This window comes from Paenibacillus sp. FSL R5-0912, from assembly GCF_000758605.1.
Taxonomy (GTDB): domain Bacteria; phylum Bacillota; class Bacilli; order Paenibacillales; family Paenibacillaceae; genus Paenibacillus_AQ.
The window spans coordinates 4785223-4842893 of record NZ_CP009282.1; the positions used below are offsets into that span (position 1 = coordinate 4785223).

49 protein-coding genes (2 of these 49 only partly in view) are annotated in these 57671 nt (G+C 51.2%); 16 read left to right on the forward strand and 33 right to left on the reverse strand.

Annotation, left to right across the window (positions count from 1 at the left end; translation table 11 throughout):
• Window positions 1-1039: the 5' portion of a DUF5050 domain-containing protein gene (locus tag R50912_RS20245; protein ID WP_042237406.1), read on the reverse strand. It extends 227 nt beyond the left edge of the window; the window shows 1039 of its 1266 coding nt (coding positions 1-1039); it begins with the start codon at window positions 1037-1039; its stop codon lies beyond the left edge, outside the window.
• 238 nt (window positions 1040-1277) lie between these two features.
• On the opposite strand from R50912_RS20245, the gene R50912_RS20250 reads away from it, so the two are divergent.
• From R50912_RS20250 to R50912_RS20260, 3 genes are read left to right on the forward strand one after another with little or no spacing between them, the layout of a single operon-like run.
• Window positions 1278-2402, forward strand: coding sequence for an ArsR/SmtB family transcription factor (locus R50912_RS20250; RefSeq protein WP_042237410.1), 1125 nt, complete (start codon window positions 1278-1280; stop codon window positions 2400-2402).
• 19 nt (window positions 2403-2421) lie between these two features.
• Window positions 2422-4269 (forward strand): ABC transporter ATP-binding protein, encoded by a 1848-nt coding sequence (locus R50912_RS20255; RefSeq protein WP_042237412.1) that lies wholly within the window; start codon window positions 2422-2424, stop codon window positions 4267-4269.
• Window positions 4259-6127, forward strand: a complete 1869-nt coding sequence (locus tag R50912_RS20260) for an ABC transporter ATP-binding protein (protein ID WP_042237414.1) — start codon at window positions 4259-4261, stop codon at window positions 6125-6127. The genes R50912_RS20255 and R50912_RS20260 overlap by 11 nt, the downstream gene beginning before the upstream one ends.
• 374 nt (window positions 6128-6501) lie before the next feature.
• Here R50912_RS20260 and R50912_RS20265 read toward each other — a convergent pair whose 3' ends face one another.
• From R50912_RS20265 to R50912_RS20275, 3 genes are all read right to left on the reverse strand, one after another.
• Entirely contained in the window at window positions 6502-7182 is a 681-nt protein-coding gene (locus R50912_RS20265; protein ID WP_231637680.1) for a hypothetical protein, read from the reverse strand.
• 168 nt (window positions 7183-7350) lie between these two features.
• The gene (locus R50912_RS20270; protein ID WP_042237415.1) at window positions 7351-7908 is read right to left on the reverse strand and encodes a polymer-forming cytoskeletal protein; all 558 of its coding nucleotides are present in this window, start codon (window positions 7906-7908) and stop codon (window positions 7351-7353) included.
• 146 nt (window positions 7909-8054) lie between these two features.
• The gene (locus tag R50912_RS20275; protein ID WP_042237416.1) at window positions 8055-8636 is read right to left on the reverse strand and encodes a GNAT family N-acetyltransferase; all 582 of its coding nucleotides are present in this window, start codon (window positions 8634-8636) and stop codon (window positions 8055-8057) included.
• Between the two features lie 164 nt (window positions 8637-8800).
• Here R50912_RS20275 and R50912_RS20280 point away from each other — a divergent pair, with 164 nt between their 5' ends.
• The 4 genes from R50912_RS20280 to R50912_RS20295 all read left to right on the forward strand — a co-directional run bounded on the left by R50912_RS20280 (window position 8801) and on the right by R50912_RS20295 (window position 12102).
• The gene (locus tag R50912_RS20280; RefSeq protein WP_042237418.1) at window positions 8801-9295 is read left to right on the forward strand and encodes an RNA polymerase sigma factor; all 495 of its coding nucleotides are present in this window, start codon (window positions 8801-8803) and stop codon (window positions 9293-9295) included.
• On the forward strand, window positions 9296-10288 hold the full coding sequence (locus R50912_RS20285) for an anti sigma factor C-terminal domain-containing protein (RefSeq protein WP_042237419.1): 993 nt from the start codon (window positions 9296-9298) through the stop codon (window positions 10286-10288).
• Window positions 10289-10527: 239 nt separating this feature from the next.
• Window positions 10528-11088: a hypothetical protein gene (locus R50912_RS20290; protein WP_231637681.1), complete on the forward strand. Its 561-nt coding sequence runs from the start codon at window positions 10528-10530 to the stop codon at window positions 11086-11088.
• 57 nt (window positions 11089-11145) lie between these two features.
• Entirely contained in the window at window positions 11146-12102 is a 957-nt protein-coding gene (locus R50912_RS20295; protein WP_042237422.1) for a serine hydrolase domain-containing protein, read from the forward strand.
• Window positions 12103-13010: 908 nt separating this feature from the next.
• On the opposite strand, the gene R50912_RS20300 is transcribed toward R50912_RS20295, so the two are convergent.
• Window positions 13011-13769 (reverse strand): CPBP family intramembrane glutamic endopeptidase, encoded by a 759-nt coding sequence (locus R50912_RS20300; protein WP_042237423.1) that lies wholly within the window; start codon window positions 13767-13769, stop codon window positions 13011-13013.
• Between the two features lie 161 nt (window positions 13770-13930).
• The gene (locus tag R50912_RS20305; protein ID WP_042237425.1) at window positions 13931-14146 is read right to left on the reverse strand and encodes a hypothetical protein; all 216 of its coding nucleotides are present in this window, start codon (window positions 14144-14146) and stop codon (window positions 13931-13933) included.
• Window positions 14147-14325: 179 nt separating this feature from the next.
• Here R50912_RS20305 and R50912_RS20310 point away from each other — a divergent pair, with 179 nt between their 5' ends.
• Complete coding sequence (locus tag R50912_RS20310; protein WP_042237426.1) at window positions 14326-14694, forward strand: hypothetical protein; 369 nt, start codon at window positions 14326-14328, stop codon at window positions 14692-14694.
• 83 nt (window positions 14695-14777) lie between these two features.
• Here R50912_RS20310 and R50912_RS35710 read toward each other — a convergent pair whose 3' ends face one another.
• The 4 genes from R50912_RS35710 to R50912_RS20325 all read right to left on the reverse strand — a co-directional run bounded on the left by R50912_RS35710 (window position 14778) and on the right by R50912_RS20325 (window position 19073).
• Entirely contained in the window at window positions 14778-14951 is a 174-nt protein-coding gene (locus R50912_RS35710; protein WP_197072946.1) for a hypothetical protein, read from the reverse strand.
• Window positions 14952-15030: 79 nt separating this feature from the next.
• Window positions 15031-17019, reverse strand: a complete 1989-nt coding sequence (locus R50912_RS20315; protein WP_231637682.1) for a chemotaxis protein CheA — start codon at window positions 17017-17019, stop codon at window positions 15031-15033.
• A 15-nt stretch (window positions 17020-17034) separates the two neighbouring features.
• The gene (locus R50912_RS20320; RefSeq protein ID WP_042237428.1) at window positions 17035-17460 is read right to left on the reverse strand and encodes a chemotaxis protein CheW; all 426 of its coding nucleotides are present in this window, start codon (window positions 17458-17460) and stop codon (window positions 17035-17037) included.
• 23 nt (window positions 17461-17483) lie between these two features.
• Window positions 17484-19073, reverse strand: a complete 1590-nt coding sequence (locus R50912_RS20325; protein ID WP_042237430.1) for a methyl-accepting chemotaxis protein — start codon at window positions 19071-19073, stop codon at window positions 17484-17486.
• Between the two features lie 317 nt (window positions 19074-19390).
• Between R50912_RS20325 and R50912_RS20330 the strand changes: the two genes are divergently transcribed.
• Complete coding sequence (locus R50912_RS20330) at window positions 19391-20728, forward strand: MFS transporter (RefSeq protein ID WP_042237432.1); 1338 nt, start codon at window positions 19391-19393, stop codon at window positions 20726-20728.
• A 43-nt stretch (window positions 20729-20771) separates the two neighbouring features.
• Window positions 20772-21527: a PIG-L deacetylase family protein gene (locus tag R50912_RS20335; protein WP_042237433.1), complete on the forward strand. Its 756-nt coding sequence runs from the start codon at window positions 20772-20774 to the stop codon at window positions 21525-21527.
• A 157-nt stretch (window positions 21528-21684) separates the two neighbouring features.
• Here the strand turns inward: R50912_RS20335 and R50912_RS20340 are convergent, their stop codons facing one another.
• Together R50912_RS20340 and R50912_RS20345 are read right to left on the reverse strand one after the other, a co-directional pair.
• Window positions 21685-22530: a GNAT family N-acetyltransferase gene (locus tag R50912_RS20340; RefSeq protein WP_081956584.1), complete on the reverse strand. Its 846-nt coding sequence runs from the start codon at window positions 22528-22530 to the stop codon at window positions 21685-21687.
• 14 nt (window positions 22531-22544) lie between these two features.
• Window positions 22545-23468, reverse strand: a complete 924-nt coding sequence (locus tag R50912_RS20345; RefSeq protein ID WP_052416561.1) for an MBL fold metallo-hydrolase — start codon at window positions 23466-23468, stop codon at window positions 22545-22547.
• A 182-nt stretch (window positions 23469-23650) separates the two neighbouring features.
• On the opposite strand from R50912_RS20345, the gene R50912_RS20350 reads away from it, so the two are divergent.
• Window positions 23651-24688, forward strand: a complete 1038-nt coding sequence (locus R50912_RS20350) for an asparaginase (protein ID WP_042138440.1) — start codon at window positions 23651-23653, stop codon at window positions 24686-24688.
• A 92-nt stretch (window positions 24689-24780) separates the two neighbouring features.
• On the opposite strand, the gene R50912_RS20355 is transcribed toward R50912_RS20350, so the two are convergent.
• Complete coding sequence (locus R50912_RS20355) at window positions 24781-26184, reverse strand: sensor histidine kinase (RefSeq protein ID WP_231637683.1); 1404 nt, start codon at window positions 26182-26184, stop codon at window positions 24781-24783.
• Complete coding sequence (locus R50912_RS20360; protein ID WP_042237436.1) at window positions 26181-26885, reverse strand: response regulator transcription factor; 705 nt, start codon at window positions 26883-26885, stop codon at window positions 26181-26183. Before R50912_RS20360 ends, R50912_RS20355 begins: the two co-directional genes overlap by 4 nt.
• Window positions 26886-27042: 157 nt before the next feature.
• Between R50912_RS20360 and R50912_RS20365 the strand changes: the two genes are divergently transcribed.
• On the forward strand, window positions 27043-27744 hold the full coding sequence (locus R50912_RS20365) for a hypothetical protein (protein ID WP_042237438.1): 702 nt from the start codon (window positions 27043-27045) through the stop codon (window positions 27742-27744).
• A 91-nt stretch (window positions 27745-27835) separates the two neighbouring features.
• Here the strand turns inward: R50912_RS20365 and R50912_RS20370 are convergent, their stop codons facing one another.
• A complete protein-coding gene (locus R50912_RS20370; protein ID WP_042237440.1) occupies window positions 27836-28948 on the reverse strand; it encodes an NADH:flavin oxidoreductase in 1113 nt (370 codons plus the stop codon).
• A gap of 219 nt (window positions 28949-29167) precedes the next feature.
• Between R50912_RS20370 and R50912_RS20375 the strand changes: the two genes are divergently transcribed.
• Complete coding sequence (locus tag R50912_RS20375; RefSeq protein ID WP_042237442.1) at window positions 29168-29764, forward strand: TetR/AcrR family transcriptional regulator; 597 nt, start codon at window positions 29168-29170, stop codon at window positions 29762-29764.
• Window positions 29765-29808: 44 nt separating this feature from the next.
• Here R50912_RS20375 and R50912_RS20380 read toward each other — a convergent pair whose 3' ends face one another.
• From R50912_RS20380 to R50912_RS20415, 8 genes are all read right to left on the reverse strand, one after another.
• A complete protein-coding gene (locus R50912_RS20380) occupies window positions 29809-31401 on the reverse strand; it encodes an amino acid permease (protein ID WP_081956585.1) in 1593 nt (530 codons plus the stop codon).
• 145 nt (window positions 31402-31546) lie between these two features.
• Window positions 31547-32011, reverse strand: coding sequence for a cupin domain-containing protein (locus R50912_RS34400; protein WP_081956586.1), 465 nt, complete (start codon window positions 32009-32011; stop codon window positions 31547-31549).
• Between the two features lie 16 nt (window positions 32012-32027).
• Window positions 32028-32870, reverse strand: a complete 843-nt coding sequence (locus tag R50912_RS20390; RefSeq protein WP_042237444.1) for a methyl-accepting chemotaxis protein — start codon at window positions 32868-32870, stop codon at window positions 32028-32030.
• A 96-nt stretch (window positions 32871-32966) separates the two neighbouring features.
• Window positions 32967-38390 carry a diguanylate cyclase gene (locus tag R50912_RS20395; RefSeq protein WP_042237446.1) on the reverse strand — a complete coding sequence of 1808 codons (5424 nt, stop codon included), beginning with the start codon at window positions 38388-38390 and terminating at the stop codon, window positions 32967-32969.
• A gap of 13 nt (window positions 38391-38403) precedes the next feature.
• Window positions 38404-39570, reverse strand: coding sequence for an Asp23/Gls24 family envelope stress response protein (locus R50912_RS20400; RefSeq protein ID WP_042237449.1), 1167 nt, complete (start codon window positions 39568-39570; stop codon window positions 38404-38406).
• Between the two features lie 163 nt (window positions 39571-39733).
• On the reverse strand, window positions 39734-40201 hold the full coding sequence (locus R50912_RS33435; RefSeq protein WP_052416563.1) for a GNAT family N-acetyltransferase: 468 nt from the start codon (window positions 40199-40201) through the stop codon (window positions 39734-39736).
• 90 nt (window positions 40202-40291) lie between these two features.
• Window positions 40292-40771 (reverse strand): heme-degrading domain-containing protein, encoded by a 480-nt coding sequence (locus R50912_RS20410; protein WP_042237452.1) that lies wholly within the window; start codon window positions 40769-40771, stop codon window positions 40292-40294.
• Between the two features lie 61 nt (window positions 40772-40832).
• Complete coding sequence (locus R50912_RS20415) at window positions 40833-41927, reverse strand: winged helix DNA-binding domain-containing protein (RefSeq protein WP_042237454.1); 1095 nt, start codon at window positions 41925-41927, stop codon at window positions 40833-40835.
• 486 nt (window positions 41928-42413) lie between these two features.
• Between R50912_RS20415 and R50912_RS20420 the strand changes: the two genes are divergently transcribed.
• The 3 genes from R50912_RS20420 to R50912_RS20435 all read left to right on the forward strand — a co-directional run bounded on the left by R50912_RS20420 (window position 42414) and on the right by R50912_RS20435 (window position 44685).
• On the forward strand, window positions 42414-43319 hold the full coding sequence (locus R50912_RS20420; protein WP_331281930.1) for a TIM barrel protein: 906 nt from the start codon (window positions 42414-42416) through the stop codon (window positions 43317-43319).
• Window positions 43320-43641: 322 nt separating this feature from the next.
• Entirely contained in the window at window positions 43642-44067 is a 426-nt protein-coding gene (locus R50912_RS20430; protein WP_042237459.1) for a VOC family protein, read from the forward strand.
• Between the two features lie 213 nt (window positions 44068-44280).
• Entirely contained in the window at window positions 44281-44685 is a 405-nt protein-coding gene (locus tag R50912_RS20435) for a CBS domain-containing protein (protein WP_039293958.1), read from the forward strand.
• Window positions 44686-44787: 102 nt separating this feature from the next.
• Here the strand turns inward: R50912_RS20435 and R50912_RS20440 are convergent, their stop codons facing one another.
• The 10 genes from R50912_RS20440 to R50912_RS33440 all read right to left on the reverse strand — a co-directional run.
• Complete coding sequence (locus tag R50912_RS20440) at window positions 44788-45066, reverse strand: STAS domain-containing protein (protein ID WP_197072947.1); 279 nt, start codon at window positions 45064-45066, stop codon at window positions 44788-44790.
• A 1-nt stretch (window position 45067) separates the two neighbouring features.
• Window positions 45068-47077 carry a methyl-accepting chemotaxis protein gene (locus R50912_RS20445; protein WP_042237461.1) on the reverse strand — a complete coding sequence of 670 codons (2010 nt, stop codon included), beginning with the start codon at window positions 47075-47077 and terminating at the stop codon, window positions 45068-45070.
• A gap of 22 nt (window positions 47078-47099) precedes the next feature.
• Window positions 47100-47492, reverse strand: a complete 393-nt coding sequence (locus R50912_RS20450) for an ATP-binding protein (RefSeq protein WP_042237462.1) — start codon at window positions 47490-47492, stop codon at window positions 47100-47102.
• 82 nt (window positions 47493-47574) lie between these two features.
• A complete protein-coding gene (locus R50912_RS20455) occupies window positions 47575-49005 on the reverse strand; it encodes a SpoIIE family protein phosphatase (RefSeq protein WP_052416566.1) in 1431 nt (476 codons plus the stop codon).
• 177 nt (window positions 49006-49182) lie between these two features.
• Window positions 49183-49929, reverse strand: a complete 747-nt coding sequence (gene map / locus R50912_RS20460; RefSeq protein WP_042237463.1) for a type I methionyl aminopeptidase — start codon at window positions 49927-49929, stop codon at window positions 49183-49185.
• 376 nt (window positions 49930-50305) lie between these two features.
• A complete protein-coding gene (cysI, locus tag R50912_RS20465; protein WP_042237465.1) occupies window positions 50306-52021 on the reverse strand; it encodes an assimilatory sulfite reductase (NADPH) hemoprotein subunit in 1716 nt (571 codons plus the stop codon).
• 84 nt (window positions 52022-52105) lie between these two features.
• A complete protein-coding gene (locus R50912_RS20470) occupies window positions 52106-53977 on the reverse strand; it encodes an assimilatory sulfite reductase (NADPH) flavoprotein subunit (RefSeq protein WP_042242860.1) in 1872 nt (623 codons plus the stop codon).
• 258 nt (window positions 53978-54235) lie between these two features.
• Window positions 54236-54691 (reverse strand): signal peptidase II, encoded by a 456-nt coding sequence (gene lspA / locus R50912_RS20475; RefSeq protein WP_042237466.1) that lies wholly within the window; start codon window positions 54689-54691, stop codon window positions 54236-54238.
• A 527-nt stretch (window positions 54692-55218) separates the two neighbouring features.
• A complete protein-coding gene (locus tag R50912_RS20480; protein ID WP_042237467.1) occupies window positions 55219-56193 on the reverse strand; it encodes an aldo/keto reductase in 975 nt (324 codons plus the stop codon).
• Between the two features lie 406 nt (window positions 56194-56599).
• Window positions 56600-57671 carry the end of an ATP-binding protein gene (locus R50912_RS33440; protein WP_052416568.1) on the reverse strand. The gene runs 2186 nt beyond the window's last position, so the window shows 1072 of its 3258 coding nt (coding positions 2187-3258); its start codon lies off the right edge, out of view; it ends in the stop codon at window positions 56600-56602.

Below are 57671 nucleotides of genomic sequence, written 5' to 3' on the forward strand. Positions count from 1 at the left end.
ATCCGGTTCCATCTATATTCATCGTATATAAATGCTCTTTGAAATTGAGGTACATGATATCATCTTTCATCACTATATTAGTGATGTATCCGCCATCCAGCAGCTTCTTCTTGCGGCTGCCGTCAAGGTCCATAACAAACAGCTTGCTGAAGTCAATCGTATAGTAGATCTTGCCGCCATACACCGCCAGGCTGGATACCCCGTACTGTTCAAGCACCGTTCTGGAGCTGCCGTCGGTCTTCATCCGGTAGAGCGGCTTATTCATCGACGAGTTCCCCTGCGTGAAGTAGATCCAGTCATCAACAACCGACACGAGGTTCTTCCCGACGGCAAAATCTCGAATCATCGTCCGCGCCGACCCGTCCGTATTCATGCTGAACAGCTTGTTGTTGTCGCCCGTATAATACAGCTTTCCGCCTACAAGATTAATATAAGCCGCAAATTCGTCATCGCTAAGCTTCTGAAGTTCAGTACCGTCCTTCTTCTGTTTATAGAGTCTCCCCGAGTCTAGCGGATTATTGAAATAGACCCATTCATTGTCGGCCGCATACAAGCCCCAATTGTTCAGATTGCCTATCGAATTCCCCATTACACCAGGACCTGCGGGTTGTACGGATTCTTCCTGTGTGATCGCGACCTGCCCGTCTGCATAAGTAACCGAGGCTTCAAAAACCTCAGAAAGCACCCGGAGCGGCACCAGCATCCTTCCATTCACCAGCCTCGGAGCAGCTGCCAGTGTGAAGGGCTGCTGGTTCTTGTAGGCTGCGGTAGACCCCGCCGTTATACTCAGTGTAATGGTTCCTTTGGAAATTAGGATTGCTTTATTATTCCCCGGAACAATCATCCCGCCCAGTTCATCCGCCACGAAGCGGAGGGGAACATATACCGTACCTTGATCATTCACAGGCTGTACATCGAAATTCACCAGCTTACCATTGACTGTAACTGTAACCGCCGGCTGATCCGCCGGAGCTGCGAAGATTGTCGCCATACCCGTTAAGCTAAAGAGCAGCGGGGCAATAATGATCCATTTCCTCAAGGAGAACACCTCTCAGTTATTTATTTCTGAACGTACAGCTCCTATGTATTCTACACCTCCGTTCATCATTCTTCCACAATATCAATAAATCTCCATCCGGTAGATTAGCGTCCGCACACACAATATTCACTTTACAATTTCTAGCATATGGTTTATTTTAACATTAAGTCGTCATTAAATGTTGTGATATTCAACCCAATATTTAATATCAAATTTAAATACTGAACTGGAGGACCTTATGAAGGATACTTTGCAGGAGACCTTACTGAAGAATATCCGTTTTGAGTACAACGAAGCTGTCGAGCTTGTGGTTTCCATGGCAATGCTTGCATGTGAAGACCAGGTGGCGGAGTTGGCCAAGGATTACAAAATCGAAACCGATGAGCTGCTGGGAACCTACTTCGATGATGCACGCAGATTATTGTCACCTCACTTCACCCGTGAGCTGATGTTTTTCTTCCGGTATGACTTCTTTCATAATGCCCTGGATTTCCCCTTATTCGAATCGGTCTTCACTCACCGGGAAACGCTGACTGCAGAGGAGTTGATCAACCGGCTGGAGAACAGCTCTGCGGAGCATATCGTTTCAGAGATGGTCTACGGCGTCTACAACGATAATATGGAGGCATTATTGAAAGGCAACGATTGGGAGATTGTTAAAAAGGATCTTGCGGCGCTTACAGAATTGGTGTCCAATACAAAACCCCAGCCGGAGGTTGCAGAAGCTCATGCGCCGCTGCTTGAATGTCTTGCTCATCCTGAGGAGACCAAGCTGCGGTATCTGCAGCTTTTGCGTCAATTCAACCAGGATGTATTTGTTCACTGGAAAGAACGGATCCGCGAGCTTTCCGAGCAGGCCTCCCGCAAGTATGAGGCCCAGTTCCTCAGCAATCCGGAGGTTTTCATTCGTGAAGTCCACAAGAATGAGCCTTCACTGTTCGACATCCCGACCACTTTCCATGTCAGCTTTGTCTCTCAGGTCAACAACAGCTTCTTACAGTTCCATACGGATGCCGGACAGGTCGGCTGGGTCATTTTCGGCGTACATAATGACCGGGTATATGGACCTGCAGCAGACAGGGAGAAAACTGAATTATTCCTCAAAACCTTCTCGGATAAACGGCGGCTGGACTTCCTGATGTTATTGAAGCAGCGTCCACACTATGGCCAGGAAATTGCCGAAGCCCTCGGTATTACACCTGCTGCTGTGAAATATCATTCCAATTTCCTGTTCTTCCTGGATTTGCTGGACATCCAGCGGATGGATCACCGGCTGTATTATGTACTTAGAACCGATACTTTGCGCAGTCTGCTGGCCTTGACGGCTAAAGTTATGCTGGACAAAGACCATTTCATAAATTGATAGCTCGGGAGGGGTCCACTTGAACGGGATCACGAATACCGGGGCAACGCCGCTGAATGAACAGCCCGCCGCTGCCCAGAATACATTTATCCGGTTGCTGAAGCTCGGCAAACCCTATACAGGCTGGTACATCATTCTTTGTGTTCTGGCAGCGGTTATCTCACTCACAACTGTAGGTCTGGCTGAGTCGCTGCGGCGGATTATCAATGCGGCAACTAACCACAATACGTCCGGTCTTACAGCGGGAATGACCTTCGCTGCTGTCATCGTCATTACGGATGCCGGAGTCCACTTTCTGAATACATATCTCTCAGGGCTGCTGGAGATCAAATCCACCTCTAAGGTTCAGATCTCCATGCTGACAAGATTACTGAATGTTCAGATGAAGGATCTGGACCGTTATCATTCCGCCGATCTGATCAGCCGGATGAATGACTCCGCTCCAGCCGCACAGCAGGGAATAAACCGGAAGACGATTGACCTGATCAGCAATCTGCTGCAAATCACATTTCTGCTCACTTATCTGCTGTCTCTGCAATTTGCTCTGACACTGGGGACAGTCATCATCTGTGCACTGGTTCCTCTGGTTATGTTCCCCTTCACCTCACGGCTCCGCACCATGAATGAACAGCGCCAGAGCATTGAGAGCGCTCAACAGGCATTCGTTCAGGATTCGATACAAGGCGCTGAGGTGGTGCGCGCCTTCTCCCTTGCTCCCCGTCTACTCGGGCAATTCACCAGCAGAGTCCGGCAATTTAACACAGTCCACCTGCCGGTCTCACGGATAGAGGCTGTAGGTTACAATATGCCGTTGGCCGTTATTCTGGGCGGATTGCTGTATGTACTCTCCTATGGCGGCTATCTTGTAATTGGAGGGCGGATTGATGTAGGCGCCGTTGCTGCTTTTCTCATTTGCTTTGAACAAATTTCGAATCCGGTATCGCGGCTTGCCAACCTGTGGACAGAACTGCAGGCTTCGCTGGCACAGGGGAAGCGTTTATTTGAAATCATGGATTTAACCGAAGAAGGCATCAGCCCTGCTAATCCCGGTACCGCAGGGCATCTGGCTGAAGCATGGGATACCGTTAATCTGCCACTTGCCGGACAGGAGCCGCTCATATTCAACAATGTCAGCTTCGGGTACGGACAAACGAAGGTATTAACTGAAACTCAGCTGCGGATTGAGCCAGGTAAGGTTACCGCTTTCGCCGGAGCCAGCGGGAGCGGCAAGAGCACAATTCTTCAGCTAATGCTTGCCGCTTATGTGCCTGACGGAGGAAGCATTCATCATGGCAGTATGCCCTTACAAACCATTCCGCCGCGTAGCTGGCGCAGCCGTATCGCCTATGTATCGCAGGAGCCTTATCTATTCTCAGGAACACTATACGAGAATATTGCCTGGGGGCGGCAGGAAGCCTCCCGTGAAGAGGTGATCTCTGCCGCACAGAATGCAGGCATCCACGATTTCATTATGCAGACTCCACAGCAGTATGAGACGGTCATCGGAGAAAGAGGGCTTACGTTGTCGGGAGGTGAACGCCAGCGGCTCTCCATTGCCCGGGCATTCGTCCGCGAGCCGGGACTGCTGCTGCTGGATGAACCTACGGCTGCGCTTGACAGCCATAATGAGGAGATTGTCCAGCAGGCCTTGAAGGCCCTGATGACGAACCGGACAACGGTTGTAGTCGCCCACCGGCTCTCAACTATTAAGTACGCTGATCATATCTACTTCATGGAGGCCGGAGCAATTGTTGAACAAGGGACCCATATGGAGTTAATGGCACTGCAAGGCAAATATCATGCTATGGCCCAGGCGGGCATTCAGACAGAGGCTGCTGCCGGAGGAGGACTGCAAAATGAATACTAAATCATCTTCATCCGGCCGAATCCGGCTCCGGGAAGCCCTCCAGCGGCTGCTTCCTTATGTCAAGCCATACCAGATCGGCTTTCTGGCAGCAATAGTGCTGCTAATGGCCAGGCTTGCCCTGGATGTCGGATTTGCTACGGTTCAGCAGGTTTTCATTGATACAATTAACAGTACCAATATGCAGTCCCTGACACGGATAACCCTAATTTGTTCGCTGGCCTGCTTCCTGATTATTCTCTGTCTTATGCTGCAGCATTATCTCCGCTTCACCGTACACAGCCGGATGGCCTGGGATTTCCGGACGAAGCTGTTTGATGCCAGCCACCGGCTGACTTACCGCCAGCTGGAAGCCATGCATTCCGGAGATTTGACCTCCCGGAATACCAAGGATGCCGGAGCGGCCATGGGGATGATTAGCAGTCTGGTCTACGATCTGGGTTATAATCTTCTGCTCTGCCTGGTTGCATTTCTGTATTTGGCCAGTATGGATGTCTGGCTTGCACTCCTTGCACTTGGAACGGGCCCCGTTGTCTTTCTGTCCGGCCGTTTCTTTGACCGCAGACTGCGCAAGCTGTACACACAAATCTATGCCCAGGAAGCCTTGCTGCGGGGAATCCTGCAGGAGACCCTCCAGGGGATGAAGGTTATCCGTTCATTTTCACTGGAGAATACGCTGCTGGGCAGGTATGCAGCTGAACGCGAGCAGCTGAACCGGCTGCAGAAGCAAAAAACGCTGCTGAACGCGCTGCTCTGGCATTCTTCTGCATTCATTAATAATGTTGTAATGATCAGCTGCGCTATCCTTATTGCCAGGTCAGCGCTGCGGGGTGAGACCTCGGCGGGTGAAGTGCTTGCCTTCATCATCCTGATGGGACGTGTTCAGTGGCCATTCGTCCACATGTCGCAGACTTGGGGCGGGGTACAGGAATCACTCGGGGCGGCTGACCGTGTATTTGAGATTCTTGATGCTCCCCGGGAAGGGGCAGCATCTGGCATTGGACAGGATACTGCCGTATCCGCAGCGGTAGCCGCCGCTGAAGCAACCGCCTTGGCGGAAGCTGCTGCACTAAGCATACAGGGGCTGCACTACAGCTTCGAGGGACCCCAGTCCAGGGAGGGAAGCTGTCTGAGCGGGATCCGTCTTGAGCTGAAGCATGGCGAGACGGTTGCCGTTGTCGGCCCCAGCGGCTCGGGCAAGACGACACTTGTACGGTTGTGCTGCGGACTCTATGAACCGGAGGCCGGCAGTATTACCGTGTGCGGTTATGGTGTACATGATCACCTTGAGGCGGCGCGCCGGAGGATCTCCTATGTACCGCAGAATCCTTACCTGTTCTCCGGCAGCATCCGGGATAATATCGCGTTCAGTGCTGAACATGCCAGCGATGAAGAAATCCGGGAAGCTGCCCGCCTGGCAGGTGCAGATGAATTTATTATGCGGCTGCCTGAAGGATACGACACGCAGATCGGTGAACACGGCTCTACTATATCAGGCGGTCAACGGCAGCGCCTCGCCATCGCCAGAGCTTTTCTGCGTAATGCGCCGCTCCTGCTGCTGGATGAAGCTACTTCAGCACTCGACAACGAGTCCGAACGGCTGGTTCAGCAATCGCTTGATCTGCTGATGAAAGACCGGACCACCCTCGTGATTGCCCACAGGCTCTCAACGGTAAGGGAGGCTTCGCGGATCATTGTTCTGGATCATGGGAGAATTGTTGAAGAAGGCACACATGATGCGCTCATTGAACAGGATGGGCTCTATGCGGAGCTGTATCATTTACAGTTTAGAACATCACCGGCTGAAGAATTGGAATCCGCATCCTATGCGAAATCCCTTACTTCAGTATTACCGGCATAACATAACATTAGTTATCCTTGGGAATAGATCACAAATACAGACGAAGACCCTGGCAGTCCGTGTCCGCACGGCGCCGGAGTCTTCGTCCTCTTTTCAGGCAACTTATAATAAAGATTCTTAAGTAAGCTCACCTTCATCAATAGGCCAATAGAGAAATGTTGTACGTTTTGCAACTCGGGATCATTGATAACTGGGTATTTGGGCGGAATGTTGTATGAAATACAACAATTATCCCATTTATCGGCTTGATGACGGAGGAATACTGCATTTCGTACAACAATTTGCGATTACGGCTGATATTACAAGGAAATTGTTGTACTTTGTGCAACACTTCCATCATCGAAGGGGGTGAGAGTGCCCCCACACTTTTATTTTCATTTACCAAGCGGAATCGCCCCGCTGTCTCTGGCGTCTGTTATGATTTTGGAAGCAGCCACTTCCCCGTCCTCATCAAACCCTTCAATCTCAAACGGGACACCCGCCGTAACCGGCTGAAAAGCGAACCAAATCGTCCGGTCTGATCCGACTTTAATCAGCTTCGCTTCGGAGGTATCCGTTCCTGCCTCCTTCTGCTCGACTGTAATATGCTGAATGGACGGGTTCAGAACTTCTCCGATCACCATGGGAAATGGAGTCGAAATATGCTCCAGTTCAGGAAAACACATATAGTTTAATGCAGAGCTGTCCGGATCTCCGCCCATTCCGTAGCCGCCTCCCCATACCCACTTCCATCCGAGCCAGGTTTTGCGGACATACTCTACTTGAAGATTATTGCTATCTTGCTGGCCCGCCCGGGTAAGAAATACCAGCTCCCCTCTGGCTGCAGGCTCCTGATGAATTACTGTCATCGAGTCGGAGCCGCGGAACAGCCGGACAGCTTCTTCCGGACTTTTGCCAAGTGGAATTTGGAGGGTCTGCTCCATTCCGAGTGAGCGGGACATCCGCTGGTCAGACCATCCGCCAGGTCTTTCATACATATACAAAAGTAAATAGAGTACGGCTACGGAAACTAGAATCACTCCGGCAGCCATCCCCAATCTCCGGCTATTCTTCATGAATAATTGCATCCCCTGTCCCATGTGTTTACGCTTACAATACCTTCCATAATACTATAGAATATTTCCGGACAGAATACAAAAAAGCCCATAGAGCCAGCCCCAGAGGGCCTGTCTACAGGCTGTTTGCAATACAATATACTAATGTAGCTGCTGTATTAGGATTGATTATTTAACTTCATTTGCTCCGGTTACTTTGCCTTCGATCACAGCAGTAGCCTTCACATCTTCACTTGCATAGTACAGGTTGCCGTCGATGGTAGCATCTTTGTACAGGTTGAATCCGTTAGCTTCTACATATACGTCACCTTTGATTGTACCGCCTTGAACGCGGAAGTTCTCGCTCTGCACAGTTACTTTAGGTGCTGTCAGAGTATAGGTAGCTGTAACCTTGTGGTCTGCATCTTGTGCATACAGGGCAAGCTTACGATAGATTGCTGCACTTGCATCGCCTTTGTCATGGAATTCACCGGCTACAACAACATCCTTGTCCACGGTCAGATCGTTCAGAACCGCTATAATCCAGTTGCCGCTTTCGCTTACAGCAGCAGTGAAGGCATCTGCCTGGTTAACGATCGAAGCCGTGCTTTTTGCATCAGTCTGCTCTGTGGCTGGAGCTGTAGTTGCTGCTGCCCCTGCATCATTAGCTGCATTATTATTCGATCCACAACCCGACAACAATGCTGCGGATACCCCTGCTACTACTAAAACTTTGAATAATTTCATTTTTATTCCCCCTGTTTCTTTTAATTAACTTTATTATATATTAAAATTTTATGATAACAAAGTGATAGTTTTCACGAATTTGTGTCTTTTTTCACAAACAAGCATTTTGATTGTTTCATATCGTGCAAAATGCAGGCATTTCATGCTTATTTGTCTAATTTTGTACGCGAACCTTCAGCGGCTGATCCTTTCAATTCTAAGGCCTCCCACTCCTCTCTAAGCAGTCCCATTCGAATAGAATCATAGAATTGCCCGTCGTAGTACCGGCATTTCCGGAGTCTTGCTTCCATCGTCATGCCTAATTTCACCCCGGTCCTAATCATCCGCACATTCCCGGACCATGTGGTATAGCCTACACGGACCAGCGGATAAGCATTGAACAGATGACCGATCCATAGCCTGAGAGCTTTTGTCCCGTAACCACTGCTCCAATATGCCGGATCATAGATGATAATGCCCATTTCCAGCCATAAGGATGGCTTATGCTCCCAATAGTAACTGACGTCGCCTATAACCTCGCCCTCTACTTCTATTACCCAATTATTTCCGCATCCAACAATCTCCGCTCTGTTCCCATAATACTCTTCCCACGGAATCCGCTTGTGTTCGTAGTAAGGCGCATCCCATTTCTTCCACTCCGGTGCTTCCTCTTTATGTGAGAGCTCCCACAGTCTGAACAGATCCCCTTCAGCTATGGGCCGAATCACCAATTCCTTATCCTGATACATAGATACCCTCCGATGCAGCTAATATTTTACATACTGATATTATATTAACTGAATAGGTGAGGCGGTTGCCGGTAGTGAACATTTATAATTAAGGAATACTGGATGTAACGGCTGCTGTAAACTTTTCACGGAGCTTAGCGTTGTATAGGGGAAGGGGGCAGGACATGGCCAAAGAAACCATTCATCACTTTCTGCAGCAAGCCGGAACTTTGCTATACCGGTACTTGAGAAAACGCGGACTCGCCCGCGAGGATGCTGAAGATATCGTTCAGGACACCTGTTATAAATACTTAATCTATCAGGATGGCATCGGCCCGAAACAAGTCATGGGCTGGATGTTCCGGGTAGCGACTAATCAATTCTATGATCTTAAGAGGAAAGATAAACGCCATCCCACGGTCGATGTTGACGACATTCAGCTTCTTTCTTTGACCCATCTGCCGGAGATTCAGCTGCTGAGGCGGGAAACCGCACAGAATATCCGCGACACACTGTCTCTGCTCTCTGAGCAGCATCAGGAGCTGCTGATTCTCAAATATGAGCTGAACCTGACCTACAAGGAGCTCTCATCCCTGTACGGTATGAATGAGAATACGCTCAAGACTCATGTTACGCGCGCCAAAAACCAATTCATCAAACACTATAGGGAGGGTCAATAAATGGAACAGAATCAAGAACAGGACCAGTTTATTTTCGGAGGGAAGCAGGCTCAGCAGCTCATTCACAAAGCCAGACTCCGCTCCACCCTGAAGACCATTGGCATCATTGTTATCGTAACCCCCATTATTCTCGCCGTTATCTGGTATGGCCTCTACCATTTGAGGCTGTATCAGGGCAGCAAGGTACAATCAGAGATTCTCTGGAAAAATGAGATCAGCGCCCCCAATGTGCACATCAGCAACCAGTCGGTGAAATTAGATAGCTTTGGCGGCGAAACCTACAATCAGACTTACAAATGGCTGGGAAATAAGCCTTATATCTGGCAGCCCATCGAGGAATCCTATAATCTGCTGGGCCGCTCCACCGGCAGGTATGGCGCATTCGGAGCGATTTCTCTGCCGGAACAGCTGAGCACAGCATCCACACACCGTTACAACTCTGCCACAGGGGACCGGGAAATGATCTTTTACCATCCGGAGATCGCTTATGAAACGTACGAGGACAGCATCAGTCTGCTGAAGCAGCTGGAAGACGATACACTTGTGGAGCTGGCTTTGTCTTTTGACCAAGCCTATACGCTGGAAGAGACCCGGAAGCTTCTCCCTGCCGGGGTGCAGCCTGTCTGGTTCTGGACGGATGCATATACCCCCTCTTATAAAAAATACCTGAAGGAAACGCGGCAAACCATCGCGGCTGATTCGATGATTATCTACGGATTTCACGGCGAGCAGTTCGCTCCTTACGGCGGTGTGGACTCCTTCATTAACAGTGTCGAGCAGCTGCGCAAGCACGGCAGGAACTTCACCTGGGAAGCAGATCAGGTTCATCAGAGCCTGGCCGGGGATAATGATATTCTGGAGCCGGAGGATATCACAATCATTGGCGCAGTCGTAACCGGCACCGCTAAACAGCTGGAAGCTCTGCAGAACCAGGCTTATATCAAAGGATCAACCTTCGGTGTTGTCTCTGATACCACCTCGCTTCCTGACTAAGCTGCCTTGGATTGGACATCTATACAGCAGACTGAGATAATACAAAGGAATCCTTCAAAGGTGGTGTAAGCAGATGCCGGCGACCTGGACATTTCATGCAAGCAGAATCAGAGTATCCCCCGCTCTTCAGTAATCATTTACAGGGGGAATGAAAGTTGAAAATTTCAGACCGTTTATTGAAACAATATCTGAAGCATGTGTATTGGATTTGCGGAGGGCCGTGCGGGGGTAAAAGCACCATGGCCGAATTGATATCCGCCAAGTGGGGAATGAATTATTATTCTTCCGATGATCATTCGTTTGAATATAAGCAGCTGGCTAATCCGCAGGACCATCCGGCGATTCTCAGGTATTTCGTTGACTGGGAATGGTATTTCCTTGGACCGGATAACGACAGGAACCAGTGGCTGGTGTCTGCTGCGGAAGAAAGCGTAGAATTTATCATTCTCGAGCTGCTGCAGATGGGTAATGCCAAGCCTATTGTGGTGGACACGGATATTGCACCGGAATTTCTGCGGGCTATAGCTGGTGACGAGCGGATCGTATATGTGTATGCGGAGGACGAGCTGATCCGCAGGGACTACTTCAACCGTGATCATCTGCGGGGAATGCTGGATCTCTTCCCTGATCTATCCGATCCGGAACGGGCTAAGCGTGAGACGCTGGATGGTATCATTGAGAATACACATCGTTCTCTGCAGCAGGCAAGACAGCATCACGTGCAGCACTATATAAGAAATGCCCATACTACCAAAGAAGAGATGCTGTCCAGAATTGAGGCGCATTTCGGATTACATTAGAACCACCCGGCCACCGTTCATACGGTGGCCGGGTGTGTTTCACGAAAGGACACAACTATGAACCTGTCAGCACTTTCCGACTCCCTTGAGCCGCTGAACCTGCGGAGCTGTCTGATCCAGCAGCAGGGCCGTCTGATCTTTGAACATTATAGAGATCAGCGCACTTCTTCCGAGATTGCCAAGATCAACTCCTGCACCAAGAGCATACTCTCCGCGCTGGTCTGCATCGCGATGGACCAAGGCCAGCTTTCCGGTCCTTCGGCTCCTATCAGCGAATTCTTCCCGCAGCTCAGCCGTGACGCTGATACACGCAAGCAGCAAATTACAATCGGACAGCTGCTCACCATGTCTGCCGGCTTTCGCTGGACCGAATTCGGCGGCGCGAATTCCTTCCCCAAGATGACCCGTTCCCCCCATTGGGTGAACTATGTACTGGAGCAGCCGCTTGCGGATGAACCGGGTACCCGGATGGAGTACAACTCAGGGATATCGCAATTACTGTCGTCTATTGTGGTGCAGGCTTCAGGAATGAGCACAGCAAGATTCGCCGAGCAATATCTCTTCGGACCTCTCGGAATTACGGAGTATGAGTGGGAGAGTGATCCCCAAGGCATCCATACGGGCGGATACGGGTTGAAGCTGGGGCCTGCCAGCCTGCTGAATTTCGGACAGCTGTATTTACAGCAGGGAGTCTGGGAGAATTCGCAGATTATTTCCAGCGAATGGGTAGCACGTTCGGCACAGCCCGCTATGCAGACTGAGCCGCCCCGCCATGGCGGATACGGCTGGCACTGGTGGACAGACTCAATAGCAGGTGATACCAGAACCGGAGAGTCTGCTGCGGTGGATTATTATTATGCACGGGGCTATGCAGGGCAGTTTGTATATGTACTGCCGGAGCTTGAGACGGTGGTCGTGCTGACCCGGGACAATATGCGGGGCCGCAACAATCCGCCGCCTGACGTATTCGGCGAGTATATCGCACCGCAGCTTATGAATCCAAGCGGACTTTAGCAGCTTGCAAATAAGCTGCCTCTCCGGTGAAACCAAGCAGCTCCCCGCCTTCTTCCTGTACGCTGAAGAAATTCAAAAAACTCCATTTCAGCCGGAAGGGCGAAATGGAGCAGCTTATGTATATACGCATAAATCCCCGCTGCCTGATTGCTTGAGGCACGGGGATTTATGTGTTAATTCCTGTATTCACTTCAATCATTTCCTCCTGGTAACAAAGCCATATCCCTGACATGGTGATTGTTCTAATTTCATATTACCGTGTTGCCCGTTCGCTCCTATTCGGAGTGTTGCTCCATGTCCTGCATATGGGGTGGATTCCCGCGTACACGATTTCACGAAAAACGTTTTCACGGACGCTTTTCCTGCTGTGAAGAATCGTTTTAGTACGCTTCGCTAACCTTTTTCAACGGAATCACGCTCTTTCTTCCGCAAGATTACTCTTGCTTGAATGAATAGCTTTGGTTCATCTTCAAAGATTTGCTCTTGGGTTCCCGCATACCCACGATCTGCCAGAAGATGTTATCATCCACCTTCCCTATCAGCAGCCGATTCCGGCACGCTTCGCTAACGCTAGTACATCGGGATTCTCTCCTTTCCTTCATTCATTGCTAAATTTAGGAATGAGGCAATCACCTGTGGTTACCACCTGTATATTGTTGCTTGTGGTTCCTTTGGTGATGTCTACATTATACACTGGGATCGATAAAATTTAAAACTTCAAAAAACTGCATATCCCGTCATTATCCTTGATATTCCCCACTCTTTATGAGCAGAATGCCCATGTCTAACGATTACTCTTTGTAAAGATTATTTGCTCCCGCATGCTGTATCCATGTCATGTATGCGTTATCATTGAACAGATTTCCGGCCGGCATTCGGGATAAATTTCAGAATGCCGGCCGGTTTATTTACATGGACAGACTATTATTTTCATTCCGCCGGGTCAAGACCACTAACAGATAGATACCATAAATTAAGTACATGATATTCAGAATACCCACAAACAGAACCTCATTCTCCACATTGTCATTGCTGACCATCGCCAGAGCATCATAAATGAAATGAAAGGCGATCAGCGGAATGATATTGTTGCCTGCCTCAATCAGTAAGGCGAGGACGCAGCCCAGCAGCAGTGCATTGGCAACCTGGAGAAGTGTGCTTATGATATCTTTTCCGCCAAACGCATTGACCATATGTAGAACACCAAAGAATACGGACGAGAAAATAATATAAAATACAGGGCCCTTATGCTTCAGCTTATCTCTGATGATTCCCCGGAAAATGGATTCCTCAGTATACCCCACAATCATCGTCATGATCACGATACTGATCACTTCAGCCGCCGTCATCTTCACATTGATTCCAGCCATAACCGGCTGGGCTACCGCAAGAATCAGCAGGGGGATGTAGAACAGCACAGGTTTGGCCTGCTTGGCGTCAAGCTTGCGGAAGCCGAATCTCACTAGTGAGGAATCCTTCCGCTTCATATATACAGTAACGATGATGGCCATAACCAGGAAAGCACAGGCCTGGGCATTCCTTATCCCCATGTCTCCAAACTCCTGAATGGATGCTACTGCAGATGCTACTGAAACTAGAAAGGTCAGGACGACTCCCAGCATCAGCGAGAAAATAACAGGGTGTCCTTTGGCAGCGGTGTTCTTCATCTCTTATCTCCTTTTATGTAGTTGGTTTCATCATTGTCATCCAAGGACAATAATGGATTTATTGTAAACGATCCCTTGGAAATATACTACAATTTTCACTGCAGTTCTCATTCCTCTACTAGCGAACACATGAATGGATTCATCCGCTGACTTGCCGCCTTCTACAACAATCTGTTTTTAATCAGCAGAACTGCTTCATCCAGCCCCATCTCACTTGTATCCACCGTATGTGAATGCATTCCTGCATAAGTTCTTATCCGTTCCAGACTCCGATTGATCTGCTCCTCCGTTCTATGATCTTCCTGCATCCGCTGCCTGAGTGCTGATGAACTCTTGCCAACGCCCATTGTACCGTTTACGATGATGAGCTTTTTCAATACAATCTCTCCTTAAAATAACCGTATTGTCATATCCTACATTGTAATAGCTACTGCAATATATCACATCACTTTACCTAATATTCCAGTGGGAAATACGGCTGACGCATGCTATAATCTCTGAGTCCTATAGTGAGAATTGAACATAAGTATGGGGGTTGCAGGAGGTTTCGCTCAACATGAACAGTCCTATTAAAATCTTTAAAGTAACCGTCCAGCTGGAGAAGGATGAATATGATGTCGATGTCACTCATTGGAGACTGCTGACGGAAACGAACCGCTACTATGAAATCAAACCCGAAAGCGGCCCTGTAAAGCGGATTTACAAAGAAAAATTGAATACGGTAGTGGATGATACCAAATCCTATACAGATGGATATCTGGCTTGTTCGGCATTCTGTATCGAAGACCGTATTCATGATATGCATATCCTAATGCTGCACAAGCTGCAAATGAAGGTCAAAGCCTATATGGATGAGCTGCAGCTGAATCAGCAGGCCATCGAGCTGCAGATCAAGAGCCCCAAGACTGTACCGCACAAGAAGTAACCCTATTCAGCTGGCGGCACGCAAAAAACCGGAAGAATCGCAGTGTGCTGCGGAGCTTCCGGTTTTTTGCGCATCTGATTCAATTACAGCAATCCGGCGTTCTTCAAGGCATGTTCCCAGCTCGGAAAATAATGCAGCGCACTGCGCATTAACTCCGGATCCTGCTGCTTGACCTGTTTCTTGTTTACGGTACCTCCACCAGACTGAAGCTGCTTGATCCGACTGATAACTTCATCTGAAGCCAGCGTAATATCCAACTCTCCACCCCTTTCTGGTACGTCTTTCCATATTTTTCACAACTACAGCGTTTTCTATACAAATCCTGCAGCAATGAAATTAATGGCTGACCAGATAGGAGGCATCCAGAATCAGCGCAACCCGCCCATTCCCCAGAATTGTTGCCCCGGAGAGATGATTCATCGTCCCCAAATACACACCCAGCGACTTAATGACCACCTCCTGATTACCAATGATCTCATCGACGGCAAAGGCGGCGATCCGGTCCACGGACCGGACAATCACCAGCGGGATGGTCTTGGAGCTGCGCTCGGTCCGCGGGTAATGCAGCTTGTCTCGAAGCCAGGAAAGCGGCACAATCCGCCCGTGGTTAATAATCGCCTGTTCACCTTGAATGATCTGAATGTCTTCGGGGGAGATACGCACTATTTCCGCTACATTATACATGGGAAGGATCAGCACCCGGCCGGATACATTCACCAGCAGCCCCTTAATGATGGCCAGTGTAAGCGGCAGACGGATTATGAACACAGTCCCTTGGCCCGGTACCGTTTCGATATCAATGATGCCGTTAAGCCGTCCAATCTGGCTGCGTACGATATCCATCCCCACCCCCCGGCCCGACACCTCACTTACTTCGGCAGCCGTTGAGAAGCCGGGCTCAAAGATCAGGTGGATGGCTTCTTGAGCCGTTAAGAACCCGGCCTGTTCTTCAGTGATGATGCCTTTGCTAAGTGCGGAGGCTTTAATTCTGCCGGCATCTATGCCCTGCCCGTCGTCCTCCAGGCGGATAACCACCTGATTCTCCTCATGAAAAGAGGTGAGTGTAATCATACCCTTGGGGGATTTCCCGCGTTCTACGCGGGCTTCCGGACTTTCAATCCCGTGATCGGTGCTGTTGCGGATCAAATGGATCAACGGATCACTCAGCTCTTCGATAATCATCCGGTCGAGCTCGGTCTCGCCTCCCTGGATCAGGAGTTCAATCTCCTTCCCCAGCTTATGGGCCAGATCCCGGACCAGACGCGGAAACCGGTTGAACAATTGATCTATCGGAAGCATCCGGGTCTTCATTACACCTTCCTGCAGCTCCTTGATAATAGTGCCCATATGATCCGACACTCCGCCTATACCCGGCAATACCTTAGCCGGATCATTCCGCAGGCCGGCTGCACTCAGATCGGCCAGCGAGGTCTGCTCGATCAGCAGTTCGCCTACCAGATTCATCAGATGGTCCAGACGTTCCACACTTACCCTTACCGTCGGCTGGGTACTGTTCCCCCTTTCCATGTTCGGGGAAGACGGAGGCCCCGCCAGTGACGGTTCAACCGCCGCCGCGCCAGTAACCGTTTCGGGACCGGGCACGAATGGAGTGACGGCAATACTCTGGACGTCAGAATCACCCGCCAGCTGTTCTGATATCTGCTGAATATCTTTGCCGGCAGCGGCCACTACAGCAAACCGGATGTAACGCGAGTCTTCATCTGCTCCGATGGCCGCTGCTGCCGACAGCGCGACAGCAACGACCTTACCGCATACATCTTCGATACGCTGCAGCAGCATATAATGCCGTGCCGCCTTCATCAGGCACTCCTCTTTGAGCGTTACCGCAACGGACAGCAGCGAGTACCCGGCAACCACGGCTTCTTCGGCCAGGAGCCTCTCCGCCGGACTTAAGACGGGCAACCGGACCGGCTGTGGTTCATCCGGCATATTAATCAATGCCTTAATCTCCGCAACGACGGCGCTGCAGTCGGCGTAATCACCGCCGCTGATATATTGGGTGCGAAGCAGCTTCATGGCGTCGAGCGCCCGGAAGAGCGTATCAATCAGCTTTCCGGTAATCTCCGGTTTCTTCTCCCGGACCCATTCAAGGGCATATTCAACCTCATGCGTCAGATCGCTCATTTCACGGAAGCCCATGGTTGAGGCTGAGCCCTTGATGGTGTGGGCTGCGCGGAATATTGTCTGGACTAGCTCAGGTGCCGGTGCATGCTCCAGCGTGAGCAGGGATTGGTCGATCCGCTCCAGTTGCTCATTCAGCTCTTCTATGAAAATATCGCGGTAGGCAGATAGTTCCATCATCATTACTTGTTCCCCTTCCTAACCGCCCAATATTTCCTCGAGCTTGAGAATGCCAATCAGCTGATCATCCCGTTGACCAATCCCGTGGAAAACCGCTTCGCGGCTGCGGCTATACCCGCCCGCAGGAGGGTGGATCTCAGCATACGTAGTCACTTTATTGACCTTATCCACAATGAGACCCACGAACTCCTCCCGGTAGTTGACCACAATAATTCTTGTATTCCGGGTGTATGGCTCATCCGCCATCCCCAGCAAATTGCGCAGGCTCATTACGCTGACCACTTTACCGCGCAGATTGACCACACCCTTCACTTCATTCCGGGTAAAAGGGATATCTGTAATGCTGAGCATTTTGATAATTTCATGAATTTCTTCGATACGGATTGCGCAGGTTTCGGCTCCTACAGCAAGCTCGATATACTGTTCCTTCTGTAAGGATGACATGGCTTCACCTTCAGTCTGTAGAATTAATGAGTCTTGAACGCAGCAGCCGACTGGGCTAAATCCTCGGATAAGAGGGCCAGAGCCTGGCAGGTAGCTGCCGTTTCCTCTGAAGCCGCTGCGGATTCCTCACTGGAGGCGGCAATGGACTGGACCGAGCTCATCACTTCGGCTGCCTGAGCGGATTCCTCTTCACAGGCGGCAGCAATTTCATTCACTTTGAGTGAAGAAGTATTAACCATACTGATAATCTGTTCAAAGGCCTGGCTGGTCATCGAAGACTGCTCAACGCTTTCCGCTACTGCCCGGACGCTTTGCTTCGTATTCTCCTGCATGGCCTTGATGATCTTCGTGATTTCCTTCGTGGCATCACTGCTGCGCTCGGCAAGCTTGCGGACTTCATCCGCCACCACTGCGAAGCCGCGGCCCTGCTCTCCGGCACGAGCAGCTTCAATCGCCGCATTCAAAGCCAGCAGATTGGTCTGCTCGGCAATATCATCAATCACTTCGATGATGTCTCCGATTTTGCCGGAATCCTCTTCGAGCTGTTTCATCTGGTGATTGACGGTCTGCATTCCGTGCAGCGAGGTCTCAACCACGTATCCGCCTTCCCGGGCTGTGCGCACCGTCTCATTCGACAGCTCCGCCGCTTCCTCTGCGCTGGAGGCTACGGAATCAATAGCCAGCGACAGCTCCTTGAACAGTTCGGTAATGTTCGTTGCCGCCGCAGACTGGTTCGTGCTGGTACTGGCGATTTCCTGGGTACTTGCTGAGATTTGCTCGGAAGACGCAGCTACACTCTGTGAATTCATAACAATCCCGTTGATCAGGTCCTTCAGGTTATGAACCATCCGGTTCAGCGCAGCAGCCAGTTGGCCCACTTCATCCTTGGTGGAAATATCGGATTGCTGGGTCAAATTACCGCTGGCCACCTCTGAGGCCAGCCGCAGCATCTGCATAAGCGGTTTGGAGATGGATCTGGCGATCAGGTAACCTATAAGAATGCTGATGATTACAGCAGCCGCGACAACTGAAATGGTAATCACCAGCGCCGAGGAATAGGCTGATTGGGAGTGGCGGTTCGCTTCATCGGCCAGCTCCACGTTAAATTCGATCAGACCATCCAGGTTCTCAAGCACTTTCTCTCCCTGCGCATTCAATTGGGTCGTCAGGAAAGTATTAAATTGAGCTGGATCATCCAGTTCAGCCAGGGCAAGCGCTTCCTCAAACAGCTTCAGATAGACCTCATACTCCTTGTCAAAATCGTTCAGCAGCTCTTTCTCCGTGCCGGTCGTGGCCAGCGGACGGTAATTGTCCACCTTCTGGATCAGATCCTGCCGGGAAGATTCAATCTTGTCCTGATAACCGGCAATTTGGGTTGCATCTGTGGTGTTGCTCATATCGCGTATATATACCCGGATGACCTGATAATTGATTTTGACAGCAGACAGATCTCTGACCGAAATCAGATTGTTGTTATACATGGCCTTCATATTCTGATTACTGCTGCTCAGCGAGAAAATGGAATACACCCCGAGTCCCGCCAGAATTAAAGAGACCACCATAAAAGCTGAGATAATTTTTGTTGCTGTTTTCATGTTTCCGAACCATTTCATGTGTTTTCCCCCTGTGGTTAACTTCTTAGTGTCCATCCTGCCGTAATCCTGTTGTATTCACCCATACACTCCCCCATCAGCCGGACACATCAGCTATATTTCGACATTTTTCGTTAAATAGTTAATATATAATTTTTGCATTATTAAATTTTTAATTTATTTTCTGTAATGCGCTTCCACATTGTCTATATGTAGCGGTTATCCCGCCGGCAGCGTTAGCTATATTCAGCTTGACAGAACATCAAAAAAAGTTATAAATAAACATAATTAGTAAATGGTACAACCCTACATATACACAACGAAAAGAGGACTGCCCATTGACAACAAAAGTACCTTTGGCTGAGAAAATGGTGTTCTCCGGCGGCTTGCTGGGCCAGAATATGCTGTACAGCTTCATGTCGATGTATATTCTGTTCTTCTACACGGATCTGCTGGGTATTCCGGCGACTACTGCCAGCGTCATACTGGTAGTGGCGAGCATCTTCGATGCTTGTCTTGATCCGCTGATGGGCATGATTACCGACAAAACACGCTCCAGGTGGGGCAAATTCAGGCCTTATCTGCTGTTCGCCCCCTTCCTGATTGCGCTGGCAACCATCGTCTGCTTCTGGGACTTCGGAGGCTCCTCTACAACGACGCTGGTGATCGCCACCGTATCGTATCTGCTCTGGGGGATGCTGTATACAGTCTGTGACACGCCACTTTGGGCCTTGTCGTCCGTCATTTCTACAGAACCGGGTGAACGGACATTGTTCGTCACTTTAGGCAAAATCGGCGGAACCCTCGGTGCGGTCGTGATCACAGTCGGCGGTATCCAGCTGCTGCTGGCCTTCGGCGGTGAACGGAGCACACAAGCTTATCTGTATTCCGCAATTATTATAGGAATCATTGCCGCTTTCTCTATTTTCCTGACCGGAATTCTTACCAGGGAAAGGGTCGCCCCTTCTCCCGTGAAGATCTCGTTCCGGCAAAATCTGCAAACGGTGTATAAAAATAAACCGCTGCTCACCCTGCTTGCCTCGCTGCTGATTATTAACCTGGTCAACGGCATCCGGCAGAGCATCCAGCTGTATTATGTGGTCTATGTCTGGGGGGATGCCGGTTATGCAACCCAGGTCGGGATTAGTCTTGTTGTAGGCATGCTGCTGGGAATGACGGCTACGCCGCCGCTTTTGCGCCGCTTCTCCAAGAAGAAGGTATTCATCCTCTCCTGCATACTGGGGAGCTTGTCCTGCATCCTGCCTTATCTTCTCGGTGACCACAATGTTCTGACCACGCTGGTGTTCTTCGCGGTCAGCTTCTTCTTCTCGGGCATGACAACCATTGTGAGCACATCAATGCTGCTGGATACCATTGATTATTCGGAGTGGAAGCTGGGCTTCCGGGGCGAGGGGATTGTGTTCTCCACGAACACCTTTGTTACTAAATTCAGCGGGGCATTGTCACGGCTCATTATCGGTGCAAGTCTGGGCCTGCTTAGCTATGTTGAGAATCAGCCGTCGACTCCAAGGCTCCAGCAGGGGCTCAGCTTCGTGATGTTTCTCTTGCCCGCCCTCTGTTTCCTGGCCGCAATTCTGCCGATTCTGTTCTACAATATCAGTGACAAGCAGAGGCTGCAGACACTGAATGATTTGGAGAATACCCGGTCCGTATAGAAGGGACCCAGGCATTTATCTAATATAAGGAGTGATCATGAACATGGATATATCCACTATGGCCGCACTGATGTCCCCTCCCGATCTGACAGGCTGCCGCAGAATATTATGCGTACAGCCGCACCCGGATGATAATGAGGTGGGCATCGGCGGGACAATCGCCTCTTTGGCGGAGCGGGGCTGCGAGATTCATTATTTAACCGTGACGAACGGGGATCTAGGTGCGGTGGACGAGCATTTGTCTTCTGCCGAGATTGCAGCCGTCCGCGCACGTGAGCTGGAAGCCGCAGGGCGGTCGCTGGGTGCCACAGTGTTCCATCAGCTGGCCCACGGCGACGGCACCCTGGAGCATATTCCGGCGCTGGCAGAAGAGATTGCCGGGATCATCCGTACCGTGCAGCCGGATGTTATCCTCTGTCCTGATCCGTGGCTGAGCTATGAGGCACATTATGATCATATCGTTACAGGCAGAGCCGCAGCCCAGGCCTTCCTGTCGTCCGGACTTCCGCTGTATCCCCGGGGGACAAACACCCGCCCCTGGCAGCCGAAGGCCATTGGTTTCTATTTCACCTCGGAGCCGAATACGGTGGTTGACATTACAGAGCACTTCGAGCGGAAGTTCGCAGCCTTAGCCCTGCACAGCAGCCAATTCAGTGAGGAGACTCTGGCGATGTACCGGATCTATTTCCGCGAAAAAGGCCGCCAGCTCGCCGAAGGCAAAGACTTCGAGCTTGGCGAAGGCCTGAAGCTGCTGTCCCCGTTGCATCTGCATTGCTTCGTGGATGCCCGGCTGATCTGACATCTGCAAGGCCTTTAGCTGCTTCCTCCTGCTTGCCGAGGAGATAAACCCCCAATATCGTTAGATAATGATAATATTATCTCCGGAAAACTCAATAAAAAAGAACGCCCGCCGGCGCCCTTTTCGTGTCCATTAGATATATCGCCCTGTCTCTTAATCATTCGGCCAAGCGGTAATAAGGGATGTACAACGACGGTTTGAAGCCGAGCTTCTGAGCCAGTCTATATGAACCCTCATTCTCCTGGCGGCAGCCCCACACCGGCTCCAGCCCGTGCTCCAGGCAGTAATCAATCAGTGCGGAACATACGGAGAAGGCAAAATGCTGCCCCCGGTGGCCCGCTGCCGATTCAATCCCAATCTCAAGCTGATCCGCTGTACGGTACGCCGAGAACGCATTAGAGGCGCTCTCCCCCTCCCAGAGCAGGGTGTACCCTATGCCTGTACTTAGGAAATGCTCTGCATCTCTCCAGAAATAACGCGGAATCACAGCACCTGATTGCCCGTCAAACTGCCCGGCAGTCATCGGAACAATTACTGCATCCTTCCGGAACCATTGCTCCTTCGCACTGTGGTAGACTTCCGGGTCAAAGGTGAAATTCACTCTGGTATGAGTGTACATCCTCCGTGTATCAGCCGTTTCAGGACCGGGATCGACCGCATTTAACAGTGCGTTATGCGCTGTAATTATTGACTCCACCAGCGGAGACCAGCCACCTGCCGGATCACCCTGCAGCCATTCCGGGGACTGCCTGTCCCCTGACTGGTTGGTAATATAATCATATAAGCTCCGGTTAAACGCCTCATTGCCCGAATCCCCATAGACCAGCGACATCCCATAGTCATGAGCCACATAAAAGGTACGGGGGTTCTGCACATTATCCACGTAAACAGTGCCGGTGGTCTGGCCCTTGAGTACTGCTTCTGCGAACAGGGTATTGATCTTCACTTGGCTTAACAGCGGCAGAGCCAGGGCATAGTCACGGCTATCCAGCTTCAGCATCATTTTCTCCTCTTTTCTCAGGATTGATTATATGTATTGTACAGCCAGCGGAAATTCCACTCAAAGATATGGGAACCCTCCCATGTATCAAACGGTGCCGGGATTCCCTTGGCGATCCATACCTCCGCGCTTTCCCCGCTCCGGACAGCTGCTGCGGCATACGTCTGAATCTCTTGGAGATAACTTAACATTTCTGCGATGCTCTCACGTCCGGCAACCCCTCCATGACCAGGGATCAGCCGGGTGAAATCCATCTCCAGGCCAATCCGCTCCACAATACCGGTCCACGCTTCAGGGAAACCATGCAGCATGGCCGGATGAGATTGGTTTAGCACCAGATCCCCGGCGATCAGCACCTTCACGTCAGCAATATATACCATGGCATCGCTGCAGGTATGCCCGCCCCCATAGGTGAACAACTGTATGGACCGCTCTGACCCGTGAATATCAAGCGTATCCTTGAATGTCACAGCAGCAGTTACTCTGCGGATCGCAGGTGTCGCCTCCAGCAAGGCCTGCTTCTCCTCGATTTCATATCCCAGCGCCGCCTGCACGCGGGTGTCCGCAGCAGTACTATGAGCCTCCTGGAGCGCTGCAATCTGTTTCTGCAGCCCTTCCTGCCATTCCCCTAGCTCAGGTGGACCCGTCGTTGTCAGCACTTCACGGGTAAGCTCTGTGGAAATGATAAGACTATCCGCAAATTCCTGATTCCCGTAATGATGATCCCCGTGATAATGGGTATTCACTATGTATTGGACCGGGTTCCCTGTCAGCTGCTCAGCCGTCTCCCGCAAGAGCTTCGCTGCCCCGGGCAGGCTGAAGGTATCGACCACAACTGTGGTATCCCCAAGATCTATAATGGAGGCATTGCCTACCGCTCCCCGGCCCGGAGTTACAATTGCCGCCCACACTCCATGGGCTACTTCCTCTATCTTGAACATACATATCCTCCCATTTATATTTTTACTTATTATACCTTAATCTGGCATGTACTTATTGACTAATTATTTGCAGGGAAAATTAGGAGTAAAAACAGATCAATATCCCCGGAAATCGTATGTTATAATACATTCAATGTCATTCTATAACCTTCATTCTGATTCGATCTGAAAGGAAACGATCTATGATTATTCCAGCACCTGAAGTGAACTTCACAGCTTCCCCATTCTATAATCCCAGTCTCAAAAATGTAGTTATTCTGGCCACCGGCGGCACCATTGCCGGCAGCGGCGAAGCGCATAAAACCTTGAACTACGAACCCGGTGCCCTGCCCGTGCAGGATCTGCTGGATAGTGTGCCCCACCTGGAACGGCTTGCCAATTGTGCAGGCGTACAGGTCAGCAATCTGTGCAGTGCAGATATCACCAGTGAACACTGGCTTACACTGGCTGCGTACATCAATACACTCGCTCTCCGGGAGGATGTGCACGGCTTCGTAATTACCCACGGCACCGACACCCTGGATGAGACTTCCTATTTCTTGAACCTGGTGATCAAGACTGACAAACCTGTGATCATTACCGGCTCCATGCGTCCGGCTACCGCAATCAGTGCCGACGGACCGCTCAATCTGTATCAGTCCGTTGCACTGGCAGCGAATCCGGATGCGTCCGGACAAGGCGTGATGGTTGTCTTCGCTGAAGGGATCTACAGCGGGCGGGATGTTCAGAAGGTGAATACCTTCAAGGCCAATGCCTTCGATGAGCGTGATTTCGGCTGCCTGGGCTATATGCGCGACAGTCATGCCTTCTTCTATACCCGGACGCTCAAAAGACATACGACTGCTTCACAATTCGATGTATCGGCCATGACCGGATTGCCGGAAGTATCCGTAGCCTACTTCCATGTCGACGCCGATCCCGGCATCCTGGATTATCTCGCCACAATCTCCAAGGGCATTGTGATTGCCGGTGCAGGTGGAGGCATCTACAGCAAGCCGTGGATTGATAAAGTCGGCGAGCTTAAGAACAATAACATCCCTGTGGTCCGCTGCTCGCGGATCTCAAGCGGAATCACGCTCAAGGACTCCTATATTGACCTGTCCGCCAATTCCATTCCCTGCAACAGTCTGGTGCCGCAAAAAGCACGAATTCTGCTCTCCCTGGCGCTGACACAAACAACCGGCTACGACGAAATTGCCGCAATGTTCAACGAATATTAAAACATTAGGAATCACTTTAAGGGGGTGTCCCGCAAGCCTTATAATGGCTTCCGGGGCACCCCCTTTTTTGACTGCTTTTGAGATAATCCCTGTCAGCCCGCTGCGGAAGGAAATTCGAAGGTTAGGACGGCACCGCCTTCCGGGCAGTTCCGGGCGGTAATCTTACCGCCGCAGCGCTCCACGATGGCGCGCGAGATGGCCAGTCCCAGCCCGGAATCACCATTTTTCCCTTTGACGAACCTGTGAAACAGGCTGGGCAGCAGTTCCTGCGGAATGCCGGGGCCGTCATCTGAAACCGTTAATGTAATCAGCCCCTTGCTTACATAACCATGGATATCAATCTTCCTGTCTGCATAACGTGCAGCATTGGATAATACGTTCAGCAGTGCCTGCAGCAGCTTATCGCGGTCAGCCCTCAGCATCAGCCCGCTGTCTCCGGAGATTTCAGTCTTGAGAGTTAGCTTTCTTGCAGCCAGCTGCGGATTGACCCGTTCTACCGCCTCTGAGAGCAGCTCTTCCAGATCGCATTCTACCGCCCGGAATATATCCTCCTCACTGTCCAGCTTGGCCAGTAGCGTCATTTCGCTCACCAGGTCCCGCAGCCGTCCGCTCTCGCCCAGGATAATATCCAGCCCTCTACGGACATCCTCACCTTCAAAAATCCCGTCCCTGATGCCCTCCGCATAACCGGATATCGACATCAGCGGTGATTTGAGCTCATGCGAGGCATTCTGGAAGAATTGCTTCTGTACCCGGTTGAACCTGTGCAATTCTCCGGCCATTTCGTATACAGTCTGGGCTACAGAACCGATCTCCCCACCCGCCCGGACCAGATTCACCTCGGCAAACCGGCGGTTTTTCACTTTTTTGAGTTCCTCACGCAGGTTCATCAGCGGATCAATCAGCTTCTTCGTGATAAACAGGCTGAACAGGAACATCACGGCTGCACCGGCGGCGAAGACGAGAATCAACCGTTTAAGCAGTGCCTGTTCGATAGCTTTGATTCTGCTGACAGGCGTCAGCAAGGTCAGTTTACCTTGGGGAAGCGCATTTACCTGCACAAGATAACGCTGGTCATTACCGTCCCATAAGCTCTGTAGGCTGTCCGGCTCCGCTGCAGCAATACCGGTAACTGCCCCCGTCTGCCCGGATGCAGGGATGGTGCCAGAGACCACCTTCCCCTGCTGATCCGTCACAATCGCCTGTACTCCGCTGGAAAGCGTAGCGTATTGAACCGGAAACAACTCATTTTCTTCAATTGGGACTGCACTTATTGCTGCGGCGGGCTGCTGCTGCATGCTGGCGGTCAGTGTAGCGCCTAGCGTCCGCAATCCCTCCTGTTCCTTACCGATGAAATGGTCCATCAGTACAAAATGAATCATCACGCCTGTGATAGACAAGACAAGCACCATAGACAGTCCAAAGGCAAAATTGATCTGATGCACCAGCTTCAGCTTCTTCATCTGCCCGTTTAGCTTCATCCGTATATTCATCATTCCAGCCCTTCTCTCATCCGGTAACCGTGTCCCCAGACCGATTCCAGCGGTAAGCCGTCTATTTTTTTGCGGATGCGTTTGATCAGATGGTCCACTGCGCGGTCACTGCCGAAATAATCATCACCCCAGACATAACCCAGCAGCTCTTCCCGCGTAAACGCCCGGTTCGGATGTCCGGCAAATACCTTCAGCATCAGGAACTCCTTACTCGTCAGCTCCACCTCTGATCCGTGCCAGAAGGACCTCCTTTCTTCCGGAAGCAGCAGCAGGCCGCCCAGCTCTATGCCTGAAGGGGGCTGCAGCGCAGCTGCGGGCAGAGGCTGTTGGAGGCGTTCCCACCTTGCCAGCTGCCGTTTGATCCGGGCCACCAGCTCACGGGGACTGAACGGCTTGACCAGATAATCGTCGCTGCCCAGCTCAAGACCCAGTATTTTATCGACTTCATCATCTTTGGCTGAGATCATAATGATCGGCACCTCTGCTTCATCACGGATGCGTCTGCATAGTTCATACCCGTCCATCCCCGGAAGCATGATATCGAGCACCCACATGCCGGGAGGATCGCTTGTCCACAGGGCCCAGGCTTCTTCGGCACTTCCCAGACCAATGGTGCGGAAATTCTCCTTATGTAAATAAGCCTCGACCAGATTGCGTATATTCTCATCATCGTCCACAACAGCAATGACCGTCTGATTGTTCATCGTAACCCTCCACAGTTTTGTCTGCTCCATTATAACAAGCTGCCGGAGGCGGTAGGGCCCTGCCATTGTTTTTCCACAAATCCACCAATTTCCTGCCACAGTAGAACGCTATATTGGGAGCTGTAAGACAAACCTCACCCATAAGGAGTGTTAGTTCATGAACCGTTTAATCTTGAGAAGAATGGCCCTCTCCACCCTGCTGCTGTCCTCCATCGCAACCCCGGTGTTTGCCGATGCAGACCGCACGCCGCAACAGACACAGGCTCCCGCAGTTACCTTAAGCGCTGCCTCCGCACCTGTGCAAGGCAGTATCATGATTTCCTCCCGTTTCCCCGACTTGCTGGGTCTTGCTGAAAGCTATGCGCCGGAGACGCTTCAGGACTGGACCGATACGCTCAGCAGATACAGTAAGGCCATCCGCCTAAATGTTAGGGTGCTTAACCTCGATACACAAGGAGAATTTACCGCTCCAGCCGTGCAACTGGCCACACCTGTAGCCTTGACAACAGCCGAACCTTCCCTTGCCGGTTCAGCGCCGTCAACCGATCTTCAGCTTGTCATAACAGACGGGACCGTCAGTGCCTTCGCAACAGGAACAGCGGCTTCATCCACTGCAGAATTCGCTGTGTTTGCAACACCTGACAGCGTCCCGTCCGCCGGACTCACAAGCTCTGGCTCCATAACAGCCGCTGCACTCCCGGCTCTGCTCCCGATGACAGAAGATAACGGATTCTTCAAGGCGCAGGCTGCACTGGCTGAAGCCGTAGAATCCAAAGATGCCCCAGCGGTCAAGCAAGCGCTGGGCGGGCTGCTGGAACAGTACAAACAGCTTACCAAAAAGCTTGAAGAAGTGAAGTAAGCTCGGAATAACGCGTCTATAGAACAGGATATGCAAAAAGCAGGCCAAGGGCGGGTACCTTTGGCCTGCTTTTCGTTTAGACAATCAATTGTCAGGAGAGCGCCGCTACCGATTCAGGGGTAAACGCCTGAAGCTCACTCACCCGTCCGTCACGGATTTTGACCGCCCAGGCGGGATCTCCGAGCAGCGCCCGTCCCACGGCCACCAGATCAAATTCGTTGTCGTTCAGCCGCTCCACAAGTCCCTCCAGTCCCGGATGTGCCCGTCCTTCCCCTTCGGCGGGATCACTGTCCATGCCAACCGACCCGACCGTAATGGTCGTCTTGCCTGTCAGCTTCTTCACCCAGCCGGCAAAGCTAAGATCGGAACCGGCAAATTCGGGCTCCCAGAAATGGCGTACTGAGCAGTGGAAGATATCTACTCCGGCGTTCACCAGAACATTCAGCAGTTCCTTCAACTGATCCGGTGTGTCCGCAAGCCTGGCAGTGTAATCGCCCATTTTCCACTGGGACAGACGCATGGCTACCGGATAATCCGGACCTACCGCAGCACGTACAGCTTCGACTATCTGAGCAGCAAACTGGGCGCGCTTCACCAGATCGCCGCCGTACCGGTCTGTCCGCTGATTGGTCTTCACCCACAAAAACTGGTCAATCAGAAAGCCATGTGCTCCGTGAAGCTCTATACCATCGAACCCGGCTTCTTTGGCATGAAGCGCTGCAGCCGCGTAAGCTTGAATCACATCCGCAATTTCTTCCGTAGTCATCGGTTCTCCTGCCTTGTTCCCCTCCAGATCCAGTCCGGATGGACCGATGGACAAGGCTTCCGGATTAGGCTGGGAGCCATTCGGCCGGATCATGCCCATATGCACGATTTGCGGGAAAATTTTGCCGCCTGCTTCATGCACCTGTCTGACCACTTCCGCCCAGCCGTTCAATGCTTCTTCCCCATAAAGCTTAGGCAATCTGGGCTCACTGGTTGCTGAAGGATGGTCTATTAGAGCTCCTTCGGTTATCACAAGACCGACACCGTTCTCGGCACGGCGGCGGTAATAAGCGGCTACATCCGGCCCCGGCACACCTTCAGGTGAGAAGGCACGGGCCATCGGCGACATGACGATTCGTGTCGGCAAGGTCAGTTGATGGATCGTATAAGGCTGAAACAAGGCTTGAATGGAATGATTGTTGTTCTGTGGATGACTCATGAACCGCACCTCCAATATTATTTTGGCACCCGCAGTTAAGGGGTACGAATGCAATATTAGCAAGGCCACCTGCCCCATTCAACCAACAATCTGCGCCTTCTGTTGCTTAAGCGAAATGCTAAATTGTATTGTTGGTTATCCAAGGATACCTTGGTTGGCGCAGCCGCAGATGTTTATAATAGAAAAAGCATAAGTTACCGAAGGGAGCATGGATAGAGGATGCCAAGTATATTATCACCGAACCCGAACGACCCGCGTGTCATCCGGACACGCCAGTTAATTCTGGACTCATTCGCCGAGCAATTAAATAAAATGGATTTTGGTGCGATTACGATACAGGATATCACGAAAAAAGCCACCATTAACCGCGCTACCTTCTATGCTCATTTTCCTGATAAATATGCGCTGCTTGAATCCTTTTTGTCGGATGCCTTCTCGGAGCTGGTTCTCCGCAAAATAGATGACAAGGCAACCCTGACGGAGGAAACGCTCCAGAAGCTGGTTGCTGCTCTTTGCGATTATCATGAATCAAGTCATCACTGCCTGAAGAAATATGATTCGTTGGCGCTGATTATTGAAGAGAATATTAAGATGCGGCTGGAGCAATTGCTGCAAAGGCTTCTGGGCGAAGCTAACAGCACTATGGATACTCCTACACTACAAACGGCTGCAACCCTGCTAAGCTGGTCAATCTATGGGGTTACCTTCCGCTGGAATAAGGAGGGCCGGCATGAGCCCCCTGCTGCTCTTGCCGGCAGATTAGTACCATTGATCAATAATGGAGTCTCCTTGTTAACTGCCGATGTCAGAGAATAAGAGACGCTATTTCGCACAAACGCTTCTGATGATTATTAACAGCGTTATTTCCGCTTCCGCTTCTTCTGTTTAGCTCCAGACTTTTTCTGTCCCTGACTATAACGCTTACCGCTCTGCGCAGGGTGGTTCTGACGCTCTTCTGACCGTCCCTTCCCGTCCGTCAGCTCCTCCGCTGCCTCCATCTGTGCTCTGGCTCCAGGCATCTTCACCTGCAGGGCAGGCTGCCGCAGTCCGCCGGATACTCTCCCTTTACGCAGCACCCCCGCCGCGTAAATGCCCGAGAACAGCAGAACAAACATGATTCCCGCTGCCAGACCTCCGCCTTGTCCGGGAATGAGCGGCATGCTGGCGAGAATGGCCAGCAGACCTCCCATTGCAATCCATGAGCTGTACGGATAGCCGCGCAACCCGCGCTGGCCCTTGAAGGGTCCTCCGTTGCGCCGGCGCAGCCGGTAGTGGCTGGCCATGATGATGAAGTAAGAGAACAGCAGCGCAAAGCCGCCGGAGCTGACCAGAAACAAGTAGACGCCCTGCGGCAACAGCATGCCGAGCCCGAGCCCGGCCAGCATCGCGCCGCCGGAGATGAGGATACCGCGGTACGGAACATCCGAACGGTCCCTCATCCAGGCCGGAGTATGTCCCTCCTCCGCCAATGAGCGGAGCATCCGGCCCAGGCCGAATACGGAGGCTAGCATCGTAGACAGAATAGCGGACACAAGGACGATATTCATTACAGTCCCGGTCCAGCCGAGTCCATACAGGCCAAGGGCAGACACAAACGGACTGATCTGTTCGGAGACCTGAGCCGGAGGCAGCAGCAGGAACAGCGCGGTCATCGCAGCCAGATAGAGGCTGACCAGGAGCAGGATTGTCCGCCGGATAGCCTTCGGAATGGTAACTCCGGGATTCCCCGTCTCCGATGCGGCAAGGCCCAGCACTTCAAATCCCGCGTATGTAAACATCACCATGAGCATACTGCCCGCGATACCTGCAATTCCCCCGGGGAAAAATCTCTGGCCGCGCACAACATTCATACCTGCAGCTCCTGTGCCCTTCGTTCCAATTCCTGCTACAATAGCCACCGCTATGACGATAAAAGCAACTATGGCCAGCAGCTTGAAGGCTGCAAGTCCGCTTTCCAGCTTGCCCAGCCGTTCAGCGCCGAGCAGGTTCAGCAGCGTTACCAGAACGATGATTCCCGTACCGGCCAGCGCCAGCGGCAGAGCAGGGAACCAGGCCCGCAGCAGGATGGATACTGCTGTTGCTTCACTCGACATCGCAAGCACAAGGCCTGTCCAGTATACCCAGCCGACTGTAAAACCCGCTCCCCTTCCAAACGCCTGCTCGGTATAAGTGCGGAACGAGCCGGGTACCGGATTCGCCACTGTCATTTCCGACAGGGCGGACAGGATGAGATAGACCAGGACCCCTCCGATAACGTATGCCAGCAGTACAGACGGGCCTGCCGCCCGGATCGCAACGGAGGAACCCAGGAAAAATGAACCGCCCACCACTGTACCCAGCGCCAGCATTGTCAGCTGCCATACAGATAATCCTTTCTTGCCCGGTTTCTCAGACTTCCCGGCCTTCCCCTGCTTGACTGGGACCGTCTGATTACCTTGTTTTCCTCTCTTCATATCGTTCTGCCTCCCGGTTTGAGATAACAGAAGTATCTGCACATTCCGGAGAATTTAGCCAAAAATTCATGCAAAAAAGGGATTTCCCGGTCTGGCGGAAGTGAACTCCGCTATCCCTTGAAATCCCCGGGTATGCAATTGGCGGTTAGCGGCGCGGATACACCGGATAAGGATAAAATGCGGCTGCCGGCTGCTGGGCTGTGTATGGAGGTACACCGGTATAAGGCATCACTTGACCGTTCGCATGGAAGCCGTTCTCTGCGGCACCGGCGACGGCGCAGCCCGGAGGCGGTCCAAGAATAACCGATTCTTTGAGCGGTGCAACTGCCTTGGCATAATCCTTTTCATTAATGCAATAGGCCCGCTGGATAACCTCTTTGGGAATCGCACGCAGGAAATCTGAACCATAGACGATATCAGGCGATGGAGCATCGAAGACCGTCAGGAATTGGACCTGGTCACTCTCGGCCAGAATCCAGTAAAACCAGCCCTTCGGGAAAATGGAGACCTGTCCGGGCTTCAGATGATAGGTCATCAGCTTCTGGGTGAACGGATCGTGTAAGCCACAACTGGGCCTTCGTCCAGTTACTTTATGCCCGGGAGGAACCATTTGACACAGATGCTGCCTAGATCAGCCGCGCGATCTTCTCTATCTCTACGGCCGAAGCTGCCATCTGCTGCATTGAGGCGGTGATTTCCTCTGTTGCTGCAGCCTGACGTTCACTTTGGGCCAGACAATCCATCAGTATTGCATCCATCTGGGTGATGTTCTTCTTGATCATCTGCAGAATGCTGGCGATATCCTTGGCGGATGAAGCGCTTGATACTGACATTTTGCGGATCTCCTGAGCGACGATGCCGAAGCCCCGTCCATGCTCAGCAGCATGAGCCGCTTCAATCGCAGCATTAAGCCCCAGGAGATTGGAGTTATCCGCTACCTTGCGGATGAAATCCAGAATCTCGTCTGTCTGCTGCAGATCCACCACCACCCTCTGGCCCAGCTCCTTCAGGTCACTTACCGTATTCGCAAGATCAGAGGCTGTTCCCGCAATCTCCTCGGAAGTCGAGCTGATTTCATCAGAGGTCACTGCCAGAGCATTCGCCGCATCGCTAAGCGTTTCCTGATTACTGAGGCTGATTCCGATTGTAAATACGCCTGCAACCCCTCCGTTCCGGTCACGGATCGGCATAGACGATGACTTAAAGGGTAACCCGTAGATCTCCTTTGGGATATTGGCACTGACTTCTTCTCCCGTGTCGAGTGCAGTCCGGATTCCCCCGTTTGGCGGAACCGGGGTCCCCTCTTGGATCCGGACATCCAATTCTGTCCCAGGCAAATTGTAAATGAACTTTTCCGTATCCGTTAATGCAAACATTACATCAATAGGGAATAAGCGCTGCACAAGGGGCAGCGTTATTTTCAGTGCCTCCAGCAATTTCTCTATATCGGTTTCATATTCGTTATTCATGGTCTCTAGCAGCTCCTGCAATTCATATTTTCCGCACTTAAATCCATACAGCAAATCGACCAGTTATAATACCACTGTGGACTTGCTCATTCTTCCTTATTTCTCGAACAGCGTGACGCAGTTGCGGCCTTCCGCTTTGGATTGATAGAGCGCATCATCCCCCAGCTTATAGATATCCTCCTCGCGGAGCCCGTCGACAAGAACGGCCGCAACGCCGATGGACACGGTAATTCTTCCGTATTCCGGGCTAAGCTCATGCTGAATCCGCAGCTCCGCGATGCTTCTTCTGATCGCTTCGGCATATTCCCGCGACTGCTGAGGGGTGAACCCGGCCACCACAATGCCGAACTCTTCTCCGCCCAGGCGGAACGCAACACCGTCCGCCCGTTCAGCCAGCTCTTTCAGCAGCTGGCCGACTCTCCGCAATACGGTATCTCCCTCATAATGGCCGTAGGTATCATTGTATTTTTTGAAATAGTCTATGTCGAGCATCAGGTAGGTCAAATGCCGTTTGTCTACAGCTGCCTTCTCTACCTCGTCCAGGAACAGCTTATTGAAGTATCTGCGGTTATACAGCCCGGTCAGCTCGTCGGTAATCGAGATTTGCTCGATCAGTCCGATATATTTGTTCAATTCCTCGTTGTTAAACTCCAATTCCTTGGTCCGGTCCGCCACGAGCTCCTCCAGATGCTCTTTATGCCGCCGCAGCTCCTCTTCCGCCTTCTTACGTTCGGTAATATCCTTCACGGTCCCCTGAATCGCCGGTTTGTCCATATACATGATCCGGATGACCTTGTGGATCACAATGACTTCACGGGTCTTGTCCTTGTGAACAAGCCGGGTCTCATATTCATCAGGCACCTGCTTGCCTTCAACTCTTCTGGAGTAATAGTGCATAACCTTCTCCTTCTCGGAGGGGCTGAGGAAGTTCTCGAAAGGCTGATCCAGCATCTCGTCCATCTCATACCCCAGCATCTGCGCCAGGGCCTCGTTGACATATTTACACCGCTTGTCCTGGGTAATGAATACCCCGTCCTGCAGATTGTTCACCAGTTCACGGTATTTCTCTTCCGACCGCTCCAGCTCGGTGTAGAGGCTTGCATTCTCCAGGGAGAATACCATTTCTCTGGATAACAGATTAATGATCTTCATCCGTTCCTTGGTGAACACCCCGGTAACCAGGTTGTTCTCCAGATAGATAATCGCAATCGTCTTATTCTGGTTGATCAGCGGCATACATACCATCGATTTCGGCTGATGCTTCACAATATAAGGATCGTTCACAAACATTGTCTCTGAAAAAGCATCATTGTAAATCAGGCTCTCCCGGCTCTCTTCCACCTGCCTGATAATCGAGACCGGCAAATTATCCAGCTGTGATGACTCATGAATAGCGACCGAAATTCTGTCAGTATCGGCTTTATATTCACCCTCCACCAGAAGATTCGCCTGGGAGTTCATCAGAATACAGCCCCGCTGGGCGCCGGCATTCTTGATGACAATCTCCATGAGCGCTTCCAGCAGATTGTTCAGCTCAATCTCCTTGGAGATTGCCTGGGAAGCGAGGATCATTGAATTCAGATCAATGCTCTCGGTGTAGTCCGTAACCGTCCGGCCGTGGAGGAATTCCTTCGTGTTAATTTTTTTGACTATGGAAGAGTAACGCTCGTTAATGAACCTGATCTTCTCTTTGGCGCCCCAGACCGAATAATAGTATACGGATTGCCTGAGTAAATAAGCGGCGAACTCATTGAACTCCTTATGATGATAGAACCGGGCTGCCAGCTCATTGCTCAGCGCCTTATACCGTACAAAGCTTCCTTGCTCACTGGTCTCAATCGCCAAATCATAATAGCGGCTTGCCTGATTATCGTTCCCACTGATTCTGGCCCATTCGGCCTTCATCAGATATTCATGCTGGCGGAAGGTTCCCGGCGCATTCCTGGCCCATTTGCGGACCCGCCCATACTCTTTACGCATTCTGGATTTGGCCTTACGTTTGCCGTTCACACTTAAATCCTTATAGGCATAAGCCAGATTCAGGAAAGTATACAGGGCGAATTCTTCCATAAAAGCAGATCCGGCCAGCGTTCCGATGATCGGGTAGGCCTTATCGATATACTCCAGTGCTTCGTGATGCTTCTCATAAGTGAACAACAGCTTCATTTTATAGATATAATAGATCGCAATTCCCGAATAATACCGCGCTTCTTCCAACTGGCTCAAATAGGCCTCTTCACTAAATGACTTACTGTCGAAGGAAGTCGGGTCCGGCAGTTCGCCTGCAAGACTGCGGAAATACTGGCGGGCCAGCTGCGCTGTGGCAAGCGATTCCTTATATTTCGTATTCTCAATCATAGAGATCGTACGGGCACTCTCCTGAAGTGTCGTCGCGATGTCCATCGACGGGTTCCAGAGATTCACATAGAATGCGGAATGGGCGAGATAGAGCAGATCCCCTGTCCGCAAGCTGGCTTCAATCGAGGTGCCGAACCAGTCCTGCAGCGTATCCCAGGGCTCGGTCCAGGAATGGCTAAACAGCGTATACAATACATGTGCCGCACCTTTCCACTGCAAATCATTGAACCTGTCGTTAATCCTGATCCCGAGCCGCCCGAATTCAAAGGCCCCTCTGGTATCTCCGAATCCGGACAATAACATGGCGTATCCGATAAAAGCAAGCGCCGACTCGGGGGAGTTGCCGTATTTCAGGGTCAGGCCGACCTTTTTGAGGACCACCAGCCCAAACAGCGAACTCTCCCCTGAAATAAAAGAGGGCGGGATAAAATTAATCAGCAGCCGCATGACCAGCTTCATCTCCGGATCTTTCATTTCCGGGGATTTAAAAATCCCTTCCGGCGTTCTTCCCCGCAGCGCAGCCTTGATCACCAGCAGCTCCTTCAGTACGGAGGCCATTCCCACCTTGGCGGGGATCCGGATTCCCAGCGCTTGCAACCCTTGTCTGCCTGCAGCGATCGATTCCGGCATCATACCCAGATACATATAATGATTGGCCTGCATTTCGTAAATTTCCGCGAGTGCGATTCTGTCCGTAGTATGTTTCTGCAAAAGGGTGCAGGCCTGATCGGCCTGTTCTACATGGTGGGTGAGATAGCCGCATTCCGCATACAATCTGTAGATCTCCGCAGTCTGCTTCCTGTCCGCCAGCCAAGAATTCTCTGGCAGCAGCGTAATTGCCGCCTCCAGCAGGATGAATGCCGAATCATACCCGTAACCTGCCTTGGCTTTCTGCGCTGCACGCAGATTAAGAGCGATCACATCCTCAATTTCAGAGCGCTCGCTGATAAATTCGAGGCCTTTATTCATGTGTGTAGCAATATCTATAATCTTGTCCTCGGCATCCCCGTTGCCATAATTCTTCAGCAGAAGACGCCCGATGCTAAGATGCAGCCTTTTCCCCCGTTCAGCGTCAAGCATCTGGTAGAAGGCCTGCTGAATCCGGTCATGGGCAAATTTCAGCCAGATTTCCGTCTGCAGCGGTGCCGCCCCTGCTTCACTCAGCGTCCCGGAGAATATGGCATAGCGGTGGTCCGCAGGTAGAATATACTCCTCCTGTACGGCCCGGCTGATAGCAGCTGCAATCACCTCCGGCGGTTCTTCACCGATCAGCGTAAGCATGCCATAATCGAATATATTGCCGACGGCCGAGCTTAACATTAAGATATTGCGGACATCTCCCGGCAAATTCTGCAGCTGACCCACCAGGAAATCAACGACATTATCATTGACCGGCAGCGCCTCAATCCGCTCCAGGTCCCAGGTCCATTCCCCGCTCAACTTATCAAAAACAAAAAATCCGCGTTTATGTAGATCCTTCAGAATTTCCGTCAGGAAAAAGGAATTGCCTTTGGACCGCTTGAAGATCAGTCCGGTAAGCTTCTGCACCCTATCCTTGCTGCTGTACAACGTGTCAGCAATAAGACTTTGCACATCCTCCTCATTCAGAGGCTTCAAGTGGATGCGTGTAACCTCACGGCTCTTCTCAATTCTGGCGATGGAGGCAAACAGGGGATGCCCTTCGTGAATTTCATTCTGCCTGTAGGAACAGATTACAAACAGCCTCTGCAGATGGTTATCCAGCACCAGCTTCTCCACCAGCTGCAGGCTGGAGTAATCCGCCCACTGGACATCGTCCAGGAACAGGACGAGCGGTTTGTCATTATGGGTGATCCCCTCCACAAACTTGGCAAAGGTCAGGAAGAAGCGGTTCGTCTCCTCGGCAGGATTCAGCGGTTCAACCTCCGGCTGAACGCCGATCCAGGCGGCAAGCTCAGGGATTAACCCGGTAATCACGCTGCCGTTTCCGCCCAGCGCCTTGTTCAGCGAACGGCCGATATAACTTTTGTAATCCTCATCCGGGCTCTCCAGCAGCTGGCTGATCAATCTCCGGAAGGCCTGGATCAGCGCGCTGTACGGAATGTTCTTGTTATACTGGTCGAATTTCCCTTCCGCGAACAGCCCTTTCTCCTGGCTGATGGTCTGGTGGAGCTCATGGACCAGTGCCGTTTTGCCGACACCAGCATCACCGGAGACCAGCATCAGCTGCGAGCTCGTTTTGAGGCTGCTGCGGAAAGCATCCTTCAGGCCGGACAGCTCCTGCTGCCTGCCTACAATTTTTTGCGGAATGCGGAAGGTATTCAAGAGGTCCTCCGTACCTATCACGAAATCCTCATGCCCGGCCAGACATTTCTTCAAATCCGCCTTGATTCCGTGAGCGCTGCGGTACCGGTCTTCCGAGGACTTCTCCATAAGCTTCATAATAATAGCCGACAAGCCGCTCGATACAAGGCCCCCGCTTGCCTTATAGGGAGGAATTGCCTCTTTGGCAATAATGGAATAGATCTGCTCAAGCATTTCCTGTGAATTAAAGGGCTTAATGCCGGTCATCATCTCATAGAGTACGACGCCCAGTGAATAATAATCGCTCCGGTAATCAATATTGCGGTTCATCCGTCCCGTCTGTTCAGGAGAGATGTACAGCAGGCTGCCTTCAAGCACCCCGCTGTTCTGGAATTCCCGTTTCTCTTTGGGCAGCTTCACCGCAAGATCGAAATCAATCACCTGCACAATATCCTGTTCCCGGTTCCAGATAATATTGGACGGCTTGATATCCTTATGGATCACATTCTGCTCATGAATGGAAGCCAGAATATCCACAACCTTGACCGCGAGCTTCAGCAGTTCCTCCTGCCCGTACTTCTCCTCCGCCAGAATCTTCTTGAGCGAACGCCCGTGGATATCCTCCAGCACCATGATATACAAGCCGTTCTGTTCTTCCAGCTTAAGAGGCCGGATGATCCCCTGTACGGTGTGGCTAAGCTCTGTAAGCAGCTTATATTCCTGCTTGAAGCGCATGACTGCTTCGGTTCCGGTAAATTCCGATTTTAATACTTTTAGAATGACTGTTGCTCCGGTTGTAGCTTCGCTGCATCTGTAAACCGCTTTTATATTATTATCTGAAATGGTTTCCAGTATCTGATAGTTGTCGTTAACAATCATTCCTACTCCACCTTTAGCTCTGTTCTCCCGTGACTTCGATATCGGCATCGAATTTAAACACATACGCTGCAATCAGCCAAATAATCCAGCAATTCAGCCCAAAGAATAAATAACCGAAGTATCCGAGAAGCGGCATCTCAGAGAAAATATGAAACTTGTCCAGATAAGGCACGGAATATTTCCAATAATTCGGATTGGTAGGGGCATTGTCATGGAACCACTCACTGCCAAAGTTCCAGAACTCCCAGAAGAAGCCGTTGAATACGGTAGCCAGACCAATCAGCATGACCTTAGACCAGTCCCCGTTCTTAATTGGTGTAAAAGGCGTCCAGTAGCCGGCAAGCGCCATCGCTGCAGACAACATGGGAACAAGCGCGACCCACAGCACCCAGAACAGCAGATATGGATAATAACCCATCCCAAATGCCAGGATCAGCCCGAGGGCATAATAAATGATCAGGAATACTCCGGATACCTTCAGTTTAGGGCCGTTATTATACCGGGTACGGAAAAAGCGGAAGGTCTTCAGGAGTAGATACCATTCGAAGATGGCCGGAAGAACAGTCGTATAGGATAAGGAGAACCAGAACACATTGCCGAAATTGGAGAACACTTCATTATTGGGATAATACCAGTTCTCAAGTACGAAGAAATTGAGATATTCGAAGGCAAACCAGCTGAAGCAGGAGACTACAGCCAGCAGTTGCATTACCTTGGGCTTGCGCGAGATAATCGAGGCCCCATTATTTCTTTTATACACCAGACCATCCAGAATCAGGATGAATGACCACCATAGCGGAACAAATGTGTAGTACTCCAAGGAAACATGCAGCTTAAGCCGTGCCCACATCAGAAACCAGCTGACGGCGAGAACAGGCAGACTCCACCAGAACCAGACAGGAAAAGATGTAGCGGCTCCCTTCTGCGGGGGTGTCTCCTGGGTTTTCTTGAAGCCAAACAGCCGGGGGAATACAAAAACCAGCGTAATGATCAGCGCTACAACACAGGCCAGGGAGAAATACAGCAGGCTAAACCCGGGGTCAGCTTCTACCTTTTGGGCAGGAAAGTCGCCGTAGCCAGGGGGCAATCCGTGCCATTTCGCCAGGCTCCCGAATAACGGAAGCAAGAAGATCAATCCAAAAGTAACGATCAGAAATAGTGTTTTTTTCCAAGTTTTCATTGTTCAATACCCCGCTTATGTATGTAGTTGAAAAGTCGAATTTTGTTGATATTCGCTACTATTCGATAACCCTCCAGATTATTCCTGCTGAGGGCACACAAAAAAATGCCCCAACGTCCATTTCCATGACGTATGGAGCATCCCGTGTGAGGTTTCTAAACAATTACCCCTCCAGATCGAGCTTCATGCTTAGCGAACGTATCCCGCGCGCTTCTTCCTCTTCACCAACCGGCACAAAGCCTTGGGAAGCATAGAAACCAATGGAATTCGGGGATGAATTCACGGTAATTTGCCGCACCCCGTCTGCCTTCATCTTGTCAACCGCATGCTGCAGCAGGATTCGGCCGATCCCGGTTCCTTTGTACACATTCTTCACGAACAGCAGCGAGATGTGATTGTTGTTGCGCAGTTCTATAATTCCTGTAACTCCCTGATCGGAGGTGGTGATGAATATCTCGTGATCCTGCTGCATGCGCTTACGGATCGCGGCAAGTTCAATATACTTATAGAATTCTATAACGCCCTGCGCCGAATAGTTAACGGAAATATGTAAATCTAATGCCTCGCGGATTAATGGGGTGATCAGCTTCTCCTCACCGGGCATCAACTGTCTGATTGCTATAGCTGTCATACGGCAAGTCTCCTTTATTCTGACTGGTTGCTTCAACCCTCACACCATTTCGGCCATGAACTAAGTGATAATTCAAAATTGTTGTGCGGGTTAATTGACTTGCGGCTTAATGATCTGCTCCAGCACGGCAACGATCATCTCATGATCCTCTTCACCGGAAAGTCCGGACACGGATATGGTTCCGACCGCTCCTGCACCCCGGATCAGAAGCGGGAAGCACCCGCCTTCGGCGGCATATTCCATCGGATCTACAAAAGCATTATCCTGAATTGTGGTATTCCATGATTTATACAGTACATTCATATAATAAGAGCAATGTCCGAAATGGTTCACAACATTGATTTTACGGGCGATCCAGCGATCATTACCGGGGCCGTTCTCATTCATTTTGGCGTGAAACAGCACGGTTCCATTCTTCCGGATATCCACCGTAATCTGCTTGTCCATGATCTGTGCTCTGGCCAGAATTTCGCTGCCGACCTGGATCGCTGTCTGATTGCTGAACGCGCTGAACTGCAGCTCCTGTTCCTGCTTAAGTATCTGCTCCAATATTGGGGTGTAGTCTTCCATAATCAACACTTCCTTAGTCCGGTTATAGTTGTAGTAGATGGATCTGCTGCAGTTAATCGGGTCATTTGAGATATTCAAGTTTGGTTAAGGGCAGACCCAGGAACAGTGCATAGCGCTCAGCGGCCTGGCGCACTCCTTCAATCCCCTTTTGATCCAAGGGTGCAAAAGGCGTTATGAACAGCTCGGCGCCTTTTTTCTTAATCGTCCGCTTCCAGGTTCCGGCTACCCGCCCGTCAGCTACCACCGTCGCCAGGAAGATGCCGTTATTGCCCGGCACGATCAGCGGGAATGACTCCGGCTCCAGCACAGCACTCCGGTCTTTATAGCCGAGAATATATTCATCGAACCCGGCCAGCAGATGTACACCGTCAGGCTCTGCTGCCGTTACTGCCGCAGGATCAGGCCTCCAGTATTCACTGCCGTCAATCACTTCTCGTTGCAGACTGCTCCGCACTGCCTCAAGACCTGCTCTTGCATCCGTTAACGTCAGCCCTGCCCACCAGGCAAAGTCCTGCACAGTTGCAGGCCCATGGGCCGTGAAATACAGCGAGGCCAGTTCATTCAATGACTCCTCAAAAGAAAGCTCACGCGAGTATTCCACCCATTCATCCAGCAGGACGAATGTCTGCTGCTTGCCGCTACGCGGACCAAAGCAGATCAGTCCGTTATACGCACTATGCCATAGAATATGATAGCCGCGCTGGCCGGAGATGCTGATGCCCTGATCCTCCAACAGCTTCAGCAGTTCGGGACGCGGGAGCTGGCGCCCGCCCTTCAGTGCATTATAGATGATCTTCCGGCAGCGCTCCAGGAGCTTGTCGTCAAGTTCAAGCTGGGTCAGCCTGGCAGCCGCCTGACGCAGAATACGCGGGGCACAGAGCTGAAGCATCCACTTTGCATTCTCCGGCGGCACGAAGTGAAGCGTCCCGCGGAGCGTCCAGGTCAGCAGCAGCTTCCTGTCCGCGATAGCCTGCTCCACTTCTAATAATCCTGCTGATGGTGTTCGCAGCCCTATAGCCCAGACGGCATGCATATAATCCTGAGCCTGCATCGCACCGAACGCACGCACCACTTCTCCGGGCTGAAGGGATGGAGGCTGCTGAATCCGCTGATGAATCAGCCGCTGATCGGCAATACGCTTGTTGGTCACAATCATTCTCCTCTGCTGTCCCTGGCACTTTCCTCCAGTATAGGTAACTGCCTATCCGCTGTCCATCTCCAATAAGTAAGCTGCTGGTAGAGCGGCCGGCAATTTGCATCCGCAAGTATAACTCTTTTGCAGGTAAAAACTGTATTATGGCGAATTATACATTCTAAATAAACCTCACTGTAGACAACAATGTTGTACGTTTTACAACTTTGAATCACTGATAGCCGGGTGTTCGGGAAGATTGTTGTATGAAATACAAGAATAATCATGCTAAGCCGCTTGGAGACGGTGAAATCCTGCATTTATACAACAATTTTGAATTTCGGCCGATAGGATGAGGAAAATGTTGGATTATGTGCAGGATTCCATAAATAACCTCCTGATCTTTGCCTCAGAAATCGATGAATCAAGGATTTCCTGCGGCCCCAGCAGCTGCCCGGAAGTCCGGATATTCACTGGGTGAAGGAGTACAAATCACGAAGACATACGGGGGTGAATCATTTGCAGCAATTTATGATTGGTCAATACGGAGGATTCGATTACAGCAAATTCCACAAGGATTTCAAAACCGGCTTCTATGGAATCGAGGCCTGCTCCTTCAAGGCAGAGGAGGATTGCCGGAATCTGATCACGGAAGCGCAGCAACACCAGTTTCACACCGGTGTCCATTTCCCGCTGCGCGCCGATCCTACACGGCTGCGGGACGCCTTGTTCCTCTCGCCGGATGAGTATGAGCGTGCCGAAGCGTTCCGGCACATCCAGGAAGAGCTGGATTATATGGTCAACCTCCGTCCCGGATATGTATTGTTTCATTATCCGAAGCCGGTCATTCTGGATGACCGCGTGGACTGGCAGCAGTGGCGGTTCGGTGACCGCCGGGAGTACATCTATGAGAGTGAAACCTCTCAGGAAGAACTGATCCAGCGCAGTGAGTATCTCTTCGACTGGTTGAGCCGGACAGGGCGTGAGTATCATTTCCAGCCTATTCTGGAATTCGACGGACTGAACAGCTATGTCTATAATCAGGCTTTTCTGGAACAGCTGTTAGTTAAATATCCCGATATTAAGCTGTGTCTGGACACAGCCCGGCTGTACCTGCAGGATAAGCTTGACCCCCATTTCGATGCCCGTGCACTCCTGAGGAGATACACCAAATACGCAGCACTAATCCATCTGTCGAGTGTTCAGGTCAAGGACACTGTCCGGCACAGCCATTACCCGGCACTGCCGGAACTGAGTCCCGCAGACGGCTGGGCACCCATTGAAGACTATCTCCGCATCATCCGTGAGGAGAACAGCGGGGTGAAAATCATGTTCGAGCACCGCTCAGATCTCATCACAACCGAACAGCTGGAGCGTTGTTATGCATGGGTGGATGGGATTCTATCCGGAGTTTGATAATGATTTAAATGAGTCTGACTGCAAGCCCCTCCCGCTCCCTACCGCCCATTCCCCTTCCGTAACAAATGGCGGCCGGACAGGCCAGTGCTTCTCCAGATCGTATTTATAAATACAATACGCGAGCGGTATGCAGGCCATCATAGAATCTATGGCGCTGAGATCACAGCCATATATTTTCACAGCATAATCCTCCTGTAATTCTTGTCTCCACTTGTTTCCCTATCTTAGAGTCTGCCAAGTATATTTGTAAATAGACAGGCACATGATACAATATGACAGAACCGTGCCTGCTTAATTTAATACTTAAGGAGTGACGCATGTGGCAATTGATATCTACTTGAATTTCAACGGAAATACCCGGGAAGCTGTGGAATATTATGCTGAAGTATTCAGGACCGAACCTCCGCATATAATGACTTTTGGCGAAGCTCCTCCTGATCCTTCCCACCCTCTGCCGGAAGAAGCCAAGCACCTGGTGATGCATGCCAATCTGAGAATTGCTGGCAGCACAGTAATGTTCTCGGATGTATTTCCCGGAATGCCTTTTGTGGAAGGCAATAATATTAACCTGACACTGATGGATACGGATGAAGATAAGATCAAGGACTGGTTCCATAAGCTCAAGGAAGGCGGCACGGTCAGCATGGAGCTGCAGGAGACGTTCTGGAGCAAATGCTATGGCAGCCTGAAGGATAAATTCGGCATCTACTGGCAGCTTAGCCACGATAACGGCCAGAACGGCTAACAATTACAGTATTAACATATCTTTTTTGTTCAATTAAACCGGTAAGGATATGTTGAATCTTCCCCTTGGGAGGGCGGCATATCCTTTTATTATTTCCTCTTTGCCCTCTCCTTTACGAAGTTGTAACCCAATTGTTAATGCGCTTACATCATGTTATGTGTTTTAATTGAACTAACGTTTATGTACACATCCTACTGTAAAGGAGACTAACCTATGGAAATATCCTCTTTTTTGCTGCCCAAAGATCAGGTGGCGTTTATCACTTCCTCGATCTCAATGCGGGAAGCGCTGGAGCAGCTGGAGAATCATTATTACTCTGCCATTCCGATTATTGACGAAGAAGGCAAATATGTTGGGACCTTGTCGGAGGGCGATCTGCTATGGAAACTGAAGAACACCGAGGGTCTTAGTTTTGAGAATATGACCGGAGTGACTGTAGGCACCATTCAGCGTCATGTGCATAACGAGAGCGTAGAGATTCACGCACAGATGGAGGATATGCTGACGCTGGCCGCAGACCAGAATTTCGTCCCTGTGGTGGACGGCAGCGGAATCTTCCTCGGCATCATCCGCCGCAAGGATATCATCGAGTACTACACCCGGAATATTACCGATTAACATCATAACGCCGCATTAAGTGATAAGTTATTCATCCGCAGCAAAGGCAAAGGCAGGACTGTCCACTGAAGGACGGTCCTGCCTTTGTTCAAGTCAGCAAAACTAAATAATCTCAAACACACGAGTCAGCCGGGTCAGCTCAAAAATCTTCCGGACATTCTCATTCATCCCCGTCAGCCTAATAGTGCCGCCTGTCTCTACACATTTCTTGTAGGAGCTGACAATCACGCCAAGTCCGGTGCTGTCAATGAAACGGCAGGTCCCGAAATCAAGCATGAAGCTTGAATGGCCGCCAAGAATATAATTCCGTACTTCTTCTCTGAAATGTCCGGCTTCCTCAACCGAGAACAGCTCTGGCATCTCAATCATAATCTCGCTCAAGCTACTCACCCCTGATTATAAATTTCTCAACAAGAATCTCCAGTTCATTAGCCATAGCACTAATCTCTTGAGCGGAGGCCGCGAAATTATTGACCGTTGCCGCCTGCTCTTCCGTTGCACTGGATACATTCTCTGTATTCGCTGCCGCAAGCTCTGATATCGTACCCATGGAATCAATCAGCTTAATAATCTGATCAGAGGTTGCTACTTCATCTCTGGTAATATCCAGAATCTCCTGCACATTCTCCGTAATCCTCTCAACAGACTGAATGATATGCACGAACGTGCGGTCCGTCTCATTCACAATGCTTACGCCGCTCTCTACCGCCTCTGCTGCGCCTCTCATGGAATCTACAGCCTGGGTAATCCGCGAGACCATCTCACTGACCAGACCTGTAATTTCGCCAGCCTGGGTATGCGTCTCATCCGACAGCTTCCGTACTTCACCGGCCACTACACTGAAACCGAGGCCATGCTCACCGGCACGCGCTGCTTCGATGGCAGCATTCAGGGCCAACAGATTGGTCTGCTGGGCGATCTTATTAATCGTTCCGATCATTGTGGATACCTTCTCTGACAGCCCGCTAACCGTCAGCAATAGCTCTTCCGTCTCCTTGGTGCTGCTGTGGATCGTATCCATCGCCTGTACTGTACTGATAACTCTGGCTCTGCCTTCCTGCGCTGCCTGATTCGTGTTATCGGCATTACCGGAGGTAGCCGACGCTTTACTCTGCGCCAGCTGCACCAGACTGGATAGCTGTACAAGCACCTGGGAAGCATTGATGACCGACTGATTGTTGTTCTCGGCTCCAAAAGCAATCTCCTGGGTACTGGAGCTGATTTCTTGAATCGATGCGCTGATCTCCTCTGAAGAAGCTGCCATTTCCTCTGACATCGAGGTTAAGGATACTGAACCTGCTCTTACCTTCTCAATAATGGCCTCCTGCTTGTCAATCATGGTATTGAATGATTCACTCAGCGTCTGCAGCTCATCTCCGGAGCGGATAGAGGTATGAACGGTCAGATCCCCGTCACCAGCCAAGCCCATGGCTCTCTCCAGCTTCTTGATCGGATTCACAATATTACGTGTGGTAAAGAAGTATGCGGCTAGCATGGCAACGACGATAAAGCTCAGGATAATGACCAGTGTAGTATTACGGATTTCGTCCGCCGGAGCCATATATTCCTGTACACTTGCCGTTGTGGCTACAACCCAATTGCCTGAGGGCTGATACGAAACATATTTATGTACCCCTTCATAGCTGTAGAAGCCGTCTCCAGTTTCTCCGGCCTTCATTAACTGAACCTGCTCCTTCAAATCAGCATTACTGTTGGCGTCAACATTCTCCTTGAGCACTTTGCCCTGGTCTGGATGCGAGACAATAAGGCCGGTACGGTCAATCATATATGCGTATCCATTCTCTCCAATCTTCACCTCGGTTACCGGGGAAGCGATATTCCCAAACAAGGCGGTACCGATTAACACGCCTGTAATCTGATCATTTACCCGCAGCGGTCTGGCGATCGCTACGATGTATTCATTAGTCTCCCGTGACAGAATTACTTCACTGACGGCGTCTTTGCCTTGCAGCGCCTCCTGGAAGTATGCACGGTCCGACACATCAAGCCCGGGCGATTCAGAGCTGCTGGTAATCAGCACCTTGCCCTTGGTATCCGCGATGATCAGCGATTCCATCTGCTTTGCGTTGTCCTTTTGCACACCGGAAACATAATTAAATGCTGTGCTTTTTAGTGATGCGGCAGAAGGATTCGCAGCATATTCAGCTAGTACGCTGTTCTTGCTGGCGATTCCCAGATTATTGCCTACCGCTTCAAGCTCAGCCTCCACCGCTCTTGCAGTAGAGTTGGTAGTCCCCCTTAATTCCTCTTCAATCGTCTTCTGCAAAGCTCCCGAAGCCAATTGATAGGATACAGCCCCGGATATGCCCAGCGGCACGCTGATAATCAGAAATAACAGGATACTCATTTTGACTTTTAAACTTAATTTCACCGAAATTCTCCCCTTTTGAATTCTATAAGGGACAGATACTCTTGCTGATGTACATCGTATTATGTATCATCTCTGCACTGTCCGAGAAACAGCGGATCAGGTATAACCCTCTTCCCCCTTCTTCCAGCAGCTCATCGCTCCCGATAGCCTCCGGGAACACCAATTCGCTGTCCCCGGCCCCCGAATCCTCTATCTGCAGCTCAAGCAGCTGATCCAATAGCAGATACCGGATGGTAATCGGTTTGCTGCAATCGCTGAGGTTCCCGTGGTAATAGGCATTGGTCACCGCTTCGATCAGAATCAGGCGGATATCAAACGCATAGGCTTCTAAGTCAAGCTCTTGAATGATTCCGTCAATAATCATCTGATGACACTCCAGACCGTGAAGCATCACTTCCTTTTGAATAGCTGCCATGACTCTCTCCTTATAAGATCTGAAATCATCGTCCTGCGTATGTACATACTGAGAATCAGCCCTGCAAGCAGCGCCCCGTCTGTCACTGGATATTCAGGCCGAGCCAGGTGCAGTCATCCTGCAGTGCTGCCCCGGCAAATCTCTCGATCAGATACCCGTAATCCCGCCCCAGCTCATCACTGTTAAACAGCAGCTCCATCCCGTCGCTATAAAAGCAAAACCGGTCCCCGGATTCAAACGGAATGCTCTTCTCTTCAAATTCACTGCTCTCAAACATGCCGAGCGGTGCACCCTTAACGGTTATTCTCTCGCAGTCCCTGCCGCGGGGAACATAAAGAAACTCATTAATCCCGGCTCCGGCTGCCTTGAGCAGTCCTGTCCCGAAGTCGAACAGGAAGCAGCAGCCGGCGATATAATCTTCACCTAAATACTGCAGCGCCTTGAGATTCAGATCATTCAGTACCTGTACCGGATTCTGCGTGGACAACAAACTATCCATGAACATCACTCGCAGAGCCGAAATATTCAGCGCTGCAGTAATCCCCTTTCCGGTAACATCACCGATAATGCCAATGACCTGCTTCTCATTGATCTTATGGAAGAGGAAGAAATCGCCGCTTAAGGTTCGGGCCGGGATGTAGAGCTTCTCCAGAACCGCTTTGCTGTCCAGCGGAAAGGATACAGCATGCCGGTGCTCCTGAAGCCGTATGGCCCGTTCCAGTTCTCTTTTACTCTCGGTGATATCCCTGATCACCAGCTGCAGAGCCTTATCTTCCTCATAAATAACCGGCACCCCGGAAATTTCGAGATCAAAAATGCGATTGTCATGCCGCCGGATCAGCCGCTGCTCAATACGGAAACGTTCTTTCAGCAGCCCCGTTGTCTTCAGCTTGTTATGCTCTGCACTCTGGAAGTACACCTCATTGAAGAAATCCTCGATTCTTTTGCCGATCAGTTCCTGCTTCTTGTTGCCGAACATCCGCTCTGTCTGCTTATTGACGAACAGGATGATACCACCGCTGTAGACCAGAATGGCCTCGGGACACAGCTCGACCAGATCTCTGTACCGTTCTTCACTTTCACGAAGCCGCTGCTCGGAACTGACCCGTTCGCTGATATCGTGAATTACGGTGTATACACAATTTTTGCCCAGCATCTTCATCATGCCGGTGTGAACCTCCACATCAATGGGTTCCCCGCTGGCCAGAACATGCCGGTCAATGAACATACGGTTACTCTGCTCATCGCCCGCAGGCAGTGCCTTCTCTACAAATTCCTGAACTCCTGATTTCGGGTCAGCCGCCAGATCGCAGATCAGAAGCTGCCTGAACTGCCGGAGGCTGTAGCCATAGAACTCGCATGCTGCCCGGTTGGCATCAGCAATTCTGCCGTTCTCCGGGTCCACCAGTAACGTAATGAGATGATTGTTCTCATAGATGCAGCCATAATGGTCCATGCACTGCGCCGGGCTGGGGGAGCGATGCAGGTTCTTACACGGTTTATCTGTTGCCATTTCACAAGCCTCTATTCTATTCAGCTTTTAGGTCTCCCCATTATATTCCATACATTTGGGATAAGACGTGAATTCCGACACAGTTAGACAAAAAAACCGGACTGCGGCATGAAAACATGACCACAGTCCGGGTTGTAACCTTGCATCCTTCATTAAAATAGCAGGCAGAAGCTGTTCTTACAGCTCTGTCAAAATAATCGTGCCCTGCGGAGTCACCGCCAGCGTATGCTCATACTGTGCCGACAATCCGCCGTCAAAGGTACGCGCTGTCCACCCGTCCGCATCAACCTTGGTCCGGTAGCTGCCGGTGTTCAGCATGGGTTCAATGGTGAACACCATACCTTCCTTGATGCGCGGGCCTTTGCCTGCAGGGCCATAGTGAGGCACATCAGGCTTTTCATGCATTTCAGAGCCGATGCCGTGCCCGATGAAATCACGGACTACCGAGTAGCCGTTAGCTTCCGCGTATACCTGGATGGCATGAGCGACATCACCAATCCGATTGCCGGCCACAGCCTGCTCAATGCCTTTGAACATAGCCTCTTTGGTGGTAGCCAGCAATTTGTCCGCCTGCTCGCTAATTGTGCCAACGCCATAGGACCAGGCTGAATCTGCCAGCCAGCCGTTCAAGTTGACTACCATATCAATCGTTACAATATCCCCATCCTTCAGCTCCTCGTGCTTGGGGAAGCCGTGGCAGATGACATCATTCACAGATGCGCAGGTCGCATATGGATAGCCATGATAGCCTTTTTGTTCAGGGGTAGCACCCTGGGAGAGAATGAACTTCTCAGCAAACTGGTCAATCTCCCAGGTCGTAATTCCGGGCTTCAGCATCTGAGCGATTTGCCGGTGGCATTCGGCCAATATTTTGCCGGCCGCACGCATTTTCTCGATCTCTTCCATCGTTTTCATGATGATCATTAAATTCGCCTCTTCTGTACAGAAGCCACTGCTCGCAGCAATGGCCCTTGGTTATAATTTTGTAGTGCTACTCTATATTATGTAAGAAAACCGCCGGAAATCCAAATTCATTCTGTGAAAGGATAGAAATTAAAGCTACAGGTAACCGATCAATGCTTATGTTATAAACGGTTTATCCAAATCCCCACGCCTAATAAGTTGCTGGTAGAACCTGAGAGGCTTAAGTTTCATATTGTATAGGCTAATGTTGTATTCTGTACAGGATTTGCGCAAAACGAACCTGTCCTCCGCGTAAACGCCGGAAAACAGGTTCTTTTATACATTACCTTGATGCCGGACAAGTCAGGATGCGTAATGCTTCGTCAGCCATCTATGATCAATCGTGGAAGTTAAGTCCCGAAGTAACGGCTTTGACATATCCGCTGCGGATCACAAAGTCTCCGAAATGCTCACCGGTACTGCGTTCTTTGGCATAACGGTGAATGATCGGCCCGAGAGTATCGAGAATCTCCTTCTCGTCAATGTTCTCCTTGTACAGCTTGTTCAGCCGGTCTCCGGTAAAGCCGGCACCCAGGTACAGATTGTATCTGCCCGGGCCTTTGCCGATGAACGAAATCTCGCCAAGCGCAGGCCGGGCGCAGCCGTTAGGGCAGCCGGTCATGCGGATGATGATCTCTTCATTACGCAGGCCGGCTTCATCTATGATGACTTCCAGCTTATCGAGCAGAAGCGGCAGATATCGCTCAGCCTCCGCCATCGCAAGACCGCAGGTCGGCAGCGCCACGCAGGACATAGCGCTTCTGCGCAGCGCGGAATGATGAGCTCCGTCGGTCAGACCGTATTGCTTGACAAGCTCGGCTACCTTGCGTTTCTTCGCATGGCTGACACCGGCAATGATCAGATTCTGATTCGGCGTCAGGCGGAAATCCCCGCCGTGAATCTTGGCGATCTCCCGCAGGCCTGTCATCAGCGGATATCCCGGGACATCCTGAATCCGTCCGCTCTGGATATACAGCGTCAAATTCCATTTGCCGTCGAAGCCTTTCACCCAGCCGTAGCGGTCGCCGTTGTGGTCGAAATGATATTCCCGTGCCGGCTCAAGCGTCCAGCCCAGCCGCTCATGCAGCTCGCCCGTGAACCAGTCCAGACCGTGGCGGTCGATCGTGTACTTGAAGCGGGCGTTCTTGCGGACCGAACGGTTACCGTAGTCGCGCTGAATGGTGACGGTTTTCTCCGCCAGATCAATCATCTGCTCCGGACGGCAGAAGCCGATAATCCGCCCCAGCTGAGGATACGTGCTGGTGTCACCATGCGTCATCCCCATACCGCCGCCGACCGAGACATTGAAGCCGGCCAGCTTCCCATCTTCCAGAATAGCAATGAAGCCCAGGTCCTGGGAGAACACATCTACATCGTTGGAGGGCGGTACCGCCAGGCCGATCTTGAACTTGCGGGGCAGGTACACAGGCCCGTAAATCGGTTCAACCACCTTGCTGTCCACTACCTTCTCGCCATCCAGCCAGATTTCATGGTAAGCCGCGGTGCGCGGGGCTAAGTGGTCACTGATTTTTCTGGCCCAATCGTTTACCTCGGCATGAACCTCTGACTGATACGGATTGGGTCCGCTCATGACATTGCGGTTGACGTCACCGCAGGCTGCGAGCGTAGTCATCAGCGTATCATTAATCCCCTTGATCGTCTTTTTCAGATTCCACTTAAGCACTCCGTGCATTTGAAAAGCCTGTCTTGTCGTGATACGCAGTGTGCCGTTGCCGTATTTCTGGGCCAGATCGTCCATTACGAGCCATTGCGCCGGTGTCGCCACTCCGCCTGGCGCTACAACACGCAGCATGAACTGGTAAGCAGGCTCCAGCTTGGAGCGTTCACGCTCACTGCGCAAATCCCGGTCATCCTGCATATAACTGCCGTGGAATTTCAGCAGACGGTTGTCATCCTCCGGCAGCCCTCCGGTGATCGGGTTGCTGAGGGTTTCGACAAGCGCACCGCGCAGATAATTGCTCTCCAGCTTAATATGTTCAACATCACTCGGGGGTCCGCCAATCGGCTTCACCGCTGGTTCATTGTTTGCCACTATTGATCCTCTCCTTCCGCATTGCCTCGTGCTCCTCAAGAATTGTAAAGTAAGCCCAGCGGAGGTCCCTCCGCTGGATATCGTTTAATATACATCACGCTGATATCGCTGCACCTGCTGCAGATTCTCCAGATAAGCGGCTGCCCCTTCCGGACTCAGTCCGCCTTCCTGCTGGATTACTGTAATCAGCGCAGCGTGTACATCATGGGCCATATGCTTCTCGTCTCCGCATACATAGACATGTGCACCCTCCTGCAGCCAGGTGTACAGCTCCCGGCTCTTCTCCAGAATGCGGTGCTGTACGTAAACTTTCTCGTCTGTATCGCGTGAGAAGGCAACGTCCAGCCGGTTAAGAACACCGTCCTTCAGCATTCTCTGCCAATCGGTCTGGTAGAGGAAGTCTGTGACGAAATGCCGGTCGCCGTAGAACAGCCATGACTTCCCCTGTGCCCCCTGCTCTTCCCGTTCCTCCAGGAAGGAGCGGAACGGGGCGACACCAGTACCCGGTCCGATCATGATCACCGGAGTATCCGGATTTGCCGGAAGCTTGAAGTTCGGATTGTTCTGGATGTAAACCGGCAGTGTAGCGCCCGGCTCTGCACGTTCCGCACAATGCACGGAGCAGACTCCGTAGCGTTCACGTCCATGCGACTCATAACGTACAGCCCGTACCGTGAAGTGCACTTCATCCGGGTTGGCATTGTAGCTGCTGGCAATGGAATACAATCTTGCCGGCAGCTTGCGCAGAATCGTCACGAAGCTGCGGGCCGGAACTTCCCACGGTGCGAAATCCTGAATCAAGTCCAGCAGATCACGCCCATGGATGTAATTCTTCAGCTCCTGCTGCCGGTCCGGGGACAGCAGCTCCTGCAGGGCAGGTGCTGAGTTCAGCTTGGCTGCCTGCTCCAGCAGCGGTTTCGTCAGTACGGTAATTTCATAATGCCGCAGCAACGCTTCATGCAGTGTGCCCTCTTCCCCCTTCTTGTTCAGGGGAACGGATTCACCAGCCTCCAAGCCCATGGCAGCAATGATATCCTGCACAAGCTGCGGGTGGTTCTCCGGATAGACTCCGAGCGAATCACCGGGCTCAAACGTAATATTCGAACCGGCCAGCGACAGCTCCAGATGGCGGGTCTCACGGTCTGAGCCGCGTCCGTTCAGATTCAGGTTCTCCAGCACCTCGGCATGGAACGGATGATTCCGTGAATATGCCGATTCCAGCGATTCTGCGCTCTCGGCTGCCAGCACAGCGTCATCCGCGATCCCCGCAGCCTGCTGCGAACCGGAACCGCTTAGCGAGCGGATAACATGCTCGAACCATTCGGCTACAGGCTCATCATAATCGAGATCGCAGTCCGCACGAGATGTTAAGCGCTGTGCGCCAAGCTCTTCCAGCTTCTGATCGAAATCTTTCCCGGTCTGGCAGAAGAATTCATAGGAAGTGTCGCCGAGTGCAAGTACCGAGTAACGCAGCTGCGGAAGCTGCGGGGCTCTTTTACTGTAGAGAAATTCATGGAAGGCACGTGCATTATCCGGCGGTTCTCCTTCACCATGGGTGCTGACCAGCAGCAGCAGATTCTCGATCTTCTTCAGTCCATTCGGCTTGAAGCTGTTCATTGCGGCAACCGTAACCTTGAAGCCCTGCTCTTCCAGCTTACGCGCAAGACTCGCCGCCAGCCGCTGACAGTTGCCGGTCTGGGAGCCGAACAATACGGTCACCTCACGGGATACCTCCGGCTGGGGCATTGTGGCTGTAGACGTTGACACTCCTGGTGCCGCTTTAGCAGCAAGGGGGAGCACCGCCGGGCCTGCTTGACCCGTGTCTCCCAGCAGAGACACAGCGGATAAATAACCGCTTAGCCATACCTGCTGCGAATGGGTCAGCGTCGGCAGCAGCTGGTTGAGAAGCTCAACCTGGCTCTCATTAAAGGGACTGTTCGTAACTTGTAATTGCAACAATATCGACCTCTCCTTAACGTGCAATCTTCTATCCTCTTAACATCATGAATTCAGGCTAACACATTAATAAGAAACGATCAACGAAGCAGATAACAGTCATTTTATGGTATAAAAGCTTAATAAAGGTACAAAACACACAAAACCCGCCTAAATCATAGTAAAAAGCTCTGATTTAGGCGGGTTTATTACAAATAATGATAACTTGCATTAGATAAAATGATAAACCGGAATAGCCTTAGGACCGCTTTGCTTCCCTTACCGGGCAGCTTTGTGTCCAAAGTGGTCAACCAGCAGGTAGACTGCAATCAGGATTGCCCCGGCATTAATCGCCAGATCCGCCAGATTGAGAATCCCCCCGCGGTTACCGAACACTAGAAAGTCCGTTACCTGATGGTAGATCACACGGTCAATCGCATTGCCGAGCGCTCCGCCGACCAGTAACCCGCTGGCTGCCTCAAGCAAAGGCCCGCGAATTTTGCCCTGCCGCCGGTAATAGAACACTGCCGCTACAAAAACCACAGCGATTATGGAAAAATACTTCCCGTAGCCCTGAAAGGAGCTGAAGGCTGCCCCGCTATTCTCATAATAGACGAACTGCAGGTGCGGACTCCAGAAGGGAATCCTCTCCCCAAGCTCCATATGAGTACGGACCAGCCATTTGGCGGCTTGGTCAATCAGCACTACCAATATGGAAATCAGATAAAAAAGCATTTGCCGCCACCTCATCCCCCTGTGATATCATCAGAATGATTTCACTTCTCACCTTCTAGTCTATCACAGGTCGGAGCCGGGAATCATCCTGCCAGCTCCAGCGGACAGGCCGCTGTCCCGGCCAGAAGTTGCTTGTTACATGATCTGGGGCATTGGTTAAACACTCTTAGATTCATTCATATCTGGAGGGTGGCAGCCAATGGAGTACGGATCGATATTCATTAAGCTGATCGCCGAAATGAGGTTGCTTATGCGATCTATGAAACGAACGGCTCGCTCAGCATTCTGAAGAAGCCGCAATAGGAACCGGTAACCCAGGAAGATCTGGATATTGACGCGAAGGGAGTTGGTCTTCCGCAATGCGTCGTTGAATCCGGCACGCATCAGGCAAAACCCGGTGAATTCTGAGCAGCTTAGTCCCACAGTCGAAGGGCTTAAACAGAAAGGCCGGACTACCTCCCAAAGGATAGTCCGGCCTTTCTCGTTATAAGAACAAGAATTTGTATTGAATTATGGTAATTACAATCTTACCAGGCGTAGGCTTCCGGTGCCGGCTTGCCCGGTCCAGGGAAAATCTCGTCCAGCTTCTTCAGCACAGCTTCTTCCAGTACAATCTCCGTAACACGCAGCGAATCCTCGAACTGCTCTATCGTACGCGGCCCGATAATCGGCGCTGTTACTGCCGGATTAGCGAGTACCCAGGCCAGAGCAACCTGATCCTCATGCTCGCCAAGCTCCTTGCAGAGCGCGGAGAATTGCTCCAGCTGGCTGCGGTGCTGCTCCAGCTTGGCGGAGCGGGCGCTGCGCACACCCGTCTTGGACAAGGCGTTGCGGCCCAGCAAGCCTCCGGCCAGCGGACTCCATGGAATGACGCCCAGCCCCAGCTCCTTGGATGCCGGCAGCACTTCAAGCTCCGGTGTCCGTTCCAGCAGGTTATACAAATGCTGCTCGGACACAAGGCCGAGGAAATGACGTTCTTTGGCCTTAGCCTGCGCAGCGGCGATATGCCAGCCGGCGAAATTGCTGGAGCCGATATAATCAGCTTTGCCCTGGGAGACAAGAATTTCAAATGCGCCCCACAGCTCTTCCCAGGATACATTCCGGTCAATATGATGCATCTGGTAAAGCTCAATATGATCCGTCTGCAGACGTTTCAATGAGCCTTCGAAATGCCGTCTGATCTTATAAGCGGATAAGCCGGAGGCGGAATTGGGTCCGTCCTGCTCGTCGAACATGTCACCATACACCTTGGTGGCCAGCACAACCTTCTCGCGCCGTCCGCCCCCCTGCTGAAACCAGCGGCCGATAATTTCCTCGGTCCAGCCGCGGCGGTCCTGGCCGCCGTACACATTGGCCGTATCGAAGAAATTGATTCCCGCATCCAGTGCGGCATCCATAATCCTGAACGCTTCCTTCTCCTCGGTTTCCGGCCCGAAATTCATCGTGCCCAGACATAATTGACTGACCTTCAAACCGGATTTACCCAAATAGCTGTACTTCATCGCATTTCCTCCCATTCATTTCGGTTAGGTTGTCTGCATCGGGTTTAATATAATCCTTAGAGTAGGCTCTAAGGCAAGCTTTTTGTTGGACAAACTTCAAGCTGCAGTATTGCTGGGCCGGGCAGACGCTGGGGACTTCGCTTATGCTGGCCTAATTAACAATATAACGGATTCTCAGTCCGTTTCAGCTGTGATAAGAGCTTTTCAGTGAATATAAGGTCTTCTCAGTCCGCTTAATCTTATTTAACCAGCAAACTGAATAACGTATGAAGACTCCGGTGATGTTCTGTTTATGCTCATATACTCAAAAAAATAAGCCCTCCGCGAAGAAGGACTTGTTCAATGAATATATATAATCAGCAAAAGATTGCATTCACTCTATATAACTATGTTCTCTATTATACGCCTACTGCTCAGCGCTGTCCGGGAAAAGAACCTCACCCGTCTTCGGCTTGATTTGCACAATATCCTGCAAGGTATTTGACAGCTCGCCCGGCGGATACGGTTTGGTCAGATATTTCTGCACTTTATCCATCATGCTCTTATCTTCCTTATCCAGCGCCGAGGAGATGACAATCGGCACATTCTCCGTGCGGGGATCATTCTTCAGCATACGGATCAGATCCCAGCCGTCCAGCTCTTCACCGAGCATCAGATCCACGACGATAGCTACAAAAGGCGTCTTCACCGCCTGATCAAATGCTTTTTGCGGATGATAGTGATGAGTCACTCTGAAGCCTTTGCCCTTAAGCTCCTCAGAGAGCAGCAGGGACAAGCTGTAATCGTCCTCAACGATCATCACATTCGGCTTTTGCTCCTTGTCGGCACTCCATTTATGCGGCTCCTCTTCATGACGGCTGCTCTCCGCTTGGAGGACCGGCAGGCTAAACCACACCGCGGTGCCTTCGCCTTCAACCGAATCGATTCCGATCATCCCCTTCTGCTTCTCAATGATCTCCTTGCAGATCGCAAGTCCGAGACCCGTTCCGCCAATCCGCTTGGATGCACTGTTATCCACCCGGCGGAATTTCTGGAACAGCTGTCCGATCTGATTCTTCGGAATTCCCAGTCCATGATCCTGTACCCGGACTATAACCGAATCCCGCTCATTATGCAGCGTTACCTTGATCTCATTGCTGCCTGGAGAGAACTTGATGGCATTGCTCAGCAGGTTGGTCAGCACCTGGATAATCTTATCCTTATCCACCTCGACCTCGGCGTTCAGCGCCTCATCCTCCACAAGGATATGGTGGGTACCGCTAAGCTTGTACTGGTCAATTACACTAAGAACGGTCTCGCTGAGATTGACCGGCTCTGCATTGTACAGCTGTGTGCCGGATTCCATGCGCTGCAGGTCAAGGAAATCATTGATCAGCTCAGTCAGACGTTTGGCTTCCTTATGAATCGTTTCCAGGTATTTCAGCTGCTTCTCCGGCTTCATTGTCTTGGATAACAGGAGCTCGGTGAAGCCCAGAACA

Bases quoted from the DNA above. Each gene is read 5' to 3' on its own strand.
- R50912_RS34400 (WP_081956586.1), bottom strand. From the start codon at position 32,011: ATGGTTCCTCCCGGGCATAAAGTAACTGGACGAAGGCCCAGTTGTGGC.
- R50912_RS20400 (WP_042237449.1), bottom strand. From the start codon at position 39,570: ATGAAAACTTGGAAAAAAACACTATTTCTGATCGTTACTTTTGGATTG.
- R50912_RS20455 (WP_052416566.1), bottom strand. From the start codon at position 49,005: ATGGCAACAGATAAACCGTGTAAGAACCTGCATCGCTCCCCCAGCCCG.
- R50912_RS20340 (WP_081956584.1), bottom strand. From the start codon at position 22,530: ATGATGCTGAAGCTGGATAGCCGTGACTATGCCCTGGCTCTGCCGCTG.
- R50912_RS20480 (WP_042237467.1), bottom strand. From the start codon at position 56,193: ATGAAGTACAGCTATTTGGGTAAATCCGGTTTGAAGGTCAGTCAATTA.
- R50912_RS20315 (WP_231637682.1), bottom strand. From the start codon at position 17,019: ATGATGATGGAACTATCTGCCTACCGCGATATTTTCATAGAAGAGCTG.
- lspA (WP_042237466.1), bottom strand. From the start codon at position 54,691: ATGCTTTTTTATCTGATTTCCATATTGGTAGTGCTGATTGACCAAGCC.
- R50912_RS20355 (WP_231637683.1), bottom strand. From the start codon at position 26,184: ATGATGAATATACGGATGAAGCTAAACGGGCAGATGAAGAAGCTGAAG.
- R50912_RS20345 (WP_052416561.1), bottom strand. From the start codon at position 23,468: ATGTTCAAGATAGAGGAAGTAGCCCATGGAGTGTGGGCGGCAATTGTA.
- R50912_RS20290 (WP_231637681.1), top strand. From the start codon at position 10,528: ATGGCCGAATTGATATCCGCCAAGTGGGGAATGAATTATTATTCTTCC.
- R50912_RS20295 (WP_042237422.1), top strand. From the start codon at position 11,146: ATGAACCTGTCAGCACTTTCCGACTCCCTTGAGCCGCTGAACCTGCGG.
- R50912_RS20310 (WP_042237426.1), top strand. From the start codon at position 14,326: ATGAACAGTCCTATTAAAATCTTTAAAGTAACCGTCCAGCTGGAGAAG.
- R50912_RS20250 (WP_042237410.1), top strand. From the start codon at position 1,278: ATGAAGGATACTTTGCAGGAGACCTTACTGAAGAATATCCGTTTTGAG.
- R50912_RS33435 (WP_052416563.1), bottom strand. From the start codon at position 40,201: ATGACAGCTATAGCAATCAGACAGTTGATGCCCGGTGAGGAGAAGCTG.
- map (WP_042237463.1), bottom strand. From the start codon at position 49,929: ATGATCATCATGAAAACGATGGAAGAGATCGAGAAAATGCGTGCGGCC.
- R50912_RS20260 (WP_042237414.1), top strand. From the start codon at position 4,259: ATGAATACTAAATCATCTTCATCCGGCCGAATCCGGCTCCGGGAAGCC.
- R50912_RS20365 (WP_042237438.1), top strand. From the start codon at position 27,043: ATGAACCGTTTAATCTTGAGAAGAATGGCCCTCTCCACCCTGCTGCTG.
- R50912_RS20410 (WP_042237452.1), bottom strand. From the start codon at position 40,771: ATGGAAGACTACACCCCAATATTGGAGCAGATACTTAAGCAGGAACAG.
- R50912_RS20415 (WP_042237454.1), bottom strand. From the start codon at position 41,927: ATGATTGTGACCAACAAGCGTATTGCCGATCAGCGGCTGATTCATCAG.
- R50912_RS20350 (WP_042138440.1), top strand. From the start codon at position 23,651: ATGATTATTCCAGCACCTGAAGTGAACTTCACAGCTTCCCCATTCTAT.
- R50912_RS20390 (WP_042237444.1), bottom strand. From the start codon at position 32,870: ATGAATAACGAATATGAAACCGATATAGAGAAATTGCTGGAGGCACTG.
- R50912_RS20375 (WP_042237442.1), top strand. From the start codon at position 29,168: ATGCCAAGTATATTATCACCGAACCCGAACGACCCGCGTGTCATCCGG.
- R50912_RS20395 (WP_042237446.1), bottom strand. From the start codon at position 38,390: ATGATTGTTAACGACAACTATCAGATACTGGAAACCATTTCAGATAAT.
- R50912_RS20280 (WP_042237418.1), top strand. From the start codon at position 8,801: ATGGCCAAAGAAACCATTCATCACTTTCTGCAGCAAGCCGGAACTTTG.
- R50912_RS20435 (WP_039293958.1), top strand. From the start codon at position 44,281: ATGGAAATATCCTCTTTTTTGCTGCCCAAAGATCAGGTGGCGTTTATC.
- R50912_RS20270 (WP_042237415.1), bottom strand. From the start codon at position 7,908: ATGAAATTATTCAAAGTTTTAGTAGTAGCAGGGGTATCCGCAGCATTG.
- R50912_RS20285 (WP_042237419.1), top strand. From the start codon at position 9,296: ATGGAACAGAATCAAGAACAGGACCAGTTTATTTTCGGAGGGAAGCAG.
- R50912_RS20300 (WP_042237423.1), bottom strand. From the start codon at position 13,769: ATGAAGAACACCGCTGCCAAAGGACACCCTGTTATTTTCTCGCTGATG.
- R50912_RS20335 (WP_042237433.1), top strand. From the start codon at position 20,772: ATGGATATATCCACTATGGCCGCACTGATGTCCCCTCCCGATCTGACA.
- R50912_RS20450 (WP_042237462.1), bottom strand. From the start codon at position 47,492: ATGGCAGCTATTCAAAAGGAAGTGATGCTTCACGGTCTGGAGTGTCAT.
- R50912_RS20360 (WP_042237436.1), bottom strand. From the start codon at position 26,885: ATGAACAATCAGACGGTCATTGCTGTTGTGGACGATGATGAGAATATA.
- R50912_RS20325 (WP_042237430.1), bottom strand. From the start codon at position 19,073: ATGAAATGGTTCGGAAACATGAAAACAGCAACAAAAATTATCTCAGCT.
- R50912_RS20380 (WP_081956585.1), bottom strand. From the start codon at position 31,401: ATGAAGAGAGGAAAACAAGGTAATCAGACGGTCCCAGTCAAGCAGGGG.
- R50912_RS20320 (WP_042237428.1), bottom strand. From the start codon at position 17,460: ATGTCATCCTTACAGAAGGAACAGTATATCGAGCTTGCTGTAGGAGCC.
- R50912_RS20275 (WP_042237416.1), bottom strand. From the start codon at position 8,636: ATGTATCAGGATAAGGAATTGGTGATTCGGCCCATAGCTGAAGGGGAT.
- R50912_RS20370 (WP_042237440.1), bottom strand. From the start codon at position 28,948: ATGAGTCATCCACAGAACAACAATCATTCCATTCAAGCCTTGTTTCAG.
- R50912_RS20265 (WP_231637680.1), bottom strand. From the start codon at position 7,182: ATGAAGAATAGCCGGAGATTGGGGATGGCTGCCGGAGTGATTCTAGTT.